The sequence below is a fragment of the Bradyrhizobium sp. genome (assembly GCF_022844465.1).
Classification (GTDB): domain Bacteria; phylum Pseudomonadota; class Alphaproteobacteria; order Rhizobiales; family Xanthobacteraceae; genus Bradyrhizobium.
On the sequence record NZ_JALHLP010000002.1, the window covers coordinates 167175 to 224845 of the forward strand.

Below are 57671 nucleotides of genomic sequence, written 5' to 3' on the forward strand. Positions count from 1 at the left end.
CGGGTGGTCCATTTTCCGTTCATGCCAAGCCGGGGATCGGTCGGCCTGGGAATGTCCGCGGGCTTCGGCGCGTCCCAGTTCGGCGGCGACCAGACATGGCCCGGCGCGTTTTCCGTCTTGCGCAACAACTGGCAGGAAGCCCGCGCCATGGCGGTGCCGCCGGAGACGAACTCGGCTTCCACCACCTTGATGCGCTTGCCGTCGCGGACGAGCTGGCTCCTGACCTTGATCGGCGTCGTGATGTTCGGCAGGCGGAACATGTCGACGGTCAGCCGCGCCGGCACGAAATCGTCGGAGCCGTGGCGCTGCTCGATCGCGAAAGCGAGCAGGCCGACGACGACGCGGCCGTGCAGCGAGTTGGGGTCCCACGGCCCGTTCGCGACCTCGGTGGGCATGAAGGTGTCGCTGGCCCGGTCATGGGTGAAGAAAGGCTGGTTCTTTGTCATGGCGTGCGACCATGCCGGATTTCGTACTCCCTGTCATCGTCCGCGAATGCGGACAATCCAGTACGCCGTGACATCTTGGGTTATCCGGGATGCCTCGGCGTACTGGATGCCCCGCTTTCGCGGGGCATGACGACGGATGTTTGTCGCCACTCCGCGCGGACATCTTCATCCGTCTCGCCGGCCACCGCCTTCGCCGCCAGCACCTCGAACCTCTTTCGATCGGCCAGTTGCGACAGCGCCCATACCGCCGCGCCGCGCACCAGCGGGCTTGCATCATCGAGCAGGCGTTCGGCCTCCGGCGCCAGCGAAGCATCCTCGGCGTTGCCGATCGCGATCAGCACGTTGCGGACGAAGCGGTCGCGGCCGATGCGCTTGACCGGCGATTTCGCAAACAGCGCGCGAAAAGCAGCGTCGTCGAGCCGCGCCAGGTCCGCCAGCGCAGGCGCGCGCAATTCCGCGCGTGCGGCCAGCTTGGCCTCGCGGCCCTGCTGCGCGAACTTGTTCCACGGGCACACCGCAAGGCAATCGTCGCAGCCATAGATGCGGTTGCCGATCGCCTTGCGGAATTCGCGCGGGATCGGGCCCTTGTTCTCGATCGTCAGGTAGGAAATGCAGCGGCGCGCGTCGAGCCGGTAGGGCGCGGGGAACGCCGCGGTCGGGCAGATCTCCTGGCAGGCGTTGCAGGAGCCGCAATGATCGTGTTCGGGCGCGTCGGGCGGCAGCTCGGCCGCGCTGAAGATCGCGCCGAGAAACAGCCAGGAGCCGAACTCGCGTGAGACCAGGTTGGTATGCTTGCCCTGCCAGCCGAGCCCCGCCGCCTGCGCCAGCGGCTTTTCCATCACCGCGGCGGTATCGACGAACACTTTCACCTCTGCGCCCGAGGCCGCGGCGAGCCAGCGTCCCAGCGCCTTCAGGCGCTTCTTGACCACATCGTGATAGTCGTCGCCCTGGGCGTAGGCGGAGATCGCGCCGCAGCCGCGCTTCGCCAGCAGCGCCAGCGGATCCTCATCGGGGCCGTAGTTGACGCCGAGCATGATGATCGCGCGCACGCCGGGCCACAGCACGCGCGGATCGGTGCGGCGCTCGGGATGGGCGGCGAGCCAGTCCATGTCGCCGTGGCCGCCGGCCTCGAGGAAGTCGCGAAAATGTCTTCCGGCCTCGCCGATCGCATCCGGCGCGGTGACGCCGACGCCATCGAAGCCGAGCGCCCGTGCTTGCCGGACAAGCGCGGCCTTCAGATCGGCGGGCGGGCGATCGGGGTTCAGAAGTCGAGGTCCACATAGGTCCGCGACGCCGGCACGCCGGCCAGCCATTCGCTCAGCAGCGGCCGGAACGACGGGCGGGATTTCACCCGCGCGTACCACGCCTTTGCCGCGTCGTCCTCGCTCCATGGCACGTCGCCCAGATAATCGATCGCCGAAAGATGCGCCGCGGCGGCGAGGTCCGCGTAGGTCAGCCGGTCGCCGGCGAGAAAATTCCGCGTCTGCGCCAGCCAGCCGATATAGGCCAGATGATAGCGCACATTGACCTTGGCGGCGCGAATCACGTCGGTCGAAGGCGAGCCGCCGCCGTTCTCCTCGCGCATGAAGCGCTTGTAGATGCGCTCGGTCACCAGCGGATTGGATGCCTCCTCGAAAAACTTTTCGTTGAACCACGCCATCAGCCGGCGAACCTCGATGCGCTCGGCCATCGACTCCGGCAGCAGCCGTCGCTCGCCGGCCAGCAGGCCGTGGGTCTCGTCAAGATATTCGGCGATGATGCCGGCGCCGGGGATCGGTGGAAAGTCTCCGGCGATCAATACCGGCGTGGTGGCGGCGGGATTGAGCGCGAGAAACCCCTCGCGCCGTTCCCAGGCCCGCTCTTCCACCAGGCGTGGCTCGAGGCCGTTCTCGCCGAGGATCAGGCGGATGAAGCGCGAATGTGGACAGAAAGGATGATGATACAGCGTGTACATGAAGTCCCTGGCAAATTCCGCGACGTCTGCGGAACCTTCAGGCCCTCACGCCGCGCCATGCGATTCGGACACTAGAGCCTTTTCCGCTGCGATGGAATTGCAACCGGGCGCGGACCTCCCGGGCCGGGCGGCCCGTGAAAGCCGCCTGTGTCTGGAGCCTTTTTGCGATTGCGGCATTGGGACGAATAGGCGAGAAGGTCGCGCCTTTCCTAGCCATAATGGGCCAGATCATGATGTCGGACGCAGTCAAGGCGGTGATTCTCGGGGTCATCGAGGGCATCACCGAATTTCTGCCGGTGTCCTCCACCGGACATTTGCTCTTGGCGCAACGCTTCTTCGGCCTTGGCGAGGGGGCGTTCTGGCAGAGCTTCATCATCCTGATTCAGCTCGGCGGAATCCTGGCGATCGTCGCGCTTTATTTTCTCAAACTGTGGCGCGTCGCCCTCGGCATGTTCTCCAATCCGGACGACCGGCGATTCGTGATCGGCGTGCTGGTGGCGTTTCTGCCCTCGGTCGTCATCGGATTGATCTTCGGGAAATACATCAAGGCGGTTCTGTTCGATCCCTTTGTGGTGTGCTTCACGCTGATCGCGGGCGGCGCGGTCCTGTTGTGGGTCGATCAGCTCAACCTCAAGCCGCGCGAGGACGACGCCACCCGCTATCCATTGCCGATGTATCTGTGGATCGGCATTGCGCAATGCGTCGCGATGATTCCCGGCGTGTCGCGTTCCGGCGCCAGCATCGTCGCCGCGATGCTGCTCGGCGCCGACAAGCGCTCGGCGGCGGAGTTTTCCTTCTTTCTCGCCATCCCCACCATGGTCGGCGCCTTCGCCTACGACTTCTACAAGAACCGCGAGGAGATGACGGTCGATCATATTGGCGTGGTCGCGATCGGATTCGTGGTTTCGTTCATCACGGCGGTGATCGTGGTCAAGACGTTCCTGACCTATGTCACCCGCCACGGCTTCACGTTCTTTGCCTGGTGGCGCGTCGCGCTTGGCACCGTCGGCCTGATCGCGCTGGCGCTCGGCAAATAACCTTACACGCCCTTGCGCTGGAACTGCCCGGAGGCGCGGAAGCGCCAGAGGTATTGCGGGGCAATCGCCTCGATCGAATCCGGCGCGATGCCGAGGCCCTCGAGCGTGAGGTCGGCGGCCTTCGCCGCGTCAGACACCACATTGTCGGTTTGCAGCAACATCACCTGGTCCGGCGTCAGTTTCAGCGCGCCCGGCGCAAACTGCAACAGCAGCGCCTGCAGCTTCGCCAGCCCGAACGGCAGCGAGACCAGCATGCGCTTGCGGTCGGTGATCGCGAGGATGATCTCGATGATCTCGCGCATGGTCAGCACTTCCGGCCCGCCGAGCTCGTAGGTCGCGCCGGGCCTGGTCTTGCCGTCAACGGCGTCGGCGACCGCGGTGGCGACGTCGCCGACATAGACCGGCTGCAGCCGCGTCACGCCGCCGCCGATCAGCGGGAGCACCGGCGACATCCGCGCCAGCGCGGCGAAGCGGTTGGTGAACTGGTCCTCGGGGCCGAACACCACCGACGGCCGCATGATCGTGGCCGACGGCACCGCGGCCAGCACCGCCTTTTCGCCGGCCGCCTTGGACCGGGCGTAATGGGCTGGCGAATTCGCGTCGGCGCCGATCGCCGAGACATGGACCATGCGCGCGCCGGCGGCGCCGGCGGCCCTGGCGATCGTTTCGGCGCCGGCGGCCTGCACCGCGTCAAAGGATTGCGCGCCGCCCTCGGTCAGGATGCCGATCAGGTTGACGGCGACGGAGGCGCCGCGCATCGCGGCCTCGACCGAGGCCGGATAGCGCACATTGGCCTGCACGGCGTGGATCTGGCCGACCTTGCCCTGCGGCTGCAGGTGCCCGGCCAGTTCCGGCCGCCGCACCGCCACCCGCACCCGGTAATCGCGTTTGGCCAGCGCCCGGACCACGTTTCGTCCCAGAAAGCCGGAACCGCCGAAAACCGTGACCAGCGTTTCCTGGTTCGAGGCCAAAGGGGATGTCATGGCGCGCGTTCCTGCCGTCAAATTCGAGCGATGGGGGTGATACCGGACCGATTCGCGATACGCCAGCGCCGCCCCGCTGTACAGCCCGTTTGCGGCCGGGCCCGTCAATTTGACAAGCGCGTGACCGATCCTTACTAACCCGCCCGGGCCCAGGTGGTGGAATTGGTAGACGCGCTGGCTTCAGGTGCCAGTGGCTTAACGGCCGTGAAGGTTCGAGTCCTTTCCTGGGCACCACCTCACTTCTAGAAATAGGGTTTTTCCAAGAAGTTAAGTCCCCTCAGTGTGTTGCCTTGGCACGTACTGTGTAACAATGGGAACATTGCTGTATAGGATTGTTCGGCCGATGCGCCGAGACGGTTCTCGCAATTCGCTTTTCAGGCTGCACATTCCCTCCGATGATAGGAGGAGCGATTGGCAATCCGATCGCAATTCCTCTCGGAGACGGCTTCGTTTGTGACCCCTTGCAAGCGCGCTCAGGCCGTCCGGCTGTCCCCGAGCGACATAAAGACGCGTCAGGCGGTCGCTGCGGCTTATCTGGAAACCATCTAATAAGAACCGGCCGGTCTGGCTCACACCCCAAACAATATTGTTAGTCTTCCTGCTCAATGTCCCTATCAGAACCGTCCTCGGCGAGCGCATGGCTAGTCGGCATCCTAGGCGGTGCAGTATGCCACATGAGCTGAACCTCATCGGGCGTCAGCCCGTAAGCACTATTCACCAAATGCGACAGTTCGTTCTCCACGCGAAAAACGTCCGCCCTGCGGTTTTGAAGCGGCACTATTGCTTCGGCATACTCAGTTGCTAGATGGGTCATTTCGTTCGAAGATATATTCCGACGCTTCGGAAGCGAGTCACGAATAGCAGATACAAAATCGTCGGAATCCACAGCCCTCTGAACCCTCGCGATTTGCTTCGGAGAAATAAGACCAACTTGGTGCCGCAGCCACGCCGTTGCGCGTTGATCCAGTCTTTGAGCGTCGAGTGTTAGTTCTATGATCTCGCTAACCTTGTTCTCAAATCGATCACGATGCTTGCCTAAGGACGGTATTGGAAATTCGTTGAGCGCAACGATGTCCATCGCAAGAGCTTCGTCCTTTTTGTGCGGAAACTTTTTGAACTGATAATACCATGCGATGGGCTGATTTAGGATGCCTGCAAGTAAGCGTGTTTGCGTGGGGAGTATCACCGCAGAGTCATTCACCAGTCGCGATTGGCCATCAATCGAAAACCTTGGGTGAAATGCAATTCGTTGAATGCAAATCTTTTCTCTGCTGAATGCCTCATAATAAGAACAGGGCCGCAGCTCCCACCACCAGCGCCCCTGATCTTCTCGATGTCGAAGGCCCCGAAGTTTTCCAGTCCTTTTGTCGCGAAATTCTTCGAACGCCTTAAAGTGCGCGTGAAGCTCCGGAAACGTTTGGGCAAGCTTTTTTTCGGCCGAGGCCTCGTCTGGTGCGTTGTGCCACGGCCATTGATGATCACTGCTCGACTTCATCATAATCATGAATAGTCCAGCATCTGGCGACGACCAACGACGAATGTCCTGTCCTCGAAGATACGGCCTTATTATCGCTTTCAGCGCGGGATGACTTTGCAGGAGCCGGTTGGCATCGGCAGCATCAATAAGGAACGCCTCGTTAAGCCCCGTCTTGATTCCGTATAGCGGTTCAGAACCAGTAAAATCCCTCAAAGGTATTGAGTTGCGGCGCAATTTCTCCAACAAGGATACTACCCGAGGAGGTTCGAGTGCCCAGGTTGATTCCGTGAAATGCGCCCTCGGTAGCGTGTAAGTAGCTTTAGCAACAGCGTCCGCCAGCGCCTTTTCCGGCACGTCGTCTCTAGGGATAACGCAGACCTCTGTCGTTAATGGTGCGTCAACCGATGTTGGCTTGCGTGCGACAATGATTGAGGGGAACACGTCCGCATCTGGAAAGAATTTCTTTGCATGTCCAAAGTCTGCGACAAACTCGATCCATGTCTTGTCGGCAAAAACTCTCCGCAGACTCTCTGCGTAGCCCGAGCGCATCCACTTGTTTGTCACCACATAGGATAGGCGGCCGCCGGGCTTGAGGATTCTCAATCCTTGGTCATAAAAGTAGACGTACAGATCGGCGTTGCCATCGTAGGTCTCGGGAAACGCTCGTTTCAAGCTCGGTTTTAGAAGCCGAATTATCTCCTGCCGTACATAGGGCGGATTGCCAATGACAGCATCAAAGCCCCCGTGCAGGTCGGCGCTTTCCCATTGGCGCCAAATACCTGGAAAGGCAACCTGCCAATGTAGCCAGTGTTCTTTGGAAAAGCGGTTCGTTACATCGGGCAACCACGACTTTAGCTTCATGCCTGTATCGTGTGTGCTGAAGTTTGCTGTCTTTTGTAGTTCCCGCTTCTTTCTTTCCAACTCGGTAACCACCGGAGACGGCGGCACAGCAAAGTCTAGTTTGCCGTTAGCAACCTTGATCGGGTCGCCGAACGTGCCCTTGATCAGCTCTTGAATGGTCGCCTTTTCAAGCCTGCCTGTTGGTTGCTGCCATTCGATCGCGCATACCAGCGTCAGGAGGTCACTCAATTCAGAAGTCATCGACTCGATGCCTTCGAATAAATTCCTTGATTGATAGACTTCCGCTATGTCCGCATCGGTCAATTTCTCGATGGTTTGCATGCCGGCGGCGGCGCCAAGTGCTTTCTTTCGTGGAGCGTCCATTAGAAGGGGGCTACCCCACTCGACGAGTCGGTCCATTGCTGGTCGCACCCACGCCCCGAACAGCGAGTTGCCACAGCGAAGATGGTGATCGAGGAATGAAAGCGGTGCGCCAACCGTAAACGTGTGAAGCCAAAGTGCGACCTTGGCCAACTCTACGGCGAGCGGGTTTTTGTCTACGCCGTAGACGCACCTCTTCAAGACCATTCGGCGCACAATGTGCCGATCCTGAAGATGTTCATCCACGTAGGGCCAGCTATTCTCGATGGAGTGTTGAATAATATCTGTGCGAATCTTGGAGATTTCGGCTGCAAGGGGCGATTGATAAAGATTATCCGCCCAAGTGACCGTTTGCTCGGCCTCGGCCATTGCGGCGAGAACTTTGTCTGCGAGCCAGTCGACAAGACTCACAAGAAAATGGCCAGAACCCATCGCTGGGTCACAGATTTTGAGACTCAGAATTGCGCGTGCCGGATCGTGCGCTTCGAGCATAGCGATACGAACGGCCTTCGAGCGCCCATCGGAAGCGAGTCTGGCAGCTTCAGTACGAAATGTTTTCAACCGTTCTTCGACGAATGGACCTATCGTTTTGTCGATGATCAACATCACGAGGCTGTCGGGCGTGTAATAACTCCCTGATTCATGCCTTGCGGTATCGTCGGAGGTGGGAACAACCTCGTCATCCGAATTCAGAGTTAAGCCATATTCCAACGTCCGTTCGTATACGCTACCAAGTTGTTGGACTGAAAGATCGCGATAGTTGATGTATCGCGGTTCACCGTCCTCAATTCGATGAGACAAGCCATAAACTATGTCAGTAACTATCGTGTCCGGCAGTTGGATCTCTGCGAGCAGGGGCGAGCCCTCTTTGGCGAACAGTCCTCCATTGTAAGGAGGGATGCCTAGAGTATTGTCGCCTTCCGATAGTGCTTTGAAGATAGCCACTAGCCTCGGCCAATAATTTGTCATTACGCTAGAGAACGCCTTGCCTTCAGCTTTTCGCCGGGCAATTTCGAGGCGCATCGCCGTGAGAGAGTAATCCTTGTAAGGTTCCTGACTGCTTGGAAGTAGGTCTCGATCTTCTGCATAAACAACGAACAGCAAGCGGTAGAGTAGGATCAAAGCGCTTTGGCGGACCTGCTCAAGATATTCTCTCCCTATGACCTTGGGGCGATTGGTGTCGCTCGCGGCGATCGCTGTGACTAGCTTCGGGAACAGCCCCCCAAATACCAGTATCGAGAGGTCCTTTGTGACCTTTTCTTCCCAAGTCTTGCCAGTATCACGCGCGATGTCATGGAAAGTGCGGGCCCCATCGCTTGGCAAGAAGGCAGACTTACTAAAGATTAGAATAAATAGCCGAAGACAATGATCCCGTGTCACCCTGCTATCGGATTGATCGAAGAGAGTTAGATCATGATCCGGGATTCCGAGCGCCTTGGCTAAATCGATTTCAAAGAAATCCTCGGCCACTGATAGCGCGCCTTGCCAGTACAATCGCCAAACTTGGCCGTTGGTGAGGATGCCTAAGCGAAGCCGGCCGGAGGTTTGAACATCGATACGGCTTAAGTATTGGAGAATCTGAGTTGCCGGTACGCCTTCGTCCCCTTTGCTTGCTCGATCAAGCGATCGGTCCCAGCGTTTCGCTTCAAGTACGGCGAGACCATGCTGAAAGCGTTTCCACTGCTCTGGCTCTGCGACGGCTTTCGCCTTCGCCTTGTCATCTGCCAGCAACAGGGCGTCGGGAACTTGTTTGCGCCCCTTGGTCGAAAGATTCGGCTGCACCGATATGTCAGTCCAGCCCAAGGTAGAGAGAACGGGATAGATTACGTCGCGCTCGGTCTCGGCTTCGTTAGGGTTTGCGTTTTTCGCGAATGCGGTCACAAGGACGCGCAGCTGCTCCTTGATCCTAAGAAACTCGCTGTCGTCTAATGATGTCCACTGTTCTGACCGAACTACGGCCTCAAGTAGATAGTCCCGCGTAAAGAGATTGCCGCTGATCACAATTCCTGCCCCACGTCGAGCCGGCAACATGCCCGTTTCCGCTCACTTGCGCTAGCCAAGTCAGCGACATCGCCAGGGCAATGCGCACCGCTATTTATCTACGCCGTGCCAGAGCCGAGCCAAGACGTCGGGCCGGAGGCGCAGCCTTTATTTGACGCGAGATGTACCTCACGGGGGGAATTTCGATGAGGCCGATCTCGAGCACCTCTCTCGCATAAGGAACTCGCAAGGTGAATGACCGTCGGCTGCCTCAAGCAATTCAGTTGGCGCGTCGCGCCTTAGATATTATGAATTCGGGCTGTAGGGCGGATGAAATCGTCGAGCATGCGCCCGAACAGATCGGATACAAGCCGTCTACGCTATTCATTCCCGGATTCCGATGGGCAGTCAAAGCAGAGGCGGTGAGTCAGTTTGTTGGAACGGCTGCACCGGCCGACGTCTGGGGGTTTTCTGTTAAATTGATCGAATCTCGTCTAGCTCGACGCTGCAAGAATCCCACTGTCTTTATCCGATTGCCAAGTTTCAATTGATTTTCCTTCTCCATACTCTGGAAAAGGGCTTCGTCCATAGTGAACGTGACTTCCTTACCTCGTACCGATTGATATACCACGGTCGATCGCTTGTCGTTCACTTGGATAATTCTTCCGACGTCAGTGATTGGCTTGGCTTCAATCAATTTCCGGGCTCTAACAATCTTGTCACCGGTTTCGTGGGTTACTACAACCAACGAACGCTGATGCTCACTGTTGGCAGTGATCGCAAGTTCGGTTAGCTTATTGCGCTCCGTCGGAACAATGCTCTTGATTTGTTCAAGGGAAGCAAATCGCTCTTGGGCAATGGCCAGACTAATTTCCCCCTTCTCGGCCGATGCAGCCAGTTCCGAAATGTTATCAACAAACTCTTTGCTGTTATCTTCAATTTCCGTCGTGAGCTCTTCAGACGCGTGATCGCTATTGAGTCGTTTAAGGAGTTTGTGTTTGAAGACAGGGTGTCTCAGAGCGACTACCAAGCTGCTAAACTTCGGCTGCGCGACTTGAAAATCAATGCTTGCACTCTTTAAGCCTGCTAGGTGAGGCGGCACAAGGATTCTACGCGCGGCCTCATGCGTTTTGTTGATTAGAGCCGTTAGCATCCCGAGCGGCATCTGTCCGCGCCCAAGGGAGGTGCCTTGAAACGTAAGCGCCAAAAGTGCTCTTGCTTCCTCTAGTGAATCCCAGATGGGTGCCCCTGTAGATGCGAGCCCAACGCGGCGTGCAGGGAGCATAACGTCATCCCAAAGAGAGATCTCATCGTGCCAAAATCGCCTGACATGGAAATCATCGCTTAAGTCGACGATCGAAGTTGGACCATACCCCAAAGCGCCCCTGAGCGAGAGCTCATTACTCTTCAGTGCAGAGAGATGTTCTTCGCCGATAGGACATGCATAGTAGTAATTCGAATCGTTGTTCTCTTGAAACTTTACGAATAGCGTGCTGGAAAGCCCCACGTCGGCGACGAAAACGATTGGTTGATCGAAAGCGTACAAGACCTCGCTTGGAACGATTACCTGGTCGGTCCAAGCAGCGAAACCTTCGTTGGTCGGTTTCCAGCTCATGTCTTCTGAGGGCCAATAGCTAAGAGAAAGTTCTCTTCGGATAACTTAAGGCCGTGCTTTTTCCAGAATGTATGATGTCCCGGCTGATCGTTGGACGGGTAGCCAATAGCACCCCATCCTCTAAGCCCACCTTAACAGACACAATGCAGCATGTCCGAAAGAACGGCACCAAGTCGCGGGCATGCTGGGCATCCGATTCCTCCAGCCAAACCGACAAGCCCCAGCTCTTACAGTCGGCTTCGTTACAGGAGCGTCCCTGTTCCTTAACAGACATTAAGTCACGATCGGAGGGGGGCATTGCCTTGCAAGCCCTCAATATGGATCCGCTATGACCTGCAGCGGCTGCCGGCGGACAATACTTCGGGCAATCGGGATGATACGGCGCGGGCATTCAAACGATAGGGATTCTGCCAATTACTCTAGTCGGAGCAGTATCCGCTAAATCACGAACCAGCAATGGTAGTGTGCGCTGCGTTCATCAACTCTCGTGCCAAACCACCAAGGAGACTGCTCAACTGAACTGCGTAACAAACGCCGGGGCAACTTGAAAAGATGCTGAAAGTTCAGGATGTTAAAGGACTGACCGCGCAGTCCTTCCCTGGGTACCATTCTTGCCCAAGCCCCACACTCCAATCCCATTCCGATGCTTTCCGCACCAGCAGCCTCAAGGGATGCCGGTGCGATGGATCGAGGCTGGTTCGGCCGGCCGCGCGGCGGCCGGGGTACGCCCTCACTCTCCTTTGCATGGGGTTGTTTTCGCGATTTTATTCAGGCCCTGCCTGCTCCACCTAGCGCGCTACTGCGCCGCAGTAGAATCACGGTATTTGCGGTGCTATGACCTCAACGATGAAAAAGTCCGATGTCATGTGTCCGTCGTGTCGGGCGGGCTATCGCCGCCTCGAACTGAATTCACGTCGGGGGACCAATGGCGAGTTCCGCTGCCTGGTCTGCAGCCATCTGCTCGAAACCCTTGATGGCTCCGCGAGCGTCGCGTTTCGCCTCACGGTACAGCCGATGATGAAGGCCCAACTGGTCGCGCTGCGCGATCGGCAAGTTGGGCGATAGCAGAATTTTTACCAACTTGTTCTCGGGTTTCTTAAGTCTGATCGCTGAAACCGGTCGCCGGAATCGCTTGGAAGTGATTGAATCCTGTCTGGTCAATCTCGACGAATGGAGAAGGATCAACCGGCGAGGTCACAGCCATGCTCGCAGAAAAATTCTTTCTGGTTCTCGAAGCCCTCAGGCGAAACGCTTCGTTTGAAGGCTCCCTGGCCGCGACGACGGCGCCGCATATCCCGGTGAAGTTGCCGCCGCGGAAACAGGCTTGAAATTGCCTTGCGGGCAGCCCTGCATTCCCGGATGCGGGCTGGCGCGCGATCGAGGCGCTTCCGCTTCGATTCCGGTGAAGCGGGCCTCCGGGCTTGATTTGACGCGTTTTCCTGCCGCGAACCGGTTTCCACTCGCCGCGAAAACGCACTAGTGTTTCGCTCGAATCGACCTGAGACACGGGGCCTTCCTCCATGACCATCCGCCTGCATCGCGGCGACCTGCCGGATTTGTCCCGCTACCGGGATTCGGTGGCGATCGATACCGAGACCATGGGGCTCAACCCGCATCGCGACCGGCTCTGCGTGGTGCAGATGTCGAACGGCGACGGCAGCGCCGACGTGATCCAGATTCCGGTCGGCCACACCAATGCGCCGAACCTGACGGCGCTGCTCGCCAACCCGAAGATCACCAAGATCTTTCACTTCGCGCGGTTCGATCTGGCCGCGCTCTACCATGCCTTCGGCGTGATGCCGCAGCCGGTCTACTGCACCAAGATCGCCTCGCGGCTGGCCCGCACCTATACCGATCGCCACGGCCTGAAGGACCTGGTGCGGGAGGTGCTCAACATCGATATGTCGAAGCAACAGCAGTCGAGCGATTGGGGTTCGGCCAGCCTGAGCGAGGCCCAGCTCGCCTACGCCGCCTCCGACGTGCTGCACCTGCATGGCCTGCGCGAACGGCTCGACGCCATGCTGGCGCGCGAAGGCCGCACCCAGCTGGCCCAGGCCTGCTTCGATTTCCTGCCGACCCGGACCAAGCTCGATCTGGGCGGCTGGGCGGCCGAGGATATCTTCGCGCATTCGTGATGGAAGCCTGTTGGGGCCGGCAGGCGACCCCGCCGCGTTTCGGTCACACTCCTCGGGCCTCTCCGGGCTGCATCATCCCGCGGTTTCGGGTAGAATGAGTTTTTAGGCCTCGCCCGGAGCAGCGTTGAACCCGACACAGGACCCCGCCTATGGCGCCGTATTGGAGGCCCGCTTTGCCGCGGCGGACCGCCATAGCCGAATGGTGCGGGCGCTGCGGATCGCGGTTCCCGCCGCCGTGCTGCTGGCCATGACCGCCATCGTCGCGGTGTCGATCTTCAACCCGTTCCGGATGCTGCTGCCGAAACTGCCCATCGACATCGGCAACCTCGTGGTTTCAGGCACCAAGATCACGATGGAGTCGCCCCATCTCGCCGGTTTCTCGACCGACCAGCGGCCCTACGAATTGTGGGCCAAGGCGGCGATCCAGGACTTGACCGCGCCCGATCACGTCGAGCTCAAGGTGCTGCGGGCCAAGGTCATGATGGAGGACAGGAGCACGGTCACGATGGACGCCCAGACCGGGCATTTCGACAGCAAGCAGCAGTTGCTGGACCTGCGCAAGGATGTCTTCCTGCAATCCTCCACCGGCTACGAGGCCAGGCTCTCGCAGGCCTATGTCGACATCAACAAGGGAACGGTAACCTCGGACGAGCGTGTCGATGTCAAATTGCTCAACGGCACGCTCTCCGCCGACAGGCTCAGGATCGTCAACAGCGGCGAGGTGGTGCGCTTCGAAGGCAACGTGGTCATGAACCTGACCATGGAAGCCCCAGCGCCGCCCGAGCCGGAGCCGGCGCCGACGACGCGATCCGTCAACGGCAAGTCCGCCAACACGAAATGATCTTAACGATGCATTACTTCTCGCGGGTTTATGCGGCAGCGGCGTTTGCGTTTGCGCTTGCGCTGATCGCCGCTGCCGAGGCCCGTGCCCAGGGCGCCATGTCGGGCGTGCCGAACGCGATGCAGGGGTTTTCGCAGAACCGCGACCAGCCGATTCAGATCGAGGCGGCTTCGCTCGAAATGCGCGACAAGAAAAAGGAAGCGACCTTCGCCGGCAACGTCAAGGTGGTGCAGGGCGACACCACCATGACCTCGAAATTGCTGGTGGTGTTCTACGATGGCGGTTCGGCGCCGGCGACGCCGCCGCCCGCCAATACCAAAGGGTCGAAATCCGCCCCGATGCAGTCGGCCACCCCCGGACCCGGCGGCAGTTCGTCGATCCGCCGGCTCGAAGCCCGGGGCTCGGTGGTCGTGACGCAAAAGGACCAGGTCGTGACCGGCGAAACCGCTGTTTTCGACACCCGCGCCAACCTCATCACCATGGCGGGCGGGGTGGTGCTGACCCAGTGCAAGAACGTGCTGCGTGGCGACCGCCTGCTGGTCGACATGACGACCGGCGTGTCGCGGGTGGAATCCGACAGCGGCCGGGTGCAGGGCATGTTCGATCAGGCCGGCTGCGGGACCGGCGCGGGCGCTGCCAAGGGCGCGCCTCCCTCCCTGATCCCCGGGAAAAAGTAATAAAGATCAATTATTTGAACACGGTCCGGGCGACCCGCGGTTGAAGCGGGTAGCGCGAGCCTGTATCTACGGGACTGGCACGGCGGCGGTTCCGCTGGGCAGGGAACACCCATTCCTTCATGATTCGCACGCGAAGCGATTCGCCGGCGGGCGTGTCGCGGGATCACCGTGAAAGGCGTAGGCGAAGCGGGATGGTGGACTTACTCGGCATTTTCCGTCGACGCCCCGCCAAGAAACGCGGTCCGCCGGGATTTGCGCGTTCGCGCGAGGACATCACGGCGCTCGGCGAATCCCTTGGCGACATGCTGACCAGTCCGGTGCGCGAATCGCCCCCGATGGCGCGCGCGGCGGCGCGGCCGGGCCTGGAATCGCCGCGGCCGCAGCCCGGTGCCGAACTTTCGCGCGAGGAAAGGCCGCGCTCCCGCCCGCAAGCCGCTAGGACCAATGGCGCGGGTGCCCCGCGCCCGGTCAAGCGATCGGGCTATCTGGCCGTACATGGCGTCGAAAAGAGTTTCGGCACCCGCCAGGTCGTGCGCGGTGTCAGCATCCATGTCCGCCGCGGCGAGGCGGTGGGCCTGCTGGGCCCCAACGGCGCCGGCAAGACCACGGTGTTCTACATGATCACCGGGCTGATCAAGGCGGACCGCGGGGCCATCGAACTCGATGGTCACGATGTGACGAAGTTGCCGATGTATCAGCGCGCTCGGCTCGGCATCGGTTATTTGCCGCAGGAAGCCTCGATCTTTCGCGGCCTTACCGTCGAGCAGAACATCCGGGCGGTACTCGAAGTGGTCGAGCCCAGCCGCAAGAAGCGCGAGGCCGAACTCAATTCGCTGCTGGACGAGTTCAACATCGCGCGGCTACGCAAATCGCCCTCGATCGCGCTGTCCGGCGGTGAGCGCCGCCGGGTCGAAATCGCCCGCGCGCTGGCGACGCGCCCGAATTACATGCTGCTCGACGAACCCTTTGCCGGCATCGACCCGATCGCGGTCGGCGACATTCAGGATCTGGTCCGCCACCTCACCAATCGCGGCATCGGCGTCCTGATCACAGACCACAATGTGCGCGAAACGCTCGGCCTGACCGATCGCGCCTACATCGTTTACGCCGGCGAAATCCTGACCGAAGGCAGTCCGGAAGAAATTGTTAACAACCCGGATGTACGCCGCCTTTACCTTGGCGAAGAGTTCCGCCTCTAGTCCCGTCTCGCGTTCGTCAAGCCGTGTACAACGGCTTTGGACTAATATAAGCAAGAATCGGACCAACTTTCACGGGAACGATTCTCGCCGCCATGGCACTGTCGCAGAGACTAGAGTTCCGCCAGTCGCAGTCGCTGGTGATGACGCCGCAGCTGATGCAGGCGATCAAGCTGCTGCAATTGTCGAACCTGGACCTTTCGGCGTTTGTCGAGGAGGAACTGGAGCGGAACCCGCTGCTGGAGCGGGCCAGCGACGGACCCGAGGCCCCGGTCGCAGGAGAGCCGGTTTCCGAGTTCGCGGATACGGATAGCCACGGCGATGAGCCCTCCGACATGCCAGCCGGTTCAGGTGACGACGGTTTCGACCCCGTCCAGGACGACTGGCTGAACCGCGATCTCGGCAGCCGCACCGAGATCGAGCAGACATTGGACACCCCGCTCGACAACGTGTTCACCGAGGAGCCCGCGGAAGCTGCAGCACGCACGGCGCAGGATGCCGCCCCGACCGCCTATACCGAATGGGGCGGCGGCGCCTCCAACGACGATGGTTACAATCTCGAGGCCTTTGTCGCCGCCGAGGTGACGCTGGGCAGCCATCTGGCCGAGCAGCTTGCCGTGGCGTTCAGCACGCCGGCGCAGCGCATGATCGGACAATACCTGATCGACCTCGTCGATGACGCCGGCTATCTGCCGCAGGATCTGGGGCAGGCCGCCGAGCGGCTGGGGGCTTCGCCGCAGGAAGTCGATGCGGTTCTTGCGGTGCTGCAGAAGTTCGATCCGCCCGGTGTCTGCGCGCGGAGTTTGAGCGAGTGCCTGGCAATCCAGCTTCGCGAGCTCGATCGCTACGATCCCGCCATGCGGGCGCTGGTCGAGAATCTCGAGCTGCTGGCGAGGCGCGACATCGCCAGCCTGCGCAAACTTTGCGGTGTCGACGACGAAGACATCACCGACATGATCGGAGAGATCCGCCGCCTCAATCCGAAGCCCGGCCTCAAGTTCGGCGTGGCCCGAACCCAGACCATGGTGCCGGACGTTTATGTCCGGCCCGGTCCGGACGGCGGATGGCACGTCGAGCTCAACAGCGACACATTGCCGCGCGTGTTGTTCAATCAGGTCTATTACACCGAACTGTCAAAGACGATCCGCAAGGACGGCGACAAGTCCTACTTCACGGATTGCTTGCAAAACGCCACCTGGCTGGTCCGCGCGCTCGATCAGCGCGCCCGCACCATCCTGAAGGTTGCGACCGAAATCGTGCGCCAGCAGGACGCCTTCTTCACCCATGGCGTCGCGCATTTGCGGCCGCTGAACCTCAAGGCGGTGGCGGACGCGATCCAGATGCACGAATCGACGGTATCGCGGGTCACCGCCAACAAGTACATGGCGACCAATCGCGGCAGCTTCGAGCTTAAGTATTTCTTCACCGCCTCGATTGCGTCGGCCGACGGCGGCGAGGCCCACTCGGCGGAAGCGGTGCGGCATCACATCAAGCAGCTGATCGATGCGGAAGCCCCGGCCGCAATCCTTTCCGATGATACGATCGTGGAGCGACTGCGTGAATCCGGCATTGAGATCGCCCGCCGCACTGTCGCGAAGTACCGCGAATCGATGCGCATTCCTTCCTCGGTGCAGCGCCGTCGCGACAAGCACAGCATGCTCGGCAACGCGCTATCAGCCCCTGCCGCGGCTTCCGACCGGTCGCGCGACACCGCCCCGGCCTGATTGCGTTCGCGCCAAATCGCGATAGTGTCGATACCCCGCGTTTGTAGCCCAGTGGAACAGCCAAAATGACCCTTCGAGTGTCCGGTAAAAGCATCAGCGTCGGCGAGACGCTTCGTTCGCGCGTCAGCGAGCGTACCGATGAGGTCCTGCGGAAGTACTTCGACGGCAACTATTCCGGGCACATCACGCTGAGCAAGGATGGCTTCGGTTTCCGCACCGACTGCGCCCTGCATCTGGATTCCGGGATCACCCTGGAAGCCGACTCCAACGCCAGCGACGCCTATGCCAGCGCCGATCAGGCGCTTGCGATGATCGAGAAGCGCCTGCGCCGCTACAAGAGCCGGCTGAAGGATCGCTCGGCGCGGAAAAATTATGCCGCTTCAGCCGCCATGGCTGAGATGGACGCGCCGAGCTACGTGATCGAAGCGCCGGCGGAGAGTGATGAGGAAGTCACGGCTTACAGCCCGGTGATCATCGCAGAAGCCACCACCTCGCTGAAGCGGCTGTCGGTCAGCGAGGCCGTAATGGAACTGGACCTGACGGGGGCGTCCTGCATCGTGTTCCAGCACGGGTCGAGCGGCCGGGTGAACATCATTTATCGCCGGGCCGACGGCAATGTCGGGTGGATCGACCCTCCCGCGGTCAACCCCTGACACCCAGCCGAAGGCATTGACGCCTGTATCTGCCGTACCTATGGATCGCGCCCCAACGAAGCAGGCATCAGGAACCTCGCTTCGGCAGTTGGCACCGGCCGCGCGTTGGAGTAGAAGCCCTGCAATCGCAACCGGACCCAATCCCGCCTCCTGTCCACCTTGTCGACGCCCCCGTACTAGAACCTAATTCGCAAACTCGACGGTTCAATTCACCTCGGAACGCCCCATGACGATTACCGATCTGGTCGCACCCGAGGCGATTCTTCCGGCTTTGAAGGTCATCAGCAAGAAGCAGGCGCTGCAGGAGCTGGCGGCGCGGGCCGCCGCCCTGAGCGGGCAGAACGAGCGCGCGGTTTTCGAGGTTCTGTTGCAGCGCGAGAAGCTCGGCACCACCGCCGTCGGCTACGGCGTCGCCATTCCCCACGGCAAACTGCCGAAGCTTGAAAAGCTGTTCGGGCTGTTCGCCCGGCTTGAGCGCCCGATTGATTTCGAGGCGATGGACGGCCAGCCGGTGGACCTGATGTTCCTGTTGCTGGCGCCAGAGGGCGCGGGCGCCGATCATTTGAAAGCGCTGGCCCGGATCGCGCGATTGCTGCGCGATCAGGACGTCGCCAAGAAGCTGCGGGCCTCGCGCGACGCCCAGGCGATCTACTCGGTGCTCGCGCTGCCGCCGGCAAGCGCTGCGTAACCAGCGCGGTCGGCGCAGGGGACCGAATCCAGCGATGTCGGGAAAAGTTGATGCGCGGACCGTTCCGCGCATCCTGATGCTTTCTGACGGTCGAGCCTGCGGCACTCGCCGAGGCCTTGCCTCCACTTCGGTTAGTGGACGCTGACGGCCTGCAACTCGTTGCTCCATGCATTCGCGACCGCTGCCTCGCGGCTGTCGGTCAGCATAATCGGCGTGCCGTCGGCGGCATGCAGCGCGAACAGCTTCAGTCCCGGCGCGATCCTCGGCGCCTGCGGGAACAGCCCCGGCACGTCCTCGGAACGGACTTGCTTCACGTAGGCGATATGGCCTTCGCCAAGATGGGCCAGCGCCTCGACGGAAACCCTTTCGGTTTCGAACGTAACACTCACATCACTCATGGTCTCGACTCCTCTACAACACCAAGCGGTCGAGTCCGCTCCTGGTTCCATTATTCGTGCTCATTGATAGCGATTGTCTTAACGACCCTTTCAGGCTCCGGCCTGGCCAGATCGATAGACAACAACCCGTTCTTCAGATCCGCGCCCAGCACCTGCATCCCTTCCGCCAGCACGAAGGTGCGCTGGAAGTGGCGCGCGGCGATGCCGCGATGGATGTATTGCCGGGACTTGTCGTCCTGTTGGCGGCCACGGATCAGAAGCTGATTTTCCTCAATGGTTACATCGAGTTGATCGCGGGTGAACCCCGCCACCGCCAGCGTGATACGCAGCCGATCGGGCTGACCGTTGGTACGGTCACACCGCTCTATGTTATAGGGCGGGTAACCATCGGCACCCTTGACGACCCGATCGAGCGCACGCTCGATCTCGTCGAATCCAAGCAGAAACGGACTGGACAACGAAGGAACACGAGACATCACAAAGTCCTCTCGAAGCGACTTTGAGGGGCCCTTGCGGCGCCCCATTTAACCGGCCGGTCGACTATCCCGCCCGGTCAAGAAGCAATATGGGGTCGATTTGGGCCGGGTTCAAGCGCCTCTGAAAGCTGCGTAAATCCGACCGAGGCGGGAGTTTCTGGCGTCATTCCGGGATGGTCCGAAGGACCAGACCTCAGGTGTGCAATTGCACACCGGGGAATCTCGAGATTCCCAGGTGCGCGATTTGCGCACCATAGTTCGCCGCTTCGCGTCGCCCCGGAATGACGCAACTACCCACCTACCCGCCTTCGGCCGTCGGCGGTGAACAGATGCAGCTTGTCGCCGGCGGCAACCGCCGTGATTCGCTCACCGATGGCCGGGCCGACGGCACCGGGGATCCGGACGATCACCTCGCCCGGGGGCAATTCGCCGGGGATGGCGGCAACGCCCTGCATCTCCCGCTGTCGCGTGCCATAGACGAAGGTCTCGGCGCCGACGCGCTCGATCGCCTCGACGGTGAGGCCGAGCGCCACGCCGCCGGAGGCCGTCTCGTTCGAAATCACGAAATCCTCCGGGCGGATACCGAGGATGCCGGCCTCGTTGATACGGGCATCGCCGGCCAGCTGCGCGGCGAGCTCGTCGGAGCGGAGCGGCATCAGGTTCATCGGCGGGGCGCCGATGAACGAGGCGACAAAGGTCGTGGCCGGCTTCTGGTAAATGTCGAGCGGATTGCCGATCTGCTCGACCCGGCCGCCGTTCATCACCACGAGGATGTCGGCCAGCGTCATCGCCTCGAGCTGATCATGGGTGACGTAGATCGAGGTGGTGGAGAGCCGACGCTGCAGTTTGCGGATCTCGACCCGCATCGCGATGCGCAACTTGGCGTCGAGGTTGGACAGCGGCTCGTCGAACAGGAACACTTTCGGTTGCCGCACGATCGCCCGCCCCATCGCCACGCGCTGGCGCTGGCCGCCGGACAATTGCCGCGGCTTACGGTCGAGCATGGCGCCGAGTTCAAGGATACGCGCGGCTTCCTCGACGCGCGTCTTGATTTCAGGCTCCGCCATCCGCCGGTTGCGCAGGCCGTAAGCCATGTTGTTGTAGACGCTCATGTGCGGATAGAGCGCGTAGTTCTGAAACACCATCGCGATGTCGCGCTCGGCCGGCTCGATCTGGTTGACGACACGCCCGCCGATATCGATCTCGCCGCCGGTGATGGTCTCAAGGCCGGCGATCATGCGAAGCAGCGTGGATTTGCCGCAGCCGGAAGGGCCAACCAGCACGCAGAACAGGCCGTCGCCGACTTCGAAATCAACGCCCTTGATGGCCTCGATGCCCCCGGCGTAGGTCTTGCGGACATTGCGTAACGCGACGTTAGCCATGGATTGCACCGGCGAATAGCGAACAGCGGGTCGCAAATAGGAAAGCGCAGCACGGGAAGGCTGGTCGGGAGCCTTCCATTCGCCATTCGCCATTCGCTATTCGCATCCCTATTTCTCCGTCTCGACCAGTCCGCGCACGAACAGCCGCTGCATGAACACGACGACCGCGACCGGCGGCAGCATCGCGAGGATCGTCGTTGCCATCGCAAGCTGCCATTCGGCCAGTTCGTCGGTCGTCACCAGCATCTTCTTGATCCCGGTGACGATCGTCTGCATCGAATCCTGGGTGGTGATCAGAAGCGGCCACAGATACTGATTCCAGCCATAGATGAACTGGATCACGAACAGCGCCGCTGTCGTCGTCACCGATAGCGGCAACAGCGTATCCCAGAAGAAGCGGAAGGGTCCGGCGCCGTCGATGCGGGAGGCTTCCAGCAGTTCGTCCGGCACCGTCATGAAGAACTGGCGGAACAGCAGCGTGCCAGTTGCGGAAGCGATCAGCGGCAGGATCAGGCCGGCATAGGTGTCGAGCATCCCGAGGTCGGCCACCACCTTGTAAGTGGGATAGATGCGCACCTCGACCGGCAGCATGAGTGTGATGAAGATGATCCAGAATGCGGCCTTGCGAAACGGAAAGCGGAAGTAGACTACGGCGTAAGCCGACAGGATCGAGATCAGGATCTTGCCGACCGCGATGCCGATCGCCGAGATCAGCGAGTTCATCAGCATGTGGCCGACCGGTTCGCGGCTGGTGCGCGATCCGCCAACGAAAATGGCGCGGTAGTAATTCTCGAGAGTCTGGCTTCCCGGCGTCGCCGGCATGCGACCGCCGACCACGGTTGCCGCGTCATGGGTCGAGGCAATCAGCGCGAGGTAGACCGGAAAGGCGACGATGAACACCCCGAGCGTCAGGATGGCATAGGCGATGAAGTCGCTGAGCGGGCGGTGCTCGACCATCAGTACTGCACCTTGCGTTCGACATAGCGGAACTGGATCGCGGTCAGCGCGATCACGATCACCATCAACACGACCGATTGCGCCGCCGACCCGCCGAGGTCGCCGCCGAGCCGGCCATCGGCATAGACCTTGTAGACCATGGTGGTTGTGGAGCCGGCCGGGCCGCCGCCGGTAACGGCGTCGATGATCCCAAAAGTGTCGAAGAAGACGTAGACGACGTTGACGACCAGCAGGAAGAACGTGGTCGGCGACAGCAGCGGGAAAACGATGGTCCAGAAGCGCCGCATCGGCCCGGCGCCGTCGATCGCGCCGGCTTCGATGACGCTTCGCGGGATCGATTGCAGCCCGGCCAGGAAAAACAGGAAGTTATAGGATATCTGTTTCCACACCGAGGCCATCACCACCAGGATCATCGCGTGGGTGGAGTTGAGCAGCGGATTCCAGTCGACGCCCATCCCGCGCAAGGGGCGCGCCAGCATGCCGAGCGAGGGCTGGAACATGAAAAACCAGAGCACGCCGGCGACCGCGGGCGCGACCGCATAGGGCCAGATCATCAAGGTCTTGTAGGCGCCGGCGGCCTTGAGATTCTTGTCGGCCTGGGTCGCAAACAACAGCGCGATGGAAAGCGACAACGTCGCGACCAGCGATGAGAATATCGCGGTCGTCAGCATCGAGCGATAGTATTCGGGCTGGGCGAACAGCGCCTGATAATTCTCGAATCCGACAAACTCCGAAACGAGGCCGAACGCATCCTCGCGCAGGAACGATTGCCAGACCGCCTGGCTCGCCGGCCAGTAGAAGAAGACAATGATGACAACGAGCTGCGGAAACAGCAGCAGATACGGCAGCAGCCGATTGTTGAAGACGGTGGACTTTTCCATTCAGGTGTCGCGGGTCTTCCGGGTGAGGCGGGCGCTCCCTCCCGGGATTTCGGAAGAGAGCGCCGCTAGCTGACTTGCCGTCGAATCTCCCTACTTTGCTGTCTTCTCGAAGGTACGCAACATGGCGTTGCCGCGCGCCACTGCCGCATCGAGCGCTTCCTTGGCGGTCTTCTTGCCGTCCAGCGCCGCCTCGATCTCCTCGGCCCAGAGGTCGCGCATCTGCACCATATTGCCGAAGCGCAGGCCGCGGGAATTCTCGGTCGGCGGCTTGTTGGTCAGTCCCTTCAGCGGCGTCTCCGGAATCGGATTCTTCGCGTAGAAGCCATCCGCCTTGGTCTTTTCGTAGGCCGCCTTGGTGATCGGTAGATAGCCGGATTCCTGGTGCAGCTTGGCCTGCCGGCCGGTGTCGGAGAGGAAAGCAAAGAACTTCGCGACGCCCTTGTACTCTTCCGGCTTCTTGCCACCCATCACCCACAGCGACGCGCCGCCGATGATCGAGTTCTGCGGCGCACCCGGGGCATCCGGATAATAGGGCATCAGCGCCGAGGTGAAGTCGAACTTGGCTGTGCTTTTCGCCGTGGCGTAGTAGCCCGACGAGGTCAGGAAGATCGCGCATTCGCCCGAGGCAAAGCGGGCCTCGTTGGCGCTGCCGCGCCCGCCATAGCTGTAGGTCTTGTCCTTTTGCAGGTCGACAAGGTTCTGCAGGTGTTTCACGTGAATCGGCGAATTGAACTTCAGCTCGGTGTCAAAGCCGTCGAGGCCGTTGGCCTTGCTGCCGATCGGCAGATTGTGCCAGGCGGAGAACTGCTCGATATGAGCCCAGCTTGCCCAGGCATTCGAGAAGCCGCAGGTGTCGTGGCCGGCCGCCTTCAGCTTCCTGGCCGCATCGAACACTTCCGGCCAGGTTTTCGGAATTTCCGCGACGCCCGCCTTCTTCAGCTCGTCCTTGTTGATCCACATGACCATCGATGAAGAGTTGAAGGGGAACGACAGCATCTCGCCCTTCGATGTCGAATAATAGCCGGTGATGGTCGGTAAATAGGCATTCGGGTCGAACGGCTCGCCAGCGTCCTTCATCAGCTGGTAGACCGGCTTGATGGCGCCGGTGGCGCTCATCATCGTGGCGGTGCCGACCTCGAACACCTGCATGATGTGCGGGGCGTTGCCGGCGCGGAATGCGGCGATGCCGGCATTCATGGTGTCGGGATAGCTGCCTTTGTAGGACGGCACGACCTTGTAGTCGGGCTGGCTGGCGTTGAACTCCTCGGCAAGCCTGTTGACGATGTCGTTGTTGCCGCCGGTCATGGCGTGCCACCACTGGATCTCCGTCACCGCGTGGGCGGGGGTTGCCAGCCCCAGTGCAACAGTCAGTGCTGTCGCGACGCCGAATTGTCGAATCGCCATGCATTTCCTCCGGGTTGGGTCGTCACCTTCTGCGGTTCGCGCGATAGCAGCGGCGGATGACGTACAAATGACCGTATCCTCACCGATGGTATGAGCAAAGCCCACGGCAAGGGAAGCCTGAAAATAGGCAATAGCCACACGGTCTCACCCCCGGTCTACGGCTAGCGCTTTCGCTCCCTCCCGCAGACCACGCCCTCGGCGACAAGGGCTTCGATCTCGCTGCCGGAATAGCCGAACTCGCCAAGAACCTCGGCTGCATGCTGGCTGAACTTTGGCGGCGTCCGCCGCAGGCTCGGCCTGGTCCGCTCCAGCCGGATCGGCGAGGCGACGCCCTGGTACCAATCCTTGGCAATGACGTCGCCGCGATGCAGCGTGTGCGGGTTGCTCAACGCCTGGTCGATCTTCTGCACCGGTCCCGCCGGCAGTCCGGCTGCCAGCAGGCGGTTGCAGAGCGGTTCGGCCTCGTGCTGGCTGAACACGGCGGCGAGTTCCGCGCGCAACGCGTCTCGGTTGGCGATGCGGTCCTTGTTGCGGACAAAGCGCGGATCGGTGCCGAGTTCGGGCTTGCCGATCTCGCGGGCCAGCTTGCGGAAGGTGCCATCATTGCCGACGCCGATGAAGATGTCGTCGGTCTTGGTCGGAAAGATCGCGTAGGGCACCAGATTGGGATGCTCGTTGCCGGTCAGCCCCGGCGGCTTGCCGTGCATGAAGTAATTCGCGGCATGCGGATGCATGATCGCAAGGCCGGTTTCGTACAGCGTGGTCTCAAGAAACTGGCCGAGGCCCGAACGCTGCCGTTCCGAGAGCGCCATCAGGATGCCGATCGCCGCATACAGCCCGGTGCTGATGTCAACCAGCGGCACGCCGATCCGCATCGGGCCGCTCTCCGGCGAGCCGGTCGCCGCGATCATGCCGGTCATGGCCTGGATGATGGCGTCATAGCCGGGATTGCCGCCGCGCGGGCCGTCGCCGCCGAAGCCGGAAATCCGGCAATGCACCAGCCTTGGAAATCTCGCGCGCAGGACATCGTTGCCGATGCCCCATTTGTCGAGCGTTCCCGGCTTGAAATTCTCGATCAGGACGTCGGCGGCCTCCAGCATCTTCAAGAGCACCGCGCGCCCGCCCTCGGCGGCGAGGTCGAGCCCGATCGAGCGCTTGTTGCGGTTGATGCCGACGAAATAGGCCGCGTCTTCGTCGTGGAAGGGCGGACCCCAGTCGCGCACCTCGTCGCCTGCCGGCGGCTCGACCTTGATGACGTCGGCGCCGTGGTCGGCGAGGATCTGCGTGCAATACGGGCCGCCAAGCACGCGCGTTAGATCGATGACGCGCAGGCCTGTCATGGCGCCGGGAGCAGCTGGTGAACTCATCGAAAAAACCTTGGCTCAGGGTGAAAGGGAGATCCTGAGCTATCGGTCTTCAGGCGCCGCGGCAATGCCCTCCCGCACAGGGCTGCATGAGTGGTCGTCAGGCGACCGTCAGGATCCACATTGCCACGGGTGAGGCGACGAACTTCATGGCGCCGATGAAGCAGGCGGCATAGCCGGCCGCGAACAGCTGCTCGGGATGCGATCGCGGAGGTGTCGCCAGTTAGAGGCGCTTCTTGGCGAAGGCGCGGCCGGAATGGGATTTGAGATACTTCTCGAATGCGAGAGCCTTGTACTTGTCGGGAAAGGCGCAGTACCACACCAGTTTCCAAGGTTTGAACTTTGCGGTGTGGGTGGACTTGCCGGCGTTGTGATCTGAAATCCGATGTTTCAGATCTTCGGTTGCGCCGGTGTATTCGCGATCGGGAAACTCAATGCTGCGGATGATGTAGACGTACCACATCGCGCCGCTAGCCCCGTGCGCTGAAAAAGCCGTGTCGCCTCATGCAGCGCCGGCCCGTCTTCGCCCTTCGGGCTACGCCGGGCACGCTTCGTCCCTTGGGCACCGCGCGGCTGCGCCACGCGAAGCCCGCAGGGCGAAGCGTGGTGGAGCCAGGCGGGATCGAACCGCCGACCTCTTGCATGCCATGCAAGCGCTCTCCCAGCTGAGCTATGGCCCCTTAAGGATTCGCGCGCCTCGATCGACGCGCGGGCACGACCCTGAACCACAGTTCAGGGCCGATCTCAAGTCTCTTCGTCGCCGCCGACGTCGCCGATGATGTCGGTGACGTCCTCGTCGCCCTCTTCCTCGTCGGGAATGAAGGTCGAGTCATCATCGTCGTCGCCTTCGATGGTCTCGTCGATTTCGATGTCGTCTTCCGACTCCGGAACGACGGCCTTGACCTTGCCGGTATTCTCCTCGGCGTCGGCCTCCTCAAGCGAGACCAACTCTTCCGCCTCGGCGGCTTCGGGCAGATCCGCAGCGGCGGTGGCGGTGGCGGCGGCCGCGGCGCGGGCGGCATCGCCACGGGCGGCCCGCGGCGGCGCTACTGGCGCAATGGGCACGACCTCGCCGGTGTAGGGTGAAACCACAGGGGTCTTGTTCAGGTCATAGAATTTCTTACCCGTCGTCGGGCAAATGCGCTTGGTTCCGAGATCGGATTTGGCCACGTGTGCAATCCTGGGAAATTCTGAAAAACGGTGCTTCACTTGGCTAGTTGAGCGGCTGGTGTCAATAGCACTTTGACGCATTCGACGACCGCGTGACGCCGTGTGGCCGGTGTGATACTGCCCCGCGCAGAGGACACAATCTTGACCCATTCAGCCGCCCCGACACCGCTGGAATCCCGTTCGAGCGGCCCGCTAGCCGGCAAGGTCCGCGTTCCCGGCGACAAGTCGATCTCGCACCGCGCCCTGATCCTCGGGGCGCTTTCGGTCGGCGAAACCAGGATTTCCGGCCTGCTCGAGGGCGAAGACGTCCTCAATACCGCCAAGTCGATGCGGGCGCTGGGCGCCCAGGTGACGCGCACCGGGTCTTTTGCGTGGGAGGTCAAGGGCGTGGGCGTCGCAGGCTTCGCCCAACCAAACGCCCCGCTGGATTTCGGCAATTCCGGCACCGGGTGCCGGCTGGTGATGGGAGCGGTGGCGGGCTGCCCGATCACCGCGGTGTTCGACGGCGACGCCTCGCTGCGATCCCGCCCGATGCGGCGGATCCTCGATCCGCTGGAGCTGATGGGCGCCAAGGCCGATGACGCCGCCGAAGGCGGCCGCCTGCCCCTGACGCTGCACGGCGCCCGCGATCCGCTCCCGATCCTTTACCGGACCCCGGTGGCGTCAGCCCAGATCAAGTCGGCGGTACTGCTGGCGGGGCTCGCCGCGCCCGGCATCACCACCGTGATCGAGCAGGAGGCCAGCCGCGACCACACCGAGCTGATGCTGAAGCATTTCGGCGCTGAAATCGTCTCGGTCAGGGAAGGCGTCCATGGCCGCCGGATCGCGCTCACCGGCCAGCCGGAACTTCATGGCGCCAGCATCGTGGTGCCCGCCGATCCATCCTCCGCCGCGTTCCCGATCGTGGCGGCGCTCATCGTCGAGGGTTCGGACGTCAGCTTCTCCGACGTCATGACCAACCCGCTGCGCACCGGGCTGTTCACGACATTGCGCGAGATGGGCGCCACGATCGAGCAGAGCGAAGTCCGCGGCGACGCCGGCGAGCCGATGGCCACCTTGCGCGTGCGCGCCTCCAGACTGCGCGGGGTCGAGGTGCCGCCGGAGCGTGCGCCCTCGATGATCGACGAATACCTGGTGCTGGCGGTTGCAGCCGCGTTCGCCGACGGCACCACCATCATGCGCGGCCTGAAGGAACTGCGGGTCAAGGAATCCGACCGGCTGGAGGCGACCGCCGCCATGCTGCGCGCAAACGGCGTCAGGGTCGAGATCGCCGGCGACGACCTGATCGTCGAGGGCAGGGGCCACGTGCCTGGCGGTGGCCTCGTCGCCACCCACATGGATCACCGCATCGCGATGTCGGCGCTGGTGATGGGGCTTGCCGCCGACAAGCCGGTCAAGGTCGACGACACCGCCTTCATCGCCACCAGCTTTCCCGATTTCATCCCGATGATGCGTTCGCTGGGGGCGGAATTTTCATGATCATCGCCATCGACGGACCGGCGGCATCCGGCAAGGGGACGCTCGGCAAACGGCTCGCCCACCATTACGGCTATCGCCACCTCGACACCGGCGTGATCTATCGCGCGGTGGCGAAAGCGCTGCTGGACGACGGCGTCGATCTCACCGACGAGGCGCGGGCGGTGGCGGCGGCGTTGGAACTCGATCCTGAAAAATTCGGCCATCCCGAGTTGAAGACCCAGCGCATCGGCGACGCCGCCTCGGTGGTGTCGGCGATTGCAAGCGTGCGCGAGGCGCTGGTGAGTTTCCAGCGCCAGTTCGCCGCCGGTCCGCCGGGTGCGGTGCTCGACGGCCGCGATATCGGCACCGTGATCTGTCCAAACGCCGACGTGAAGATTTTCGTCGTCGCCGACCCGCTGGTGCGGGCGCGCCGCCGGACGCTGGAAGCCCGCGCGCGCGGCGAAGCCGCCGACGAGGCGGCGGTACTGGCCGACATTCTCAGGCGCGACGAACGCGACCGCAATCGCGTGGCGGCCCCCTTGAAGGCCGCCGCCGATGCCCATGTTCTCGACAATTCCAATCTCGACATCGAGGCTGGCGTTCGCGCCGCGATCGCCATCGTGGAGGCGGCGCGCTCCCGGCGGGCCTGATCCGGCGCTATGGCCTCGTTTCCCGCCGAAGCGGTCGGCGAGCCCGGCATTTCCAGCTTGCCGAAATGGGCCCTTGGGGCTATATCCACCGCCATCCGGGCCGCCATCGATGAGATCAGGGCTGTCCGAGCGGGCCGGCGTCGGGTTTGAACGTTTTACGTCAAACTAAACCGATGCCGTCATTGGAGGAATGTCCGCTCGAGGCTCCTGAAGTCGGTATGCTCGTTTCAGGCTCCGGATACATCAACGTATCGAACGTGCAGGCATGCTGCCGGCCCGCTTTTGCGCCTTCCGCAAACGCGGTCGCCAGGGTTTTGCGGACCCCTGACACTTCACGCGCGATGCGCCCCTCAACCCGATTGGCCGGCAATACCGTACCTGGAGAACAAATGGCTTCGACTGCTGCTTCTTATAATCCGACCCGCGACGATTTCGCTGCGATGCTGGACGAGTCCTTCGCCGGCGGGAATTTGCAGGAAAGCTCCGTCATCAAGGGCACGGTGGTTGCGATTGAAAAGGACATGGCCGTCATCGACGTCGGCCTGAAGACCGAGGGCCGGGTGGCGCTGCGCGAGTTCGCGGGCCCTGGCCGTGAAAGCGACCTCAAGGTCGGCGACGAGGTCGAGGTGTTCCTCGACCGGATCGAGAATGCGCTCGGCGAAGCCGTGCTGTCGCGCGACAAGGCGCGCCGCGAGGAAAGCTGGGGCAAGCTCGAGAAGGCCTTCAACAACAACGAGAAGGTCCACGGCGTCATCTTCAACCAGGTCAAGGGCGGCTTCACCGTCGACCTCGACGGCGCTGTCGCCTTCCTGCCGCGCTCGCAGGTCGATATCCGTCCGATCCGCGACGTCGCGCCGCTGATGAACAACTCGCAGCCGTTCCAGATCCTCAAGATGGATCGCCGCCGCGGCAACATCGTGGTGTCGCGCCGCACGGTTCTCGAAGAGACCCGCGCCGAGCAGCGCCAGGAACTGGTGCAGAACCTCGAAGAGGGCCAGGTGATCGACGGCGTGGTCAAGAACATCACCGACTACGGTGCGTTCGTCGATCTCGGCGGCATCGACGGCCTGCTGCACGTCACCGATATCGCATGGCGCCGGGTCAACCACCCGACCGAGGTGCTCGCCATCGGCCAGACCGTCAAGGTCAAGATCATCAAGATCAACCACGAGACCCACCGCATTTCGCTCGGCATGAAGCAGTTGCTGGACGATCCGTGGCAGGGCATCGAGGCGAAGTACCCGCTGAACGCGCGCTTCACCGGCCGCGTCACCAACATCACCGACTACGGCGCGTTCGTCGAACTGGAGCCGGGCATCGAAGGTCTGATCCACGTCTCGGAAATGTCGTGGACCAAGAAGAACATGCATCCCGGCAAGATCGTCTCCACCTCGCAGGAAGTCGAGGTGCAGGTTCTCGAAGTCGATTCGGTCAAGCGCCGCATCTCGCTCGGCCTCAAGCAGACCATGCGCAACCCCTGGGAAGTCTTCGTCGAGAAGTTCCCGGTCGGCTCGACGGTCGAAGGCGAGGTCAAGAACAAGACCGAGTTCGGCCTGTTCCTCGGCCTCGAAGGCGACGTCGACGGCATGGTTCATCTGTCCGATCTCGACTGGAAGCTTCCGGGCGAGCAGGTCATCGACAACTTCAAGAAGGGCGACATGGTCAAGGCCGTGGTGCTCGACGTCGATGTCGAAAAGGAGCGTATCTCGCTGGGCGTCAAGCAGCTCGAGGGCGACCCCTTCGCCGAGCCGGGCGACGTCAAGAAGGGCGCGGTGGTGACCTGCGAAGTGCTCGAAGTGAAGGACGCCGGCATCGAGGTGAAGATCTCGGGTACCGACTTCACCGCCTTCATCAAGCGCTCCGAGCTCGCCCGTGACCGCAACGATCAGCGCGCCGAACGGTTCGCCGTCGGCGAGAAGGTCGATGCCCGCGTGATCCAGTTCGACAAGAAGGCCCGCAAGGTGCAGGTCTCGATCAAGGCGCTGGAAGTCGCCGAAGAGAAGGAAGCCATCGCGCAATACGGCTCCTCGGATTCGGGAGCGACGCTGGGCGACATTCTCGGCACCGCGCTGAAGAATCGCGACAAGTAGACTCGCGCTCTAGCGCTTTCATACGCATCAGGCCCCGGTTTCGACCGGGGCCTTTTGTTGTTTTTCTTCCCTCTCCCCTTGTGGGAGAGGGTGGATCGGCGCCGCGCAAGCGGCGGCGAGACGGGTGAGGGGTCCGTCTCCACGGATAGAGACCCCTCATCCGGCGCTTTGCGCCACCTTCTCCCACAAGGGGAGAAGGGGAGAGGAAGCCGGGCCTTGTTTTCTTCATATTGCATCGCAATTGATGTAATCAGGTAACGCTCAGGTCACGCTGAGAATGCAAAAAAGCGCGGGTCACCTTCAGGAGAAATTCGATGTCGCTCGATTCGGATGTGATCGTCGATCGCCGCAGGATCCGTCGCAAGCTGACCTTCTGGCGGGTCGTGGCCGTCGTGGTTGCGATCGGCGCGATCGTCGCCCTGGGCCTGATCGCCGCGCCCGGCAGCCGCGCATCGCTGACCGCGTCGGGATCGATCGCGCGCGTCAATATCGACGGGCTGATCCGCAGCGACCAGAGCCGCGTCGAGGCGCTTGAGCGGCTGGAAAAGTCGCAGGCCGCGGCTGTCATCGTGCACATCAACTCGCCGGGCGGCACCACGGCCGGCTCCGAACAGCTCTATGACGCACTGGTTCGGCTCAAGGCCAGGAAACCACTGGTCGTGGTCGTCGAGGGACTGGCGGCGTCCGGCGGCTACATCACGGCGCTCGCCGCCGATCACATTGTCGCCAGGCAGAGTTCGCTGGTAGGCTCGATCGGCGTGCTGTTCCAGTTTCCGAACTTCACCGAGCTGATGAAGACCGTCGGCGTCAAGGTCGAGGAAGTGAAGTCCTCGCCATTGAAGGCTGCGCCGAACGGTTTCGAGCCAACCAGCCCGGAAGCCCGCGCAGCGCTCGACGCGCTGGTGAAGGATTCATATGCCTGGTTCCGCGGCCTCGTGAAGGCGCGGCGCGGCATGGACGACGTTTTGCTCGAAAAAGTCGCGGATGGCCGGGTCTTCACCGGTCGCCAGGCGATCGAACTGAAACTGGTGGATCAGCTCGGCGATGAAAAGGTGGCGATCGCCTGGCTCGTCGCCGAGAAGAAGATCAAGAGCGATCTGCCGGTGCGGGACTACAAGCTGACCCCGCGATTCGGCGACATGACGTTTCTGCGCACGGCGGCTTCGATCGCACTTGATGCGCTCGGCCTCGGGTCCATCGCGCGGCAGATCGAGCAGGCCGGCGTGGCGCAGGCGGTCGATCAGTTCGGGCTCGATGGCATGCTGGCCTTGTGGCGGCCCGCGCTCCCCAATTGAGCCCTGCGGGCCGGATCGCCGCGTCCGGACGCCGCGCGCCGGGATGCGTTACAACCCCCTCGCGGGCGGTTTGTCACGTCATTTCGCGGGGGGCGAGATTGATTTAGCGTCTTGACAGTCCAAGGTATTTTCACGGAAATGGATATCCGCCCGACCCCGGATCCCAACTCCCATGATCAAATCCGAACTTGTTCAGCGCATCGCCGAGCACAACCCGCACCTCTATCAGCGGGACGTCGAAAACATCGTAAACGCGATCCTCGATGAGATCGTCGCAGCCTTGGCGCGTGGCGATCGGGTCGAGTTGCGCGGATTCGGCGCTTTTTCGGTCAAGCACCGCCCGGCGCGCGCCGGACGCAATCCGCGTACCGGCGCCCATGTTCCGGTCGACCAGAAGAGCGTGCCGTTCTTCAAGACCGGCAAGGAAATGCGCGAGCGGCTGAACCGCGAGGGCGGCTCGCCCGAAGCAGGCGCCTAAGCCCGTTTTTGGGTTTTAACGATCTGGTAACCGCGTGGCGGGTTGGTGCCCGCCGATCTCCATCCAATTCGAGAGATGGTCATGCGAAAGCTTGTCACGGCGCTGGTCGTTATTCCTCTCGGCCTCATCTTTGTCGTCTTCGCCGTCGCCAACCGTCATTTCGTGACGGTGTCGTTCGACCCCTTCAATTCGGTCGATCCGGCGGTCGCGGTGGCGCTGCCGCTCTTCGTCTTGATCATCGTGGCCGCCATTCTGGGCGTGGCGGCCGGCGGTGTGGCGACCTGGTTCCGCCAGCGCCATTGGCGTCGCGCCGCGCGCCGCCATGAGGCGGACGCCCGCCGGGCGCGGGCCGAAACCGCCGATCTGCGGGCGGCCGCGGCGGTTTCCAGGGACGATCGACTGCGGCTTCCGGCCCCGGCGCAGCCCGGAATCTTTGCATCCGCCGGGCGAGACAAGCAGAGCGCGACGTTGTAGAACCCGCCGCGTCAGCCTGTCTTGACCCGATTGCGGCCGAAAAGGCCCTTGAGAGACCATGTCCCTGCTTGTCAAAATCTGTGGCCTGTCCACGCGCGAGACGCTCGACGCCGCGCTTGCGGCAGGCGCCGACATGGTGGGGTTCGTGTTCTTTCCGCCGTCGCCGCGCCATCTCAGCCTCGAAATCGCGCGCGACCTGGGCCGGCTGGCCAAGGGCCGCGCCGCCAAGGTGGCGCTGTCCGTCGATGCCGACGATGCCACGCTTGAAAACATCGTCGAGTCCCTGCAGCCGGACCTGCTGCAACTGCACGGCAAGGAAACCACCGCCCGGGTCCGCGACATCAAGGCGAAGTTCGGATTGCCGGTCATGAAGGTGATCGCGGTCGAGACGCCGGCCGACCTTGCCATCCTGCCGGGCTATGCGGACGTCGCCGATCGCATCCTGTTCGACGCCCGCGCCCCCGGCGACGCCACCCGCCCGGGCGGCCTCGGCGCCGTGTTCGACTGGGGCTTGCTGGCGAAACTCGAACTCGATTTGCCGTATCTGGTTTCAGGCGGGCTCACTGCCGACAATGTCGCGGAGGCGCTTGCCGTCACCCGCGCCGGCGGCGTCGATGTTTCCTCCGGCGTCGAGCGCGCGCCCGGTATCAAGGATCCCGAAATGATCCAAAGGTTCGTTCGCGCCGCGCGCGCCACCGAAGAGCTGATGGCCCGATGAATCCGAACCTGCCAAATTCATTCCGCACCGGCCCCGACGAGCGCGGCCATTTCGGCATTTTCGGCGGGCGCTTCGTCGCCGAAACCCTGATGCCGCTGATCCTCGACCTGGAAAAGGCCTATGCCGACGCCAAGGCCGATCCGGAATTTCAGATCGAAATGAACGGCTATCTCAAGGACTATGTCGGCCGGCCGTCGCCGCTGTATTTCGCCGAGCGTCTGACCGAGCATCTCGGCGGCGCCAAGATCTACTTCAAGCGCGAGGAGCTCAATCACACCGGCTCGCACAAGGTCAACAACGTGCTCGGCCAGATCATGGTCGCGCGCCGCATGGGCAAGAAGCGCATCATCGCCGAAACCGGCGCCGGCCAGCACGGCGTCGCTACCGCGACGCTGTGCGCGCGGTTCGGGCTGGAATGCATCGTCTATATGGGCGCGGTGGACGTCGAGCGGCAACAGCCCAACGTGATCCGCATGGAAATGCTGGGCGCCAGGGTTGTCCCGGTGCAGTCGGGTTCGCGCACGCTCAAGGACGCGATGAACGACGCGCTGCGCGACTGGGTCACCAACGTGCACAACACGTTCTACTGCATCGGCACGGTGGCGGGGCCGCATCCCTATCCGATGATGGTGCGCGACTTCCAGTCGATCATCGGCATCGAAACCCGCAAGCAGATGCAGGAGGCCGAAGGCCGGCTGCCGGATTCGCTGATCGCCTGCATCGGCGGCGGCTCCAACGCGATGGGCCTGTTTCATCCGTTCCTCGACGATCCCAGCATCGAAATCTTCGGCGTCGAAGCGGCAGGGCACGGCCTGACGCAGTTGCATGCGGCCTCGATCGCCGGCGGCCGGCCCGGCGTGCTGCATGGCAACCGTACCTATTTGCTGATGGACGACGACGGCCAGATCCAGGACGCGCATTCGATCTCGGCGGGGCTCGATTACCCCGGCATCGGCCCCGAGCATTCCTGGCTGCACGAAACCGGCCGCGTCACCTATTTGTCGGCGACCGACGAGGAGGCGCTCGCCGCGTTCCAGTTGCTGTCGCGGCTCGAGGGCATCATCCCCGCGCTCGAGCCGGCGCATGCGATTGCCAAGGTGATGGAACTGGCGCCGAAGCGGCCGAGCGACCACCTGATGGTGGTCAACCTCTCCGGCCGCGGCGACAAGGACGTGCCGCAGGTCGGCGATATCCTGAAGGGCAGGAAGAAGCCGTGATGATTGCGGGCATCGAATCCCGGGAGAGAGCCCCCACCCCAGCCCTCCCCCGCAGGCGGGAGAGGGAATCGACGGCCGTGGCGGCGCGAAAATCGCCTGCACCGCGTCGCCTTCTCCATCGCCTTGGCTTGAACGAACGATCGACCGGGCGAACTCCGCTCCCTCTCCCGCTTGCGGGGGAGGGCCGGGGTGGGGGTGTCGCCGCGAGCGCAAGTTTCAGTAAAGGGCATGCCGCTGCGAGGCTCGCACCATGACCACCCGGATCGACGCGACATTCGCCGAACTTGCCAGGCAGGGCCGCTCGGCGTTTGTCACCTTCCTGATGGCCGGCGATCCCGATCCGAAGACGTCGCTCGACCTCATCAAGGCGCTGCCGAAGGCCGGCGCCGACATCATCGAGATCGGCATGCCCTTTACCGATCCGATGGCGGACGGGCCCTCGATCCAGGCGGCGGGCCTGCGCGCGCTGAAAGCCGGCATGACGCTGAAGAAGACGCTGGCGATGGTCCGCGGCTTCCGCAACGACGACACCACGACGCCGCTGGTGCTGATGGGCTATTACAATCCGATCTACATCTACGGCGTCGATCGATTCCTCGCCGATGCGAAGACCGCGGGCGTCGACGGCCTGATCATCGTTGACCTGCCGCCGGAGGAAGACGGCGAACTCTGTCTGCCGGCGATGAAGGCAGGGCTCAACTTCATCCGCCTGGCGACGCCGACCACTGACGACAAGCGCCTGCCCGCGGTGCTCGCGAACACCTCGGGCTTCGTCTACTATGTGTCGATCACCGGCATCACCGGCAGCGCCGGCGCCGATTCCACCGCGGTCGGCGAAGCCGTCGCCCGCATCAAGCGCCATACAAAATTGCCGGTTTGCGTCGGCTTCGGAATCCGCACCCCGGACGCGGCGCGCGCGATTGCACAGAACGCCAACGGCGCCGTGGTCGGAACCGCGCTGGTCGATGCCTTGAAGGCCAACCTTGACGCCGAGGGGCGGGCGACCGCGGGCACCGTGACCGCGGTAGCCGATCTGGTGTCTTCGCTGGCCGAAGGCGTCCGTAGCGCCCGCCAGGCCGCGGAATAAGCCGCGATTGCGGTGGACAACGCGCCTTGCCGGGCTTGGCCCGCGCCGCCATATAGTCTGACTAATGCGTGACTGAGCGCACCCGGAGCGAAGCATGAACTGGCTCACCAATGTCGTCCGGCCGAAGATCCGCAGCATCCTGCGCCGCGAGACGCCGGAGAATCTGTGGATCAAGTGCCCGGATTCCGGGCAGCTCGTGTTCTACAAGGACGTCGAGGCCAATCAGTTCGTCATTCCCGGTTCGAACTACCACATGCGCATGGGCGCGGTGGCGCGGCTGAAGTCGATCTTCGACAACGAGACCTGGTACGACATCGCGCTGCCTGAGGTGACGGCCGATCCGCTGAAGTTCCGCGACGAACGGAAATACGCCGATCGCATCAAGGACGCGCGCGCCAAGACCGGGCTGAACGACGCCATCAAGGTCGGCTACGGCAAGCTCGAGGGCGCCGGCGTCGTGGTCGCGGTACAGGACTTCGACTTCATGGGCGGCTCGCTCGGCATGGCTGCCGGCGAAGCGATCGTGCGTGGGCTGGAACTCGCGGTCGAAAAGGCATCGCCCTTCATCGTGTTTGCGGCCTCGGGCGGCGCGCGGATGCAGGAAGGCATTCTGTCGCTGATGCAGATGCCGCGCACCACCGTCGGCGTGCAGATGCTGCGTGAGGCGAAATTGCCCTACATCGTGGTGCTGACCAATCCGACCACCGGCGGCGTCACCGCGTCCTACGCGATGCTCGGCGACGTGCAGATCGCCGAGCCCGGCGCGCTGATCGGCTTCGCCGGGGCGCGCGTCATCGAGCAGACGATCCGCGAGAAACTGCCGGAAGGTTTCCAGCGCGCCGAATATCTGCTCGACCACGGCATGGTCGACATGGTCGTGCATCGCCACCAGATGCGCCCGACCCTGGCGCGGCTGTGCCGGCTGTTGACCAGATCGCCGGCGCTCGAGGCCGCCGCGAAGCCTGCGCCGGAGGAGGCGGTCCCGGCCGCGGTCGCAGCGGCGCCGGATGCCGCGCCGGCCGCACCTCAGGCATGAACCTGCCTGCCGCCCATCCCGAGTCGCTCGGGAAATTGATCGCGCGGCTGTCGGCCTTGCATCCGGAGCGGATCGAGCTCGGCCTGGAGCGCACGCAGCGCCTGCTGGCGCGGCTCGACCATCCCGAACGCCTGCTGCCGCCCGTGATCCATGTCGCGGGAACCAATGGCAAGGGCTCGACCATCGCCTATCTGCGCGCGATCCTGGAAGCCGCCGGACTGCGCGTCCACGTCTATACCTCGCCCTATCTGGTGCGGATCAACGAATGCTTTCGCCTCGGCGGCCGGCTGGTCAGCGATGACGAACTGCGCCGGGTGCTGGAGCATTGCGAGCGGGTCAACCAGGGCGGGCCGATCACGATTTTCGAGATCAAGACCGCCGCGGCGTTCTGCCTGTTCGCGCAGCAGGAAGCCGATGTGGTGTTGCTTGAAACCGGCCTCGGCGGCCGGCTCGACGCCACCAACGTCATCGAACGGCCGGTCGCCGTCGTCATTACGCCTGTCAGCATGGATCACATGGAGTTTCTCGGCAACTCACTGGCGGCGATCGCTGGAGAAAAGGCCGCCATCATCAAGCGCGGCGCGCCGGCGATCTGCGCCGAGCAGTCGCCGGAGGCGATGGCGGTGATCGAGGCGCAGGCTGGCCGCATGCGGGCGCCGCTGCATCCCGCCGGGCAGCAATGGCATGTCGGCGTCGAGCGTGGGCGGCTGGTTTACCAGGACGAGCGCGGCCTGATGGACCTCGCGGCGCCAAAACTGTTCGGGCGTCATCAGTTCGACAATGCCGGGCTGGCGATTGCGACCTTGCGCGCGGTCGAGGCGTTCAGGATCGAGGCCGCCGCGTTCGAGGCCGGAATCGTCAACGCCGAATGGCCGGCGCGGATGCAGCGGCTGGTCGCGGGCGCGCTGGTCGAACAGGCCCCCCCGGGCTCCGAAATCTGGCTCGACGGCGGACACAACGCCGAAGGCGGACGCGTCGCCGCCGCGGCGCTCGGCGATCTCGAGGAACGGGTGTCGAGGCCGCTGGTGGTGATCGCGGGCATGATGGCCAACAAGGACGCGGGCGCGTTCCTCGCCAATTTCGTCGGCCTGACGCGCCACATCGTGGCGGTGCCGATCCCCGGCCATGACAACGCGATGCCGCCGGACCGGCTGGCGGATGCGGCGCGCGCGCTCGGCATGCGGGTGGAAAACGCCGCAAGCGTCGAAGCCGCGCTGCAGACCTTGTCGCGGCTGGCCTATGAGGCGCCGCCGCGGATTCTGATTACCGGCTCGCTCTACCTCGCCGGCCATGTGCTGGCCGCCAACGGAACGCCGCCGGCGTAGTTCCCGTGAGAAGCATCGCTCAACGCAAACGGCCGGCTGCGCGCCGGCCGTTCTTTCATCGACAGTTGGGGCGGATCAAACCGCGGCGGAGATCCACTGCTGCAGCTTCTGCTTCGGCGCGGCGCCGACCTGACGCGAGGCCATCTCGCCGCCCTTGAAGATCATCAATGTCGGGATCGACATCACGCCGTATTTCGACGCCGTCTTCGGGCTCTCGTCGACATTCAGCTTCACGATCTTGACCTTGTCGCCCATCGCCCCGGAAATCTCGTCCAGCGCGGGTGCGATCATTCGGCAAGGGCCGCACCATTCGGCCCAGAAATCAACTACCACCGGGCCGGTCGCGTTGAGCACTTCGGCTTCGAAATCGGCGTCGGAAACCTTGCCAACGGCCATGGAATACCTCGTTCGGTTGGGAATTGGCGGACGGGAGAGAATCGCGTCCGGCACGATAGGGGCCAACCTATGAACGCGGTACCGCCGGGTCAAGCGGGCTCACGCCAAGATGATGAGATGCCAGCTCCGCCTCCAGCGCGTGGGCGGAAACCTCCGTCAATTCAGGGGTTTCGGTCCACAGCAGCGCCGCACGGACCGGCAGCTGGGGATAAAGCCTGGCGAGCACTGCCCGATACAGCGCGAGCTGGCGGACATAGGCGCCGGGGGCCTCCTCGGGCCGGCCGGGCGGCGCTTGGCTGGTCTTGAAATCGACGATCAGGACTTCCCGACCGGTGACTACGAGGCGATCGACTTGCCCTGACACCAGCACCGGCTGCCCGTCGGCGCGCCGCAGCCGTCCGACGATCGGCACTTCAGCGCGGCTGCCGGCGGCGAACACCGGCGCGAAGCGCGCATCCGCGATCAGGGCGAGCAGGCCGTCCGCCAGCGCCTGCTGTTCTTCCCCGGTCCAGCCGTCGGCGTTGCGGGCGAGGTAGGCGAGAGCGGCCGCGCGGCGCTGGCCGTCGGGGATGTCGGGCAGCGATTGCAGCAGCCGATGCGTCAGCGAGCCGCGTTGCAGGGCGCGGGCGCGCTGCCCGGGGGATTCGGACGGCCGCACCGGGCGGCCGTCGCTCTCGGCGGGGTCGGAAGGTCGCAAAACGCTTTCCGTCGATGGCAGTGATCGTGCGGGTGTCAGCAGCCAGGATGGGCGCTCGGCTGGCGTGGTTGTCGCGACCGTGAAAACCGGCGCCGCCAACGCCGACGCCTCCTCCGCCCGCGTGTAGCGCTTCACCACCCCCGCCGAGGTTTCGATCTCCTGAAGCCGCAAGTCCGACTCGGCGAGGCCCTTGGTGATCAGATCGTACCAGCAGTCCGGCCGGACATTCTTCATGTTGCCGGGCATGCAGCCGCCGACGATCAGCCGGTCGGCCGCGCGGGTCATCGCGACATACAGCAGGCGGCGGTATTCATCCTCGGTATCGTCGAGCATGGCCGCGCGCGCCGCGGCGACGGCGGATGGATCCTCGGCCTTGCGGCCGGCCCAGACCACGACGCCAGGGGCATGCGGACCGGCATTGCCCTGCGGCAGATGAATCAGTTTCAGCCGCTGCGTATCCGAGGGCGACGTCGTGGTGTCCACCAGGAACACCACGGACGCCTCCAGCCCCTTGGCGCCATGCACGGTCATGACCCGGACTTCGTTGCGCGAGATTTCCATGTCGCGCTTCACTTCGAGGTCGGCCGCGCGCAGCCATGCCATGAACCCCTGCAGCGAGGCCGGCGCCTTGCGCTCGTAGCTCAGCGCCAGTTCGAGAAACTCGTCGAGCGCATCGTTGGCCTCATGGCCCAGTCGTCGCAGGATCCGCGCCCGGCCGCCGTCGCCGCCGAGCAGCCAGGCATAGAAGGCAAACGGCGTCTCGCCGGCGAAGCGGCGTTCGCAGGCTTCGAGCCGCCGCAGCGCATCCCTCAATCGGCCTCCCGAAGCCTCATGGGCGGCCAGCGCGGCGCGCAACGTCCCCTTGCGCTGCCAGGCGATCTCGTACAGGTCGTCCTCGGTGAGCCCGAACAGCGGGCTCTTCAGCGCCACCGCCAGCGCCAGGTCGTCCTGCGGCAGCAGCAGGGCGTCAGCCAGGTTCATCAGGTCGACAACGGCGATGTGCTCGGTCAGCTTTAGGCGGTCGGCGCCGGCGACGGGGATGCCCGCGTGCTTCAATGCCTGGATCACGGCGTCGAACGCGTTGCCGCGCCGTCGCACCAGCACCAGCACGTCGCCGTAGCGCAGCCGGCGACGGTCGTCCCCGCTGCCCGTCAGCGTGCCGGCTTCGACCAGCGCCTTGATCTCGGCCTGGATGCGCCGCGCCAGCTTCACTTCGGGGCTGGTCATGGACAGGCCATCGAACGGCGCGCGCCAGCCCTCGATATCCTGCTTGTCGTCGCTCACGGCGAGTTCCCAGAGGTCGATCGCGCCGGGGCCGGCGTCTTCCAGCGCATGATGGATCGGATATCCGGTCTCGACCGCGTGGATGCTTCGGAACACATCCTCCTTGCGGAAGACATGGTCGACCGCGTGCAGGATTTCCGGCCCGGAGCGGAACGAATAGGTGAAAGTGACCGGATCGAACTTCAGCCCGGCGTTCTCGAACCGTTTCTTCAGCGTCCGGCGGCGCAGATCGAACTCGCGGGGCGCGGCGCCCTGAAACGAAAAGATCGACTGCTTTTCGTCACCGACCGCGAACACTGTTCGGATCACGCCGTCGCGGGCGCCGGAGCCCGACGTGAATTCCGAAATGATATGGCTGACAATGTCCCATTGTCGTGGGCTGGTGTCCTGCGCCTCGTCAATCAGCACATGGTCGACGCCGCGGTCGAGCTTGTAATGCACCCAGCCGGCGGCGACGTTGTCGAGCATCGCCAGCGTCTTGTCGATCAGATCGTCATAGTCGAGCAGGCCGCGCGCCTGCTTCTCGCGCCGGTAGTTCGCCGACGCGGCGGTGGCGATATGCAGCAGCGCCCCGGTACGGTCGCGGGCAATGACCGCGCGGCGCTTTGCGATCAGCGGCGTGAGGCGGAGCGCTTCTTGCTCGAATTGCCGGCCAAGTTCAGGGTTGTTGTCGACGAATTTTTTCGTCAGTACGGATTTGCGGGGGGCGCGCTCGTCGGTCAAGAAGACGCCGAGATATTCTTCCACCTGGGCGGCGCCGGAGAAAGCCAGCGCCGCACGAAGCTTCATCGCCCGGTCCTGATCGGATTTGTTGCCGCTATCCAGCGCGATTGCGGCATCCGACCATCGCGACCGCGGCAGGTGCGCCCCATCCACAATCTCGCGCTCGACATCCTCGATCCGATCGTCGGGATCGACGCCGAGCGCCGCCGAAATCTGCGCGGCGGCGGCATGCGCGCTGCCGACGGCGTCGGTCCAGGCCAGGAAATTGCGGCTGAGGCAGGCCTCGCGCACCACGTCCTTGAAGGTGACGTCGGCGGCGCTCGCCATCGCCGTCGTCAGCGCCTGCCCGGTGGCGCTTTCGGGGTTGCGCGCGGCGTCGAGAAAAACCTGGAGATTGGCGCGCTCCATCATCTCGTTCTGGTCGCGGTCGTCGAGCACGGTGAAACGCGCCGGGACATTGGCCTCGAACGGAAATTGCTGCAGCAGCCGTGTACACAGCGCGTGGATGGTCTGCACTTTCAGCCCGCCCGGCGTCTCCAGCGCGCCGGCGAACAGCTTGCGCGCCGCCTTTCGCAGCCGGGCATCGGGATGCGGAATCCCGGTCTCCCGGATCGCCCTGTCCAGCGCGGCGTTGTGGAGCGTTACCCAATCGCCAAGCGTGGAGAACACGCGTTCCGCCATGTTGGCGGCGGCGGCCTTGGTGAAGGTGATGCAGAGGATTTTTTCCGGCGGCACACCCGCCAGCAGCAGCCGGATCACCCGCTGCACCAGCACGTGGGTCTTTCCGGCCCCCGCGTTCGCCGACACGAAGGCGGATGCCGCCGGGTCGGATGCGCGCGCCTGCGCCGCGCGAACGATGTCGGGAATGATGCGGGGAGCCTTCATCGCTCCTCGATTCCGAGGCCGCCGGCCGCCGACCATTCCTTGATGCGGGCGAGGTCGTCATAGGCGCCGTAGCGGGTCGACCACATCGACAGGTTCAGGGACGTATAGGCTGTGTCCTCGTCCTCGAACTTGCGAATCAGGGCTTCGAGCGCGGCGCGGGCGTAGGCGGCGGCCTCGTCGGGCGGCTGCGGCGTATCGCTGTTTCTGATCTTCAGCTCCAGCGAACGCTGCTCGCCCGGCGGATTGTTGCCGCTCAGCCTGACATAGACGAGTTCGCCGACAGACGAGCCGGCGTCGATATCCGCAAAGCCGCCTTCGCGCAGGATCGCAGCCTCCAGCGTCAGCTGCGGCGACAGCCCCATGCGCACCTGCTTGTTGGTCGGCGGTTGTCCCGTCTTGTAATCGAGGATTGCAAAGCTGCCATCGCGGCGCTGCTCGATCCGGTCGGCGCGCGCGGAGAGGATGAAGGTGCGGCCATGGTCAAGCGGGATGCCGATCTCGCCGCGGATTTCGGCCAGAATCCTGCTGATGTTACCGCGTCGCGCCAGCTCCCATTCCGCAAACCATCCGGCGATGCGGTGAAACCGCGGCCACCACAGCGCGCGCGCCTCGGGCCGTTCCATCAGCGGTTCGAAATATTTCTCGCCGATCCCGCGCAGCACCAGCGCGGGTTGCTCGGGGAGGGCGGTGGCAGACTTCTGCGTGAACTCGCCGAGCGCGCCATGGATCGCGGAGCCGCGGTCGGCCGCCGACAGCGGCATATCGACGGCGTCGAGCGGGTCAAGCCGCAGAATGTGCCGCGCATAGATCGTGTAGGGATCGCGCAACCAATCCTCGATCGCGGTAACCGATAGCTTCAGCGGCCGCGCCGCGCGCGTCGGTTTCGGCGCGGGTTGTTTGGCTGGTTCGACCTTGTCTGGCCGGTCGAGTTCAGCGGCGAAGCGGACATAGCGCTCGCCGGCGCACCGGGCCGCGTCCCAGCGCGCCTGGCCGGCGACGGCCTCTAACCGGTGCAGGAAGCGCGAGGCCACGGCGGGCGCGCCGCCGACCTTGGCCGAATGGGTCAGGATGACCTCGCCCGCTCCCAGCAATTGCGCGAAGTCGTGTGCGGCGAGGCCGATGCGCCGCTCCGGCAGGTCGAGGCCGAGTTCATGGCGCATCGGCCGGCTCAGCCACGGATCCACCCGCGGCGCCGGTGGCCACACGCCCTCGACCAGGCCGCCGAGAATGACGCGGTCGGTTTCGGTCAGCCGCGCTTCCAGTTGACCGTAGATGTGCAGGCGCGCGCTGGCCGCTTCGGGGCGCCGAACCATGCGCTCGGCAAACGCGGTCCGGAACACGTCGGGGTAGTCGCCGGGCTGGACCATCAGGCCACTTGGCTTCTGTTCGGACAGGAGATCGTCGAATGCCGCGGCAAGCGCCGATCCCTGTCCGCCCTCGAACACGACCGCAACTCCCATATCATCGGACGACAATGCGATCAGCGCCTCGCGATGACGGTGCGCCAGTTCGGCGAAGTCATGCGGCGTTGCGACCGCGACGCCTTCCAGCGGCGACAACGCCTGCTGCAACGCTGCAATCAACGATCGGGCCTGGTCCAGCTCGTCGTCCGTCAATCTCGCGCGCGGTTCGGAGGCGTGAAGTGATGATACCTCTTTTTTGCGTTTGAGCTTGCCGAGTTCGGCGCAGAAGCGGTCGAAATCGCGCGCAAGCCCGTGGCTTCCGGCCTGCGGCCGGGTGCCGCGCAAGATCGCAAGCTCGAGCGATTCGATCGCGCGCCTGAACGCGCCAGCCGCGCCGCCAAGCCGTAACAGCGGATGCTTCAGCAATGCCAGCAGGGTTGCCGGCTCCAGTCCATGGGTGGCGGCTTCGGCGGCGAGACGGGCGAAAATTCCGGCCGGCGTATCCATCAGCGCGTCGCCGCCGGAATCGTCGAACTCGAGATCCCAACGGGTCAGCGCCGCCATCACCCGCCGCGCCAGTGCGCGGTCCGGCGTCACCAGCGCGGCTGATCTGTCGAGATGCCGCGCTTCGCGCATCGCCACCGCGATCGCCAGCGCCTCCAGTTCCGGATTGGGCGCTTCGACGACCGCAAGGTTGGTCATGCCGCCGTCGATCTTTCGCGAGACATCCGGCTGCGCCAACCGGTCATGCCACTGCCCGGTCGCGGCGGAAGGGCGCATCGCCTCCGACACCAGCACGTCGCGGCCCTGCGGCGCCGGCGTCGCCAGAATTTCGACATCGCCTCGCTTGAGGCCGAAACGATCGAGCAGCGCCTGCATCGCGTATTGCGGGTGGTTCGAGGAGGGCTGCGTGGTGAACCTGCCTTGCGCGTCCCTGACGCCACCGATTGTCTGCCAGGCCTCGTCGTCGAGATCGGTATCGAGCCCCGGTAACACCACGGCGCCGTGCTTCAGGGCGGCCACCACGGTCAGGAATTTCGCGGTCGCCGGCATCGAGCCGGTCGAACCCGCTGCGATGACCGGCCCTTCATGATGCGCGGCCAGCCGGACGGCTTCCGCTTCGATCAGGCGGTCGCGCCGGTCCGCAGGCTCGATCCGGCCGATCTCCTTGAGGTGGTCGGGCCACGCCTTGCGCGCGATGCGCAGGAAATCCAGCGAGTGCTGCCAGTATTTGTCGAACTGGTCCGGCACCAGGCTGTCGAGCGTTTCCCAGGCGACGCCACGGGTGACCATGTCGTCCATCAGCCGCGCCAGGTCACCGGCCAGCGCCAGCGTCGATGCCGGGCCGCCGACCACCAGCGGCGCCAGCACCGGACCTTTCGCCCACGCCGCTACCAGATGCGCCAGCGTCAGCCGGCGTTCGAGTTCGCCGAGCCGTGGCGGAAGGTCCAGCGGCGCGACGTCGCCGAATGGCTCGGAGCCTTCGGAAAACGCCAGTTCGTCTTCGTCGATATCGCCAAGCGCGACAATGCGCGGCAGGATGGCTGCGTTCGTATTCAATTCGTCGAGAAAGATTTCCCGCGCCAGCCGGCCGGCGCGTCGGGTCGGCAGGTACAGCGTCGCCCGCGCGAGATTCAGGGGATCCTTGCGTGCCTCGAATCCCTCCACCACCCGGCCGTTGACCAGCGCAGCAATCACGGTGCGCAGGAACGGCGCGGAAACGGGAACGCTGAAAACGCGCATGGACTTCCTGATTCGAGGTCAGGGCAATATAGGGAGGTATTAGGAACAGGTCATGGGTGGAGAGGCCAGCCGTTCCCCACAGGACCCGCTGGCGGGGCATGACAACCTAATTGGATGCCGAATCCGGAGCTACGCCACGCTTTCCAGGAACGCCTCTTCCGCGGCCTCGACCGCGTCCGGGGTCCCGACATGCATCCAGACGCCGTCGAGCCGCAGGCCGAACAGCCGTTCCTGTTCGTTGGCGCGGTCGAAGATCATGGTCAGGGAGAACTCGCCCGCCGGCATGTCGGCAAACAGCGACGGCGACATGATCGCCGCGCCGGCATAGACGAACGGCACCACCTGATGTTCCCGGCGCTTGCGCAACGCGCCGTCCGGCAGCATCGCGTAATCGCCACGGCCGCCATAGCCGATGCTGCTCGTCGTCGGCGCCATCAGCAGCAGAATGTCCATCAGGTCAGGATCGAAGGTTTCGGCCAGCCGCGTCATATTGGGTCTTACCCCGTCGATCCACATCGTGTCGGCGTTCACAAGGAAGAACGGCTCCTTGCCCAGCAGCGGCAACGCCTTCACCACGGCGCCCCCGGTGCCGAGCACATGGCTGCGTTCGTCGGAGATTACGACGCGAGGCCGCGCGCGGGACGCCGCGTGCTGAATGATCTGGTCCGGCAGATAATGGACGTTGACCACGGCTTCGGCGACACCGGCCCCGGCGAGCTTGTCCAGCACGTGGTCGAGCAGCGGCTGTCCGGCAACCCGCACCAGCGGCTTCGGCAAATGCTCGGTCAACGGGCGCATCCGCAGGCCGAGGCCGGCGGCAAGGACCATGGCTTTGGTGGGCGTAACCGGCATCGCTGTTCTCGAACCATTGAAATTGCGTCGTGGATGATACCACGGCGGTCCGCCGGCGACAGCGACGTTGAGGCCATAGTCGTCGCCTGTGACGGCTGTAAGACGGCTTCGCCCCGACCCATCCTCAGGCTTCGGCCGCGGTGGCCTCGCTTGTGGCGGTCTTCTTCCTGTTCTTCTTCTTATCGCCTCGCAGGAGAAAATTGACGCCGATCTGATCGCCATGGACCCAGGCCAGTTCGCAGCGGCGGTAAGCCAGCCCCGTCGAGGACAGCAGCAGGAAGAATTCCTTCAGGTGCAGGCCCTCGACCGAGCCCTCCACGGTCAGCTTGCCTCCGGTCTCCGAGACGTCTTCCAACACGCAGTTGCGCCGCCAGGTACCGTCGATACCCATCATGTGCGCGGCAAGGCCGCGCTCGAACACAACCCGATCTCCTTTGCGTCGTTCTCCGAAGCCCATGGTCACAATCCCGCTTTTAAGGGGCTGGCCGCGCCTTCCCGCATAGCCGGTGCCAGAGTAGCGGCGGAGATGCTAACGGAAGGTAAATCAGCGGGCGGGCGGTGGGACGTTGGCGGCATACCAGCGGCGAAGCGCGCCCAGCGCCGGATGCGCCAGCGAGCGGTTCAGATAGGTCCAGATTCGAGGCTGGTGACGCAAATATTGGCGCTTTCCGTCGCGCTGGCTCAGCCGGGCAAAGGTTCCGAGCAGGCGGGTGTTCCGCTGCGCCGACATGATGGCGTAGATCTCGGCAAAGCCGGCAGCATCGAAGTCGGCCTCGGCGGTGCGCCGGGCCCTGATATAGCGGGTCAGCAGCGTCAGTTCGAGCTGTTCCGGGATGTCGATGCGCGCATCCTGCAGCAACGAAACCAGATCGTAGGCCGCGGGGCCCAGCACCGCATCCTGAAAGTCGATCAGGCCGACGCGCAACACCCCGGGGCGATCACCCAGCCAGAGAATGTTGGGCGAGTGAAAATCCCGCATCACCCAGGTACGCGGCGCGGCCGCAGGCTTTGCCAGCAATTTGCGCCACATTGCGATGAATTCCGCGCGCTGTTCCCGGCTTGCCGCGGCGCCGCGCTGCGGCAGATACCATTCGAGCATGAGTCCGATCTCGACCAGCCAGGCCTCGATATCGAAAACCGGGATGTCGTAGGTGAGACGGGGCGCCAGCGGCACCGTCGCCGGCATGGCCTGGCGGTGCAGCGCCGTAAGCATGTCGATCGCTGCTTCATAGCGCTCGGCGATCGGCCGCGGCGGATCACCTTCGACGATACCGTCGCTGCCGAAATCCTCGGTGATCAGGAAGCCGGTATCGAGGTCGGCGTGGCGGATCTCGGGTGCGGAAAAGCCGTGCGCGCGCAGTCCATCGGCGATGGCGACGAACGGTTTGACGTCCTCGGCGAGATGAACCGCAGCGCTGTAGGATTTCCCGTCGTAGATCGCCGGGCCGTCCGGGCGGCGCGGCGCGTTCATCAGGATCGAGGTGCCTTCGTCGCGAGCGAGCCGCGCATAGGAGCGCGTCGAAGCGTCGCCCGGCATGCGCTCACGCTGCGCGTCCAAAAAGCCCGCGCTCTCCAGGAAACCACGCAATGCAGCGAGCCGCGCGACCTGCGCCGCAGCCTTGCCGTAGCCGGTGATGTCAGCGGTGCGGGCGGTGGATCCGCTCTCCGGAAGATGGCTGAACGCGACGTTGATGTGGTCTGCGGGCAGCGCATCCGGCGCGCGTTCCGGCCATTCGATCAGCGCCAGCGTGGCCTCGGGCAGCGGCGACAGCCCGATTTCCTCCAGTTCGCTCGAATCGTTGATGCGGTAGAGATCGGCATGAACGACCGGAAGCGGCAGCTCGTAGCTCTGCGCCAGGGTGAACGTCGGGCTTGGCACCTCCAGCGCCGGATCGTTGGCGAGATAGCGGATCATGGCCCGAGCAGCGGCGGTCTTGCCGGCGCCGAGATCGCCCGAAAGCGTGATGGTGTCGCCCGGACCGACCAGCAGCGCAAGGTCGGCCATCAAATGCGCCGTGGCCGTCTCGTCCGCCAGCGTCGCCGAGAATGTCGCGGGCGGGGTCATTCGGCGGCGTTGCGATGCGCGTTCTGGTCGATCGGAAACTCGCAGGTGACCGTCGTGCCAATGCCGACCGTCGAATCGACCCGCACCTTGCCGCCATGCAGTTCGACAAAGGAGCGCACCAGTGACAGGCCGAGGCCGGCGCCGCGGTGCCGCGAGCCGTTGGAGTGGCTTTCAAACCAGTCGAACACCTTGTCCTTGACGTCGGGGGGGATGCCGGGACCGGAATCGGTAACGGAGAACAGGACGCGGTGATCGATCCGCCGGGCGCGGATCGTGACCGTGGCGTCGTGCGGCGAGAAGCCGACGGCGTTGGCGAGCAGGTTGAACAGCACCTGCACCACGCGCCGCTCGTCGCCGATGAAGTTTCCGGCGTCGGGGTCGATCTCAACCTTGAGTTCGATGCGGTCGGTCGCCAACCGGTCCTGGATGCCTTCGGCGGCGGCCTGGATGGCTTTCCCGATATCGACGGGTCCGATCTCGAGTTTCATGGCGCCGGCGTCGATGGTGGCGAGATCGAGGATGTTGTTGGTGAGCGCCAGCAATGCATTGGTCGATTTGGTGACGTAGTCGAGATATTCCGCCTGTTTTGGCGTCAGCGGCCCGGTCGAGGGATCGCTGAGGAAATGCGCGAAGCCGATGATCGTGGTGAGGGGCGCGCGCAATTCGTAGGACACGTGGTGGACGAAATCGACCTTCATCTGATCGGCGGCTTCCAGCGCCTCGTTTCGTTCGCGGAGCGCCCGCTCGACATTCTCGGTGTCCGTGATGTCCTGGAATGTCAGCATGGTCGCGCCGTCGGGCAGCGGCATGGTCATGCAGTCAAGCACGCTGCCGTCCTTGCGATCGAGCTTGAGCGATTCCTGCGCGCGGTTATCGATGGCGGTGATCGCCTCACGCAGCGCGCGCCAGGCGCGTTCGTCATCGAACAGCGGCTTGCACCATGCCTCCACGGTTTCGATGTGCGGCTGCTCCTTCAGCGAGTCAGCCGACAGCCTCCACATCTTCGCAAAGGCCGGGTTGAACAACTCTACCCGGCCGTTGCTGCCGAACACCGCCACCGCCTCGGCGAGATTGTCGAGCGTCTCGTGCTGGACGCGCGTCAGCCGGTCGAACCTTCGCGCCAGATCGAGGCTTTCGGTGACGTTGTCGAACAGATAGGTGACGCCGCCTTCGAGGTTCGGCGTGGTGACCACGCTGAGCGCCCGGCCGTCCGGCAGGAACCAGGTGTAACTTTCCGGTTCGATGGCGCGATAGGCTTCGTGCAGCTTGGCTTTCCAGACCCGGAAGTCCGGCTGCTCCGGAAGCTTGCGCGCCGCGCGAAGGCGGTCGAGGACGCTGGAATCGTCGGGATGGGAGTCGAGGAAGGCCTGATCGAGGCTCCACAGCCGCCGGTAGGATTCATTGTAGAAGGCGAGCCGCCGCTGAGCGTCGAACACGGCCACGCCCGACGACAGCTGGTCAAGGGTACGGCGATGGGCTTCCGCCATCCGGTCCATGGCGTCGCGCAACGCGGTTGCCTCGCTGGCGTCGATGGCGATGCCGGCGCTGCCGGCGGCCAGCTTCAGCGCCTGCACATCGTAGATCCGCCGTTCGCCGCCGACCACGATCGGCAGCCGGGCGCTGAAGCTGGAATTGTCGTTCAGCGCCCGGCTCATCTCGGCACGCTGGTCGTTCTCCAGCAGTTCGAGGTTGCGCTCGACGGTATCGGTGATGCTTGCGCCTTCGGTGGCCTGAACATAGGCGGCATTGGCGTAGCGCAGCTGACCGTCCGCGCTTCTGGCCCACATCGGCCAGGGCGTGGCAGCGGCGAAGTCGCGCAGCAGTTCGGTTTCTTCCTGCAGCGTCCTGTAGCGGAGGTTTGATTCGGCGAGGTCGCGGCGAAGTCCGCCGAGTTCTCGAATCCTGACAACGGCCTGGCCGCCGATGGCGCGACCCATCGCTTCGAATGCGCGGCCGTTCGCGGTAAAGAGATTGAGCAGGAAGCCTTCGCCGGCCTCACGCAGGGCGACGACGGCATGGTCCATCTGCCGCGCCGGTTCCGGCGGCAGCCAGGTTCCAAAGGCGAGGATGCGTTGCGGCGAGTTCGCCGAGGTGTCCTGGGAGATCAGCAGCGTGGTGTCGCCGCTGATCTGGGGCCGGCTATCGCCGGCAGCCCAGGCGATCAGGATCTGGGGTTCGGCGAACAGGAGCGCGCGAAGCCGGTCGGCCTGAACTTGCAATTCGGCGATGTCGGAGCGGAGCCGTAGTTCGTTTCGGGTGGCCCGAATGCGGGTACGCATCAGTAGGATCGCGGCGAGGACGGTGAAGCCGAGCAGCGCGAGCGCCGTCGTCAGGGCCGCGAATTCCTGATGATAGAGCTCAAGCCAGTCCGAAATTGCCTGCGTGAAGGCCATGTCGCTGGCAAGCGCCGGCTCCGGCGCGGTGAACAGCGCGGCGGCAAGCACAATCAGACCGTGGCGCGCCAGTGAGGTGCGCGACAGCAGGGTTCCACGCATCGCCGCGACCACGCCCGACATTCCTTGCCCCAAAACGCACGACTTAAGCCTGGCGCTGCCCCCCGCGCGCAATCCGCCAAGTATGAGCGGTCTGGCGATGGGATCAAACGCTGGCTCAGGTTTGGAGCGTGCCCGGACGCCAAACCGGTCCCCACTTTCGCGGGTCGCGCTCCGTACGAATCGGTTGAGAGTATCCCCTTGGGGAGTCGGGCGGTAAGAGTCCAGACCGTGAACGTGAAAGCCGGTTGTGAAAAAATGCTGCATTGAACAATCGCGGCGAATCTCGCCAAGCCGGGCCGCATCCCGACCTGCCGGGTCGATCCTTACCGGTCGGGGATTCGATCAGCGGCCGGTCGATCCGAAGCCGCCGCTGCCGCGCCCGGTGGCCGAAAGCGTCCCCACCTCAACCAGTTGCGCCCGCACCACCGCCGCGATCACGAGCTGCGCGATGCGTTCACCGCGCCGAACGGCAAAGGCCTCATTGCCGTGGTTGATCAGCAGCACGCTGATCTCGCCGCGATAATCCGCATCCACCGTGCCGGGCGAATTCAGCACGGTGACGCCGTGTTTGGCGGCGAGGCCGGAGCGGGGCCGCACCTGGGCCTCGTAGCCGGAGGGCAGCGCGATCGAAAGCCCGGTCGGTACGGCAGCGTATCTGCCGGGCGCTAGAATCAAGGGCGTGTCTGCGGGCACCGCGGCCAGCAGATCGAGGCCGGCTGCGTCTGCGCTCTGGTAGGCCGGCAAAGCGAGACCCTCGCCGTGCGGCAGTTGGCGGATATCGACCTTTATGGTCGCGTTCACGAAGACTCCTCCAGCGCTTTGGCGATCGCCGCTACCAGTTTGTCCGCGACCTGTTCCTTGGTCATGACCGGCCATGAATCGACGTCGATATCCTTGCCCTTGCGCGTCAGCAGGTGGACGGTGTTGCGATCACCGCCCATCACGCCTGTCGCCGGCGAGACGTCATTGGCGAGGATCCAGTCGCAGCCCTTGCGCGCGATCTTGGCCTTGGCATTGTCTATGAGATGCTCGGTCTCGGCGGCAAAGCCGATCACCAGCGGCGGCCGCTCGTCCTTCAGCCTCGAGATGGTCGCGAGAATATCCGGGTTCTCCACCAGTGCGAGCTGCGGCATGCCGGCCGTGGTCTTCTTCAGCTTCTGCGCGCCTTCGCTGGCGACGCGCCAGTCGGCGACGGCGGCAGCGAAGATGGCGATGTCCGCCGGCAGCGCGGCTTCGACCTGATCGAGCATGTCGCGCGCCGATTCCACCCGGATTACCGTCACCCCGGCGGGATCGCGCAAGCCCACCGGGCCGGAGACCAGCGTGACATCCGCGCCTGCCGCCTGCGCGGCCGCGGCGATGGCAAATCCCTGCTTGCCCGACGAGCGATTGGCGATGTAGCGCACGGGATCGATCGGCTCATGGGTCGGCCCCGCCGTGATCAAGACGTGCTTGCCGGCGAGCGGCCTCGGTTTGGGCGGCCGCAGCATGTCGATGGCGGCGGCGGCAATCTCGGTGGGTTCTGACATCCGCCCGACGCCGGCTTCGCCGGCTTCGGCCATTTCGCCGGCATTGGGTCCGGTCATGGCGACGCCGTCGCGACGCAGCTGCAGCACGTTGCGGCGGGTGGCCGCGTTGTTCCACATCAGCGGGTTCATGGCGGGCGCCAGCAGGATCGGCCGGTTCGTCGCCAGCAGGATCGCGCTGGCGAGATCGTCGGCATGGCCCTGCGCCATCTTCGCCATCAGGTCTGCGGTTGCGGGCGCCACCACGATCAGGTCGCATTCGCGGGCGAGCCGGATATGCCCGGCGTCGAACTCGCTGCCGGCGTCGAACAGGTCGGTATGGACGCGCTGGTGCGACAGCGCGCTGGCGGCGAGCGGCGTGACGAATTGCTGCGCGGCCCTGGTCAGCACGCAGCGGACGTCGATGTGCCGCTCCTTCAGGCGCCGGATCAGGTCGAGCGCCTTGTAGGCGGCAATGCCGCCGCCGATGATCAAGGTGACGCGGGCCTCACCATGGACGGCCTGCGGCGCGGTGGGCCGTTCAGATTGAGCCGGGGCGGCGGTCGGCGCCGGGGCGGCCGTCGCCGGCCGACCCTCGCAATAATCGCGCAGGATGACCCGCACCTCCTCCTCGACCGAACGGCCATTGCTGGCGGAGCGAAGCCGCAGATGCGACTTGATGGCGTCGTCGAGCTTTCGGATGGTCAGGCTGGCCACGGGCAATCTCCGAAGTCATGAAATCAATGATATCACATGTATGCTATCAATGCAATCATAACTGTCGAACGGCAACCAGAATTCCGAGGAAGGTGATCGCAATGATCCAGAGCGCCACCGTCCGCCAGCGGCTCTTGCGGCCCTCGGCACGGCCCAGCGCCGCAATCGTCTCCGGCGACAAGGTCAGGCCTTCCCGGGTCATCTTCTCCATGTTCTCGAGCACCGCAACCGCGCGCGACGCGATCGACGGCAGGCTCGCCATCACCCGGCCGAGTTCGCCCGCCCCCGACACCGCGCCCTCGATCCGTCCCACCGGGCCGAGATTGCGCTCGATCCATTCGCGCACCACGGGGTCGGCGATCTTCCAGATATCGAGCTTCGGGTCGAAACCGCGCGCCACGCCTTCCACAACCACCATGGTCTTCTGCAGCAGGATCAATTCGGGCCGGGTCTGCATGTCGAACAGTCCGGTGACCTCGAGCAGCAGGGTCAGCAGCTTCGCCATCGAGATTTCTTCGGCGGTGCGGTTGTGGATCGGCTCGCCGATGGCGCGGATCGCTTGCGCGAAATTGTCGACCGAGTGATGACCGGGCACGTAGCCGGCCTCGAAATGCACCTCGGCGACACGGCGGTAGTCGCGGGTGATGAAGCCGAGCAGGATTTCGGCCAGGAAGCGCCGCTCCTTCGGCCCGAGGCGGCCCATGATGCCGAAATCGACGGCGACCAGCCGGCCGGCATCGTCGAGGAACAGGTTTCCCGGATGCATGTCGGCATGGAAGAAACCGTCGCGCAGCGCGTGGCGCAGGAAGCTCTGGATCACCTTGCGGCCGAGGTCGGGCAGGTCGACGTTCGAGGCTTCGAGGCGGGCATGGTCGTTCAGCGCGATGCCGTCGATCCATTCCATCGTCAGCACGTTATGGGTGGTGCGGTCCCAGTCGACGGCCGGCACGCGAAAATCCGGGTCGTCCCGTGTGTTCTCCGCCATCTCCGACAGCGCGGCCGCTTCCAGCCGCAGGTCCATCTCCATCGCCACCGACCGCGACATCGTGTTGATGACCTCGATCAGCCGCAGCCGCCGCGCTTCGGCCGAATGCGCCTCCGCATTGTGGGCGACAAAAAAGAAATCGGCGAGGTCGCGGCGGAAACGCGCGGCGACATTGGGCCGCAGCACTTTCACCGCGACCGATTTGCGGATGCCATCGCGCTCGGTCTCGCCGCGATGCACCTGCGCGATCGAAGCTGCGGCGACCGGCGGGCCAAAGCTGACAAACGACTGCGCCACAGGGCGTTCCAGCGACAGCGCGATCACGGCCTCGGCCTCGGCCTGCGAGAACGGCGGCAGCCGGTCCTGCAGGCTCTCGAGGTCGCGCGCCATCGCCACGCCAACGACGTCGGGCCGGGTCGCCAGAAACTGTCCGAGCTTGAGGTAGGCAGGGCCAAGCCGCGTCAGCGCGCGCGACAGCCGCGGCCCGGATTTGACGCCGGGGCGCTCAATCAGCCGCGCCAGCCGCAGCGCTAACTGGGCGGGCGGCGGCACCAGACTTGGATCGACGACGCCGAACACGCCCTCGCGCGCGAACACGAAGGCGGCACGCACCAGCCGCGCGATGTGGGTCGCCGCAGAGATCACAAACGCCAGCCCGAATGCAGCGCCACCACGCCGCCGGAGAGGCTCTCCCATTTCACCCGGGAAAACCCGGCGGCGCGGATCATCTCGGCAAACTCATTGGGCCTGGGAAACTTCCGGATCGATTCGACGAGGTACTGATAGGATTGCGCATCCCCGGTCACGGCGCGGCCGAGCGGCGGAATCACGTTGAACGAGAAAAAATCGTACAACCGGTCGAGCCCGGGAATGTCGACGGTGGAGAATTCGAGGCAGAGGAACCGGCCGCCGGGCCGGAGCACGCGGTAGGCCTCGCGTAGCGCGGCGTCGATCCGCGGCACGTTGCGGATGCCGAATGCAATGGTGCAGGCGTCGAAGCTGCGATCGGGAAAAGCCAGCGCCTCGGCATTGCCCTCGACGAACGAAACCTGCCGGTCGAGATGTCGCGCCAAGGCCCGGTTGCGGCCGACCTCGAGCATGTCGGCGTTGATGTCGCAGACGGTGGCGTGGAAGCCGGCTCCGGCCGCCTCGGCCGCGCGGAAGGCGATATCGCCGGTGCCGCCGGCGAGGTCGAGCAGCGCAAACGGCGCATCCCCCTTCGGCGGGTTGAGCGCATTGATCATGATGCCCTTCCAGACCCGGTGCAGTCCCGCCGACATCAGATCGTTCATCAGGTCGTAGCGCGCCGCCACGCTGTGAAACACCTCGTTCACCAGCGTCTGCTTGTCCCCCAGGGGCACATCCCGGAAGCCAAAATGGGTGGTTTGATCCGGCCGATCCATCAACTCATACTCCGTCCGCCGACCATAGCGCGCCCGCCGCAATGGCGCTATCACGTCACCTCCATAAGGTGAATGCCCGCATGCCTGAATTGCCCGAAGTCGAGACCGTCCGCCGCGGCCTGCAGCCCGCCATGGAGGGGTCGACAATCCTCAAGGCCGAAGCCCGGCGCAAGGACCTGCGGTTTCCCTTTCAAAAGGACTTTATCGCGCGGCTGGAGGGCCAGACCGTGACCGGCCTCGGCCGCCGCGCCAAGTACCTGATGGCGGATCTTGGCTCCGGCGACGTGCTGCTGATGCACCTGGGCATGTCCGGGTCGTTCCGGGTGCTGCACGATAGCGCCGCCGCCGCGCCGGGCCGGTTCCACCATCCGCGCGGCGAGGAACGCGCGCATGATCACGTGGTGTTTCACATGTCGTCGGGCGCCTCCGTCGTGTTCAACGATCCGCGCCGCTTCGGCTACATGAAGGTCATCGCCCGCAATGCGCTGGAGCACGAACCGCTGCTGAAGGGCCTTGGCCCCGAACCGCTCGGCAATGAGTTCGACGCCGCGATGCTGGCGCGCGCCTGCGCCAACAAGAAGACCAGCCTGAAGGCGGCGCTGCTCGACCAGCGCGTGGTCGCCGGTCTCGGCAACATCTATGTCTGCGAGGCGCTGTACCGTTCGCATCTGTCGCCGCGCCGGCTGGCCGCGACGCTGTCGACGAAAAAGGGAGAGCCCACCGATCACGCCGGGCGGCTGGTGACGTCGATCCACGCCGTGCTCAACCAGGCGATCAGGGCCGGCGGCTCCTCGATCAGCGATCACCGCCAGACCTCGGGCGAACTCGGCTATTTCCAGCACGCGTTTACGGTCTATGACCGCGCCGGCGAAAAGTGCCAGACGGCGCGCTGCGGCGGCGTCGTGCGCCGCTTCGTCCAGAACGGGCGCTCGACATTCTGGTGCGCGAAATGCCAGAAGTGACAACAAGCGGGGAAAAACCATGACGGGCCATTGGCGGGATCGCGCAGCCACCAGCTTTCAATGCCTGAAGCATCCGGCCTCCGGCAGCCGCGGCATGGTGGTCAGCAATCATCCGCTGGCGTCCAGTGCGGGTGCCCAAATGCTCGCCGCCGGCGGCAACGCCATCGATGCAGCGATCGCGACGCTGTTCACGCTGACGGTAGTCGAGCCGATGATGGTCGGCATCATCGGCGGCGGCATGGCCCATATCCGGCTCGCCGACGGCAGCCATCGCTTCATCGACGGCCAGAGCACGGTGCCGCTGGCGGTCAAGCCCGACACCTACAAATCCAAACCCGGCTCGGCGCATGACGTGTTCGATACCGTGGGCGATGAAAACCTGAATGGGCCGAAAGCGGTCGCGGTGCCGGGCTCACTGAAGGCCTGGTGCGAGACGCTGCAGCGGTTCGGCACCATGCCGCTTGCTGACGTCATGCAGCCCGCGATCAGGCACGCCGCGCGCGGCTTTGCGGTCACGCCCTATCTGCACGAATGCATTGCCGACGGCGCCGGCGAGATGCTGAAGGACAAGGCGATCTCGGCGATCTATCTGCCGAAGGGGACGCCACTGCAGGCCGGTGAGCGCGTGGTGCAGCCGGAATATGCGGAGACGCTGACCTATATCGCGCAGCATGGCGAGGCGGCGCTTTATCACGGCCCGCTCGGCGATATCCTCGTCGACTACATGAAGAAGCATGGCGGCTTCATCACCAGCAAGGACCTCACGAGCTACAAGACTGTCGAGCGCCAGCCTATCCGCGGCGACTATCGCGGCTGGGAAATCCTGGGCCCGCCGCCGCCCGCGGCCTCCGGCGTGCATATCACGCAGATGCTCAACATTCTCGAAGGCTATGACATCGCCGGACTCGGCTTCGGCTCCGCCGCGACGATCCACTATCTCGCCGAAGCGCTCAAGATCGCCTTTGCCGACCGCGCCGCCGCCAGCGGTGATCCTGATTTCATCAACGTGCCGGTCGAGCGCCTGACCTCGAAGGCTTATGCCGACGAACGCCGCCGCATGATCAATCCC

49 protein-coding genes, 2 tRNA genes and 1 pseudogene (2 of these 52 cut by a window edge) are annotated in these 57671 nt (G+C 63.9%); 23 read left to right on the plus strand and 29 right to left on the minus strand.

The window, feature by feature from the left end; all coding sequences use genetic code 11:
- The 3 genes from Q0D31_RS07065 to Q0D31_RS07075 all read right to left on the minus strand — a co-directional run.
- On the minus strand, positions 1 to 446 hold the 5' portion of the coding sequence (locus Q0D31_RS07065; RefSeq protein ID WP_291847484.1) for an acyl-CoA thioesterase domain-containing protein. It extends 361 nt beyond the left edge of the window; only the first 446 of its 807 coding nucleotides appear in the window; it begins with the start codon at positions 444 to 446; its stop codon lies off the left edge, out of view.
- 80 nt (positions 447 to 526) lie between these two features.
- Entirely contained in the window at positions 527 to 1759 is a 1233-nt protein-coding gene (queG, locus tag Q0D31_RS07070) for a tRNA epoxyqueuosine(34) reductase QueG (RefSeq protein ID WP_291847486.1), read from the minus strand.
- Entirely contained in the window at positions 1708 to 2400 is a 693-nt protein-coding gene (locus tag Q0D31_RS07075) for a glutathione S-transferase family protein (RefSeq protein ID WP_291847488.1), read from the minus strand. Before Q0D31_RS07075 ends, queG begins: the two co-directional genes overlap by 52 nt.
- A gap of 230 nt (positions 2401 to 2630) precedes the next feature.
- Between Q0D31_RS07075 and Q0D31_RS07080 the strand changes: the two genes are divergently transcribed.
- The gene (locus Q0D31_RS07080; RefSeq protein ID WP_291847490.1) at positions 2631 to 3437 is read left to right on the plus strand and encodes an undecaprenyl-diphosphate phosphatase; all 807 of its coding nucleotides are present in this window, start codon (positions 2631 to 2633) and stop codon (positions 3435 to 3437) included.
- 2 nt (positions 3438 to 3439) lie between these two features.
- On the opposite strand, the gene Q0D31_RS07085 is transcribed toward Q0D31_RS07080, so the two are convergent.
- Complete coding sequence (locus Q0D31_RS07085) at positions 3440 to 4408, minus strand: complex I NDUFA9 subunit family protein (protein ID WP_291848149.1); 969 nt, start codon at positions 4406 to 4408, stop codon at positions 3440 to 3442.
- Positions 4409 to 4567: 159 nt separating this feature from the next.
- On the opposite strand from Q0D31_RS07085, the gene Q0D31_RS07090 reads away from it, so the two are divergent.
- A tRNA-Leu gene (locus Q0D31_RS07090) sits at positions 4568 to 4654 on the plus strand.
- Between the two features lie 355 nt (positions 4655 to 5009).
- Here Q0D31_RS07090 and Q0D31_RS07095 read toward each other — a convergent pair.
- Both Q0D31_RS07095 and Q0D31_RS07100 read right to left on the minus strand, forming a co-directional pair.
- Positions 5010 to 9149 (minus strand): Eco57I restriction-modification methylase domain-containing protein, encoded by a 4140-nt coding sequence (locus Q0D31_RS07095; RefSeq protein WP_291847491.1) that lies wholly within the window; start codon positions 9147 to 9149, stop codon positions 5010 to 5012.
- Between the two features lie 376 nt (positions 9150 to 9525).
- Positions 9526 to 10713: a hypothetical protein gene (locus tag Q0D31_RS07100; protein ID WP_291847519.1), complete on the minus strand. Its 1188-nt coding sequence runs from the start codon at positions 10711 to 10713 to the stop codon at positions 9526 to 9528.
- 846 nt (positions 10714 to 11559) lie between these two features.
- Here Q0D31_RS07100 and Q0D31_RS07105 point away from each other — a divergent pair.
- Positions 11560 to 11778, plus strand: a complete 219-nt coding sequence (locus tag Q0D31_RS07105; protein ID WP_291847522.1) for a hypothetical protein — start codon at positions 11560 to 11562, stop codon at positions 11776 to 11778.
- 31 nt (positions 11779 to 11809) lie between these two features.
- On the opposite strand, the gene Q0D31_RS07110 is transcribed toward Q0D31_RS07105, so the two are convergent.
- Positions 11810 to 12220 (minus strand): hypothetical protein, encoded by a 411-nt coding sequence (locus Q0D31_RS07110; RefSeq protein WP_291847524.1) that lies wholly within the window; start codon positions 12218 to 12220, stop codon positions 11810 to 11812.
- A gap of 13 nt (positions 12221 to 12233) precedes the next feature.
- Here Q0D31_RS07110 and Q0D31_RS07115 point away from each other — a divergent pair, with 13 nt between their 5' ends.
- From Q0D31_RS07115 to ptsN, 7 genes are all read left to right on the plus strand, one after another.
- Positions 12234 to 12848: a ribonuclease D gene (locus tag Q0D31_RS07115; protein WP_291847527.1), complete on the plus strand. Its 615-nt coding sequence runs from the start codon at positions 12234 to 12236 to the stop codon at positions 12846 to 12848.
- 124 nt (positions 12849 to 12972) lie between these two features.
- Positions 12973 to 13689 carry an LPS export ABC transporter periplasmic protein LptC gene (lptC, locus tag Q0D31_RS07120; RefSeq protein WP_291847530.1) on the plus strand — a complete coding sequence of 239 codons (717 nt, stop codon included), beginning with the start codon at positions 12973 to 12975 and terminating at the stop codon, positions 13687 to 13689.
- 8 nt (positions 13690 to 13697) lie between these two features.
- Positions 13698 to 14366: an LptA/OstA family protein gene (locus tag Q0D31_RS07125; RefSeq protein WP_291847533.1), complete on the plus strand. Its 669-nt coding sequence runs from the start codon at positions 13698 to 13700 to the stop codon at positions 14364 to 14366.
- 191 nt (positions 14367 to 14557) lie between these two features.
- Positions 14558 to 15565, plus strand: a complete 1008-nt coding sequence (gene lptB / locus Q0D31_RS07130; protein WP_291847536.1) for an LPS export ABC transporter ATP-binding protein — start codon at positions 14558 to 14560, stop codon at positions 15563 to 15565.
- Between the two features lie 92 nt (positions 15566 to 15657).
- Complete coding sequence (gene rpoN / locus Q0D31_RS07135; protein WP_291847539.1) at positions 15658 to 17286, plus strand: RNA polymerase factor sigma-54; 1629 nt, start codon at positions 15658 to 15660, stop codon at positions 17284 to 17286.
- 65 nt (positions 17287 to 17351) lie between these two features.
- Complete coding sequence (gene raiA, locus Q0D31_RS07140) at positions 17352 to 17939, plus strand: ribosome-associated translation inhibitor RaiA (protein WP_291847542.1); 588 nt, start codon at positions 17352 to 17354, stop codon at positions 17937 to 17939.
- Between the two features lie 226 nt (positions 17940 to 18165).
- Positions 18166 to 18627, plus strand: a complete 462-nt coding sequence (gene ptsN / locus Q0D31_RS07145) for a PTS IIA-like nitrogen regulatory protein PtsN (RefSeq protein ID WP_291847545.1) — start codon at positions 18166 to 18168, stop codon at positions 18625 to 18627.
- Between the two features lie 131 nt (positions 18628 to 18758).
- Here ptsN and Q0D31_RS07150 read toward each other — a convergent pair whose 3' ends face one another.
- The 11 genes and pseudogenes from Q0D31_RS07150 to Q0D31_RS07200 form a co-directional block, all read right to left on the minus strand.
- The gene (locus Q0D31_RS07150) at positions 18759 to 19025 is read right to left on the minus strand and encodes a DUF1150 domain-containing protein (RefSeq protein ID WP_291847550.1); all 267 of its coding nucleotides are present in this window, start codon (positions 19023 to 19025) and stop codon (positions 18759 to 18761) included.
- A 50-nt stretch (positions 19026 to 19075) separates the two neighbouring features.
- On the minus strand, positions 19076 to 19501 hold the full coding sequence (locus tag Q0D31_RS07155; RefSeq protein WP_291847553.1) for an Hsp20 family protein: 426 nt from the start codon (positions 19499 to 19501) through the stop codon (positions 19076 to 19078).
- Between the two features lie 290 nt (positions 19502 to 19791).
- Positions 19792 to 20883, minus strand: coding sequence for a sn-glycerol-3-phosphate import ATP-binding protein UgpC (locus tag Q0D31_RS07160; RefSeq protein ID WP_291847556.1), 1092 nt, complete (start codon positions 20881 to 20883; stop codon positions 19792 to 19794).
- Between the two features lie 108 nt (positions 20884 to 20991).
- Positions 20992 to 21840 carry a sn-glycerol-3-phosphate ABC transporter permease UgpE gene (gene ugpE, locus Q0D31_RS07165; RefSeq protein WP_291847559.1) on the minus strand — a complete coding sequence of 283 codons (849 nt, stop codon included), beginning with the start codon at positions 21838 to 21840 and terminating at the stop codon, positions 20992 to 20994.
- Positions 21840 to 22721 (minus strand): sn-glycerol-3-phosphate ABC transporter permease UgpA, encoded by an 882-nt coding sequence (gene ugpA / locus Q0D31_RS07170; RefSeq protein WP_291847562.1) that lies wholly within the window; start codon positions 22719 to 22721, stop codon positions 21840 to 21842. The genes ugpE and ugpA overlap by 1 nt, the downstream gene beginning before the upstream one ends.
- A gap of 90 nt (positions 22722 to 22811) precedes the next feature.
- Positions 22812 to 24125 carry a sn-glycerol-3-phosphate ABC transporter substrate-binding protein UgpB gene (ugpB, locus tag Q0D31_RS07175; RefSeq protein ID WP_291847565.1) on the minus strand — a complete coding sequence of 438 codons (1314 nt, stop codon included), beginning with the start codon at positions 24123 to 24125 and terminating at the stop codon, positions 22812 to 22814.
- Between the two features lie 161 nt (positions 24126 to 24286).
- On the minus strand, positions 24287 to 25492 hold the full coding sequence (locus tag Q0D31_RS07180; protein ID WP_291847568.1) for a CaiB/BaiF CoA-transferase family protein: 1206 nt from the start codon (positions 25490 to 25492) through the stop codon (positions 24287 to 24289).
- A gap of 130 nt (positions 25493 to 25622) precedes the next feature.
- A pseudogene (locus Q0D31_RS07185) lies at positions 25623 to 25694 on the minus strand (organic hydroperoxide resistance protein); the annotation flags it as partial.
- An 18-nt stretch (positions 25695 to 25712) separates the two neighbouring features.
- Positions 25713 to 25952: a GIY-YIG nuclease family protein gene (locus Q0D31_RS07190; protein ID WP_291847571.1), complete on the minus strand. Its 240-nt coding sequence runs from the start codon at positions 25950 to 25952 to the stop codon at positions 25713 to 25715.
- A 141-nt stretch (positions 25953 to 26093) separates the two neighbouring features.
- Positions 26094 to 26169, minus strand: a tRNA-Ala gene (locus Q0D31_RS07195).
- 64 nt (positions 26170 to 26233) lie between these two features.
- Positions 26234 to 26659 (minus strand): TIGR02300 family protein, encoded by a 426-nt coding sequence (locus Q0D31_RS07200; protein ID WP_291847574.1) that lies wholly within the window; start codon positions 26657 to 26659, stop codon positions 26234 to 26236.
- 141 nt (positions 26660 to 26800) lie between these two features.
- Between Q0D31_RS07200 and aroA the strand changes: the two genes are divergently transcribed.
- From aroA to Q0D31_RS07255, 11 genes are all read left to right on the plus strand, one after another.
- Positions 26801 to 28138, plus strand: a complete 1338-nt coding sequence (aroA, locus tag Q0D31_RS07205; protein WP_291847576.1) for a 3-phosphoshikimate 1-carboxyvinyltransferase — start codon at positions 26801 to 26803, stop codon at positions 28136 to 28138.
- Positions 28135 to 28767, plus strand: coding sequence for a (d)CMP kinase (cmk, locus tag Q0D31_RS07210; protein WP_291847579.1), 633 nt, complete (start codon positions 28135 to 28137; stop codon positions 28765 to 28767). The genes aroA and cmk overlap by 4 nt, the downstream gene beginning before the upstream one ends.
- A gap of 389 nt (positions 28768 to 29156) precedes the next feature.
- On the plus strand, positions 29157 to 30857 hold the full coding sequence (gene rpsA / locus Q0D31_RS07215; RefSeq protein WP_291847583.1) for a 30S ribosomal protein S1: 1701 nt from the start codon (positions 29157 to 29159) through the stop codon (positions 30855 to 30857).
- A gap of 314 nt (positions 30858 to 31171) precedes the next feature.
- Entirely contained in the window at positions 31172 to 32152 is a 981-nt protein-coding gene (gene sppA, locus Q0D31_RS07220; RefSeq protein ID WP_291847586.1) for a signal peptide peptidase SppA, read from the plus strand.
- Between the two features lie 172 nt (positions 32153 to 32324).
- Positions 32325 to 32630 carry an integration host factor subunit beta gene (locus tag Q0D31_RS07225; RefSeq protein WP_192736230.1) on the plus strand — a complete coding sequence of 102 codons (306 nt, stop codon included), beginning with the start codon at positions 32325 to 32327 and terminating at the stop codon, positions 32628 to 32630.
- 81 nt (positions 32631 to 32711) lie between these two features.
- On the plus strand, positions 32712 to 33104 hold the full coding sequence (locus Q0D31_RS07230) for a lipopolysaccharide assembly protein LapA domain-containing protein (RefSeq protein ID WP_291847594.1): 393 nt from the start codon (positions 32712 to 32714) through the stop codon (positions 33102 to 33104).
- Between the two features lie 58 nt (positions 33105 to 33162).
- On the plus strand, positions 33163 to 33822 hold the full coding sequence (locus tag Q0D31_RS07235; RefSeq protein ID WP_291847597.1) for a phosphoribosylanthranilate isomerase: 660 nt from the start codon (positions 33163 to 33165) through the stop codon (positions 33820 to 33822).
- Entirely contained in the window at positions 33819 to 35039 is a 1221-nt protein-coding gene (trpB, locus tag Q0D31_RS07240; protein WP_291847599.1) for a tryptophan synthase subunit beta, read from the plus strand. Before Q0D31_RS07235 ends, trpB begins: the two co-directional genes overlap by 4 nt.
- A 250-nt stretch (positions 35040 to 35289) precedes the next feature.
- Positions 35290 to 36126 carry a tryptophan synthase subunit alpha gene (trpA, locus tag Q0D31_RS07245; RefSeq protein WP_291847602.1) on the plus strand — a complete coding sequence of 279 codons (837 nt, stop codon included), beginning with the start codon at positions 35290 to 35292 and terminating at the stop codon, positions 36124 to 36126.
- Positions 36127 to 36220: 94 nt separating this feature from the next.
- Complete coding sequence (gene accD, locus Q0D31_RS07250) at positions 36221 to 37162, plus strand: acetyl-CoA carboxylase, carboxyltransferase subunit beta (RefSeq protein ID WP_291847605.1); 942 nt, start codon at positions 36221 to 36223, stop codon at positions 37160 to 37162.
- Positions 37159 to 38487, plus strand: coding sequence for a folylpolyglutamate synthase/dihydrofolate synthase family protein (locus Q0D31_RS07255; protein WP_291847608.1), 1329 nt, complete (start codon positions 37159 to 37161; stop codon positions 38485 to 38487). Before accD ends, Q0D31_RS07255 begins: the two co-directional genes overlap by 4 nt.
- Positions 38488 to 38562: 75 nt before the next feature.
- Here Q0D31_RS07255 and trxA read toward each other — a convergent pair whose 3' ends face one another.
- From trxA to ubiE, 11 genes are all read right to left on the minus strand, one after another.
- Complete coding sequence (gene trxA, locus Q0D31_RS07260) at positions 38563 to 38883, minus strand: thioredoxin (RefSeq protein WP_291847612.1); 321 nt, start codon at positions 38881 to 38883, stop codon at positions 38563 to 38565.
- 67 nt (positions 38884 to 38950) lie between these two features.
- Positions 38951 to 42472 carry a double-strand break repair helicase AddA gene (gene addA / locus Q0D31_RS07265; RefSeq protein ID WP_291847615.1) on the minus strand — a complete coding sequence of 1174 codons (3522 nt, stop codon included), beginning with the start codon at positions 42470 to 42472 and terminating at the stop codon, positions 38951 to 38953.
- Positions 42469 to 45618: a double-strand break repair protein AddB gene (gene addB / locus Q0D31_RS07270; protein ID WP_291847618.1), complete on the minus strand. Its 3150-nt coding sequence runs from the start codon at positions 45616 to 45618 to the stop codon at positions 42469 to 42471. The genes addA and addB overlap by 4 nt, the downstream gene beginning before the upstream one ends.
- Before the next feature lie 129 nt (positions 45619 to 45747).
- Positions 45748 to 46470: a nucleotidyltransferase family protein gene (locus Q0D31_RS07275; protein WP_291847621.1), complete on the minus strand. Its 723-nt coding sequence runs from the start codon at positions 46468 to 46470 to the stop codon at positions 45748 to 45750.
- A gap of 124 nt (positions 46471 to 46594) precedes the next feature.
- A complete protein-coding gene (locus Q0D31_RS07280; RefSeq protein ID WP_291847623.1) occupies positions 46595 to 46927 on the minus strand; it encodes a PilZ domain-containing protein in 333 nt (110 codons plus the stop codon).
- An 87-nt stretch (positions 46928 to 47014) separates the two neighbouring features.
- A complete protein-coding gene (gene tsaE, locus Q0D31_RS07285; RefSeq protein ID WP_291847626.1) occupies positions 47015 to 48535 on the minus strand; it encodes a tRNA (adenosine(37)-N6)-threonylcarbamoyltransferase complex ATPase subunit type 1 TsaE in 1521 nt (506 codons plus the stop codon).
- Positions 48532 to 51051 carry a PAS domain-containing sensor histidine kinase gene (locus Q0D31_RS07290; protein ID WP_291847629.1) on the minus strand — a complete coding sequence of 840 codons (2520 nt, stop codon included), beginning with the start codon at positions 51049 to 51051 and terminating at the stop codon, positions 48532 to 48534. The genes tsaE and Q0D31_RS07290 overlap by 4 nt, the downstream gene beginning before the upstream one ends.
- A 321-nt stretch (positions 51052 to 51372) precedes the next feature.
- Entirely contained in the window at positions 51373 to 51831 is a 459-nt protein-coding gene (gene dut / locus Q0D31_RS07295; RefSeq protein WP_291847632.1) for a dUTP diphosphatase, read from the minus strand.
- Positions 51828 to 53252, minus strand: coding sequence for a bifunctional phosphopantothenoylcysteine decarboxylase/phosphopantothenate--cysteine ligase CoaBC (coaBC, locus tag Q0D31_RS07300; RefSeq protein ID WP_291847634.1), 1425 nt, complete (start codon positions 53250 to 53252; stop codon positions 51828 to 51830). The genes dut and coaBC overlap by 4 nt, the downstream gene beginning before the upstream one ends.
- 55 nt (positions 53253 to 53307) lie before the next feature.
- Positions 53308 to 54882: a 2-polyprenylphenol 6-hydroxylase gene (ubiB, locus tag Q0D31_RS07305; protein ID WP_291847639.1), complete on the minus strand. Its 1575-nt coding sequence runs from the start codon at positions 54880 to 54882 to the stop codon at positions 53308 to 53310.
- Positions 54879 to 55640, minus strand: coding sequence for a bifunctional demethylmenaquinone methyltransferase/2-methoxy-6-polyprenyl-1,4-benzoquinol methylase UbiE (gene ubiE, locus Q0D31_RS07310; protein WP_291848151.1), 762 nt, complete (start codon positions 55638 to 55640; stop codon positions 54879 to 54881). The genes ubiB and ubiE overlap by 4 nt, the downstream gene beginning before the upstream one ends.
- Positions 55641 to 55720: 80 nt before the next feature.
- Here ubiE and mutM point away from each other — a divergent pair, with 80 nt between their 5' ends.
- Both mutM and ggt read left to right on the plus strand, forming a co-directional pair.
- Positions 55721 to 56602 carry a bifunctional DNA-formamidopyrimidine glycosylase/DNA-(apurinic or apyrimidinic site) lyase gene (gene mutM, locus Q0D31_RS07315; RefSeq protein ID WP_291847642.1) on the plus strand — a complete coding sequence of 294 codons (882 nt, stop codon included), beginning with the start codon at positions 55721 to 55723 and terminating at the stop codon, positions 56600 to 56602.
- Between the two features lie 19 nt (positions 56603 to 56621).
- Positions 56622 to 57671, plus strand: partial view of a gamma-glutamyltransferase gene (ggt, locus tag Q0D31_RS07320; RefSeq protein WP_291847646.1) — the 5' portion only. It continues 630 nt past the right edge of the window; only the first 1050 of its 1680 coding nucleotides appear in the window; the start codon lies at positions 56622 to 56624; its stop codon lies off the right edge, out of view.

Coding starts and splice junctions, on each gene's coding strand:
- queG (WP_291847486.1), bottom strand. CDS start 1,759: ATGGCTGGCCGGCGTGCCGGCGTCGCGGACCTATGTGGACCTCGACTT.
- Q0D31_RS07075 (WP_291847488.1), bottom strand. CDS start 2,400: ATGTACACGCTGTATCATCATCCTTTCTGTCCACATTCGCGCTTCATC.
- Q0D31_RS07080 (WP_291847490.1), top strand. CDS start 2,631: ATGATGTCGGACGCAGTCAAGGCGGTGATTCTCGGGGTCATCGAGGGC.
- Q0D31_RS07095 (WP_291847491.1), bottom strand. CDS start 9,149: ATGTTGCCGGCTCGACGTGGGGCAGGAATTGTGATCAGCGGCAATCTC.
- Q0D31_RS07100 (WP_291847519.1), bottom strand. CDS start 10,713: ATGAGCTGGAAACCGACCAACGAAGGTTTCGCTGCTTGGACCGACCAG.
- Q0D31_RS07105 (WP_291847522.1), top strand. CDS start 11,560: ATGAAAAAGTCCGATGTCATGTGTCCGTCGTGTCGGGCGGGCTATCGC.
- Q0D31_RS07115 (WP_291847527.1), top strand. CDS start 12,234: ATGACCATCCGCCTGCATCGCGGCGACCTGCCGGATTTGTCCCGCTAC.
- Q0D31_RS07125 (WP_291847533.1), top strand. CDS start 13,698: ATGCATTACTTCTCGCGGGTTTATGCGGCAGCGGCGTTTGCGTTTGCG.
- lptB (WP_291847536.1), top strand. CDS start 14,558: ATGGTGGACTTACTCGGCATTTTCCGTCGACGCCCCGCCAAGAAACGC.
- rpoN (WP_291847539.1), top strand. CDS start 15,658: ATGGCACTGTCGCAGAGACTAGAGTTCCGCCAGTCGCAGTCGCTGGTG.
- raiA (WP_291847542.1), top strand. CDS start 17,352: ATGACCCTTCGAGTGTCCGGTAAAAGCATCAGCGTCGGCGAGACGCTT.
- ptsN (WP_291847545.1), top strand. CDS start 18,166: ATGACGATTACCGATCTGGTCGCACCCGAGGCGATTCTTCCGGCTTTG.
- Q0D31_RS07150 (WP_291847550.1), bottom strand. CDS start 19,025: ATGAGTGATGTGAGTGTTACGTTCGAAACCGAAAGGGTTTCCGTCGAG.
- Q0D31_RS07155 (WP_291847553.1), bottom strand. CDS start 19,501: ATGTCTCGTGTTCCTTCGTTGTCCAGTCCGTTTCTGCTTGGATTCGAC.
- Q0D31_RS07160 (WP_291847556.1), bottom strand. CDS start 20,883: ATGGCTAACGTCGCGTTACGCAATGTCCGCAAGACCTACGCCGGGGGC.
- ugpE (WP_291847559.1), bottom strand. CDS start 21,840: ATGGTCGAGCACCGCCCGCTCAGCGACTTCATCGCCTATGCCATCCTG.
- ugpA (WP_291847562.1), bottom strand. CDS start 22,721: ATGGAAAAGTCCACCGTCTTCAACAATCGGCTGCTGCCGTATCTGCTG.
- ugpB (WP_291847565.1), bottom strand. CDS start 24,125: ATGGCGATTCGACAATTCGGCGTCGCGACAGCACTGACTGTTGCACTG.
- Q0D31_RS07180 (WP_291847568.1), bottom strand. CDS start 25,492: ATGAGTTCACCAGCTGCTCCCGGCGCCATGACAGGCCTGCGCGTCATC.
- Q0D31_RS07190 (WP_291847571.1), bottom strand. CDS start 25,952: ATGTGGTACGTCTACATCATCCGCAGCATTGAGTTTCCCGATCGCGAA.
- cmk (WP_291847579.1), top strand. CDS start 28,135: ATGATCATCGCCATCGACGGACCGGCGGCATCCGGCAAGGGGACGCTC.
- rpsA (WP_291847583.1), top strand. CDS start 29,157: ATGGCTTCGACTGCTGCTTCTTATAATCCGACCCGCGACGATTTCGCT.
- sppA (WP_291847586.1), top strand. CDS start 31,172: ATGTCGCTCGATTCGGATGTGATCGTCGATCGCCGCAGGATCCGTCGC.
- Q0D31_RS07225 (WP_192736230.1), top strand. CDS start 32,325: ATGATCAAATCCGAACTTGTTCAGCGCATCGCCGAGCACAACCCGCAC.
- Q0D31_RS07230 (WP_291847594.1), top strand. CDS start 32,712: ATGCGAAAGCTTGTCACGGCGCTGGTCGTTATTCCTCTCGGCCTCATC.
- Q0D31_RS07235 (WP_291847597.1), top strand. CDS start 33,163: ATGTCCCTGCTTGTCAAAATCTGTGGCCTGTCCACGCGCGAGACGCTC.
- trpB (WP_291847599.1), top strand. CDS start 33,819: ATGAATCCGAACCTGCCAAATTCATTCCGCACCGGCCCCGACGAGCGC.
- trpA (WP_291847602.1), top strand. CDS start 35,290: ATGACCACCCGGATCGACGCGACATTCGCCGAACTTGCCAGGCAGGGC.
- accD (WP_291847605.1), top strand. CDS start 36,221: ATGAACTGGCTCACCAATGTCGTCCGGCCGAAGATCCGCAGCATCCTG.
- Q0D31_RS07255 (WP_291847608.1), top strand. CDS start 37,159: ATGAACCTGCCTGCCGCCCATCCCGAGTCGCTCGGGAAATTGATCGCG.
- trxA (WP_291847612.1), bottom strand. CDS start 38,883: ATGGCCGTTGGCAAGGTTTCCGACGCCGATTTCGAAGCCGAAGTGCTC.
- addA (WP_291847615.1), bottom strand. CDS start 42,472: ATGAAGGCTCCCCGCATCATTCCCGACATCGTTCGCGCGGCGCAGGCG.
- addB (WP_291847618.1), bottom strand. CDS start 45,618: ATGCGCGTTTTCAGCGTTCCCGTTTCCGCGCCGTTCCTGCGCACCGTG.
- Q0D31_RS07275 (WP_291847621.1), bottom strand. CDS start 46,470: ATGCCGGTTACGCCCACCAAAGCCATGGTCCTTGCCGCCGGCCTCGGC.
- Q0D31_RS07280 (WP_291847623.1), bottom strand. CDS start 46,927: ATGGGCTTCGGAGAACGACGCAAAGGAGATCGGGTTGTGTTCGAGCGC.
- tsaE (WP_291847626.1), bottom strand. CDS start 48,535: ATGACCCCGCCCGCGACATTCTCGGCGACGCTGGCGGACGAGACGGCC.
- Q0D31_RS07290 (WP_291847629.1), bottom strand. CDS start 51,051: ATGTCGGGCGTGGTCGCGGCGATGCGTGGAACCCTGCTGTCGCGCACC.
- ubiE (WP_291848151.1), bottom strand. CDS start 55,640: ATGGATCGGCCGGATCAAACCACCCATTTTGGCTTCCGGGATGTGCCC.
- mutM (WP_291847642.1), top strand. CDS start 55,721: ATGCCTGAATTGCCCGAAGTCGAGACCGTCCGCCGCGGCCTGCAGCCC.